Origin of the sequence: Streptomyces sp. NPDC001980 (assembly GCF_040296885.1) — a bacterium.
GTDB lineage: Bacteria > Actinomycetota > Actinomycetes > Streptomycetales > Streptomycetaceae > Streptomyces.
On sequence record NZ_JBEOYD010000031.1, the window covers coordinates 57,672 to 113,929 of the forward strand.

The following is a 56,258-nucleotide window of genomic DNA, read 5'->3' on the forward strand; positions in this document are numbered from 1 at the left end:
CGGATACGCGGCCGCGCCCGCCGCCTGGACGCCGACGATCCGCACGTCCGGTCTGACCGCCTTCACCGCGACCGCGATCCCGGCCGCGAGCCCGCCGCCGCCGATCCCGACGACGATCGTGCCGACCTCGGGGCACTGGTCCAGGATCTCCAGCCCGACCGTGCCCTGACCGGCGATGATGTCCGGGTGGTCGAAGGGGTGGATGAACACCGCGCCGGTCTCGGCCGCGTACTCCTGGGCGGCCTCCAGCGTCTCGTCGACCACCTGGCCGTGCAGCCGCACCTCCGCGCCGTACTCCCGGGTGGCACTGATCTTGGGCAGCGGGGCGCCGTTGGGCATGAACACCGTCGAGTGCACGCCGAGCAGCGACGAGGCCAGCGCCACGCCCTGCGCGTGGTTCCCGGCGCTCGCGGCGACGACCCCGGCGGCGCGCTCCTCGGGCAACAGCCCGGCGATCCGTACATAGGCGCCGCGCAGCTTGAACGAACCGGTCCGCTGGAGGTTCTCGCACTTGAGGTGCACCGGCGAGCCGACCAGCTGGGACAGGTGCCTGCTGCCCTCCATCGCGGTCACCCGCGCCACGCCCGTGAGCATCTTCTGGGCGCCGCGTACATCGTCGAGGGTGACGGGGCGCAAGGAGTCAGCCGTGCTGTAGCTCATGACTCAAGTCTCGCAGTTCACAGGCCGGAGGCGCGGGTGTGACCAAGCTCCGAGACCGGTTTGCGCAGCGCCGGTACGGCTCGCCCCCTGTCCGCGTACTCTGTCCCCCACATCAGCACTCCTTTCATGAAGCGAGCCCCCGGCCATGCCCACAACACCTGAAATGTCGATGGACATGACGACCGTCGGTGACACCGGTCTTCTCGACACGCTGCAGCACGAGGTGGCGGTGTTCGCCCGTCGTGCCGAACAGACCCGGCTCGGCGGCGTCGGGCAGGTGCGCAACTCCATGGACCGCGCCGCGTATCTGCTGCTCAACCGCCTCGACAAGGAAGGCCCCATGGGGGTCAAGGCGCTTGCCGCCAGCATGGGGATCGACTCGTCCACGGTCACCCGGCAGGTGGCCCCGCTGGTCGACACCGGGCTCGTCAAGCGCACCTCGCACCCCGAGGACGGCCGGGCCGTGGTGCTCCAGCTGTCCCCGCGCGGGCTGTCGCGGCTGGAGGAAGTGCGTTCGTCGCGGCGCCAGTTGATGGCGGAGCTGACGCAGGACTGGGAGCCGGCGGAGCGCGAGACGTTCTGCGCGCTGCTCACCCGCTTCAACAGCGCGCTGTCCGCGCGGATGGCGGTCCCGCCGGGCTCGGACACCCCGCCGGCCTCCTGACCACTTGCCGGCCTCCCGCCCGCCGGCCTCCCGCCCGCTGTCCGGACACGGACACCGTCGGGGCTTCCCGCGTCTCCGGGGCTTCCCGCAGGCATCCGCCGTATCCGCCACGCACGCGTGCCGCGCGCATCCGTCACGCGCGCGTGCCCCGCGGCTCTTGACCGTGGGCCCGACCCTGGCCTCATATGAGACCGGGCCCCGACGTACCCGTGTCGGGCCCCACAGTCGGGGAGGGACGGTGCACGATCGGCAGGCTCTGCAGGACGCCCGCCGGGCCCGGGAGTTCGAGGCGTTCGTCGCGGGCGCGGCAGGACGGCTGCTGCATGCCGCCACCCTGCTGACCGCCGAGGCGCCGGACGCCAACCCCCGCGCGCGGCGCCTGTTGACCCACGCGCTCGCGCACACGTACGCGTGCTGGGACCGGCTGCGCGGCGAGGACCCGTACGACCGGGCCCGTCAGTACCTCGCCCTGCGCTTCGCGAACTCCGCCTGGCACCAGTACGGCGGCCCGCTCAGCCGCACCCGCCCGGACCCTCGCAGCGCCCTCGCCGGGCTCACGCCCCGGGAGCGTCTGATCCTGGTGCTGCGGCTGTACGAGGGGGTCGCCGAGGAACAGACGGCGGCGCTGCTCGGCCTGCCCGCGGAGCGCGTGCACGCCCTCTGCGAGCGGGCGACGGCCACCCTGCTGCACCCGCCGCGGAAGGCGGCGCCCGCGGTGCCGGTGGCGAAGGTGGCGCCGTCGTGAACCGTGTCGAACGCGAGGCCGCGGCCCGGCGGATCATGGAACGGACCCCGCCCCCGGTACCGCCCGACCTCTACGGCGAGGTGCTGCGCCGGGGCGGCCGGATGCTGCGGCGCCGGCGCAGGGCCCGCCGCCTGCTGTGGTTCCTGCTGTGCGCTGCGGCGGTGGTGTTCGCGGTCTGGGCGGCGACGGTGCATCCGTGGGTGGAGCCGCCGTCCACGACGACTCCGCCCATCGTCGGCTGGTGAAACGATCAGCCGAGCGCCTGCTGGAGGTCTTCCAGCAGGTCGTCGACGTTCTCGATGCCCACGGACAGGCGCACCAGGTCGGCGGGCACCTCCAGCGCGGAGCCGGCCGCCGAGGCGTGCGTCATCCGCCCCGGGTGCTCGATCAGGGACTCGACGCCGCCCAGGGACTCGCCGAGCGTGAACACCTTCGCGCGGTTGCAGACCTCGACGGCCGCCTCCTCGCCGCCCGTGACCTGGAAGGACACCATGCCGCCGAACGCCTTCATCTGCTTGGCGGCGGTCTCGTGCCCCGGGTGCTCGGGCAGGCCCGGGTACAGGACCCGCGTCACGCGCGCGTGCCGGCTCAGCATGTCGGCGACCCTCGTGGCGTTCTCGCTGTGCCGGTCCATGCGCACCGCGAGCGTCTTGGTGCCGCGCAGCACCAGCCACGAGTCGAACGGCCCGGCGACCGCGCCCATCGCGTTCTGGTGGTAGGCCAGCTCCTCGCCGAGCGTCTGGTCCGACACGATCAGCGCGCCGCCGACCACGTCCGAGTGACCGCCCATGTACTTCGTCAGCGAGTGCACGACGACGTCCGCGCCGAGCGAGAGCGGCTGCTGGAGGTAGGGCGTGGCGAAGGTGTTGTCGACGACGAGCCGGGCACCGGCGTCGTGGGCGACCTGGGCGACGGCGGCGATGTCGGTGATGCCGAGCAGCGGGTTGGAGGGGGTCTCCACCCAGACCGCCTTGGTCTTCGGGGTGATCGCGGCCCGCACGGCGGACGGGTCGCTGGTGTCGGCGACGGACCACTCCACGCCCCACCGGGAGACGACCTTCGCGAACAGCCGGAACGTGCCGCCGTAGGCGTCGTTCGGGATGACCACGTGGTCGCCGGGGCTGAGCAGCGTGCGCAGCAGGGCGTCCTCGGCCGCCAGCCCGGACGCGAACGCGAGGCCGCGCCGCCCGCCTTCCAGGGCGGCGAGGTTCTCCTCCAGGGCGGTCCTGGTCGGGTTGGCGCTACGGCTGTACTCGTAGCCGCCGCGCAGGCCGCCGACGCCGTCCTGCTTGTAGGTCGAGACCTGGTAGATCGGCGGTACGACCGCACCGGTGAGGGGGTCCGCCGTGTTGCCCGCGTGGATGGCGAGCGTCTCGAAGTGCTGACTGATGTGGTGCCTGTCGCTCATGGTTGACGAGCCTAGTGCTCCGACGGCCCCCGCGCGTCGTCCACAGGCCGGGCCGGCGGTTGTCCACAGGCCGGGGCACCGGTTGGCCAATTGTCGGCGCCGTCTGGTTCGCTTGACGCATGGCGATTCTCTGGGCCCTGATGGCGGCGCTCCTGCTGAGCTTCGCGCTGCTCCCCGTCCTGCGACGGCGGCGCGGCATGATCGAGCAGGTCCACCCGAGCCACCCGGACGCCGCCGACCCGGCGGACTACGGCTTCGTGCGCGAGGAGGACCTGGACATCCGCATGCCAGGGCCCGACCAGGACCTGCTGGACGTCCTCGACGTCGTGCAGCACACCCAGGACTACCGGGCGGCCTCCCAGCTGCTCGCGGGCACGGAGATCGCGGGCGAGCTGCGCTGGCAGCGCGTGCAGGCCTTCGCCGGCGCGGCGGCTCTGGAGCTCCAGCAGCGACCGGGCGGGGTCAGCGAGACGCCGGGCGGGCAGTGGCTGCGGGTCTGGCGGGCCGAGCAGCCCAAGGACGCGGGCGGCGCGGCCGTCCACGCGGAGTTCCTGGTCCAGCAGGCGTGGCGGACGTCGACGCCCGGCACCGACGACTTCCGGATCATCATGGAGGAGGCCAGGGACGCCTGCGGGCAGGCGGCGCTGCTCTCCCCCGGCGACCCGGTGCCGTACATCATCGAGCTGTCGGTGGCGCGCGGGCTGAACTACCCGCAGCCGGAGTTCGAGCAGCTGTGGCTGAAGATCCTGGACCGCGCGCCCATCCACATGGGGGCGCATCTCGCGGCGCTGCACTACTGGTGCGAGAAGTGGCACGGCTCGCGCGCGCTGGCGTATTCCTTCGCCGAGGCCGCCGCCGCCCGCGCCCCGCAGGGCTCGCTGCTGGCCGCGATGCCGCTGTTCGCGGTCTTCGAGCACCTGCCCGAGGTGAACCTGGTGGCGAGCTTCTACCAGAGCGAGGTCGTCACCAAGGCCGTGCACGGCGCCCTGCACGCGGTGCACTCGGCCCGCCAGGACGACCCGATGCTCGCGCACGTCCGTCACCTGCTGGTCTTCTTCCTGGTCCGCTCGGAGCGCTGGGCGGAGGCCATGGGCGAGCTGATACGCGTCGACGGGCATGTCGGGGCCCTGCCCTGGACGCTGTCCGCGAACCCGGCCGCAGAGTTCGCCCTCTTCCGCGCACTGGCGGTGGCGGGCTACGAGGCGAACGGCGGCAGTCCGGCGACGCTGCACAGCTGAGGGCGCCGACCAGAGAAACGGTCGTTCGTCGGGTGCGGGCCGGTGGGGGTTGCTCGCGCAGTTCCCCGCGCCCCTTCAGGGCGCGAACCCCACCACCCGTGCCAGGCGCCGTCGCGTCGCCTGCATACACCCGTTCGTTTTCCATTGGTCGTAGTCGGCCCCGTTCCCCGGGGTCCTGTGGGGGGATCTGCCCGATGGGCGCAACTCTGCGGGCGCTGCGCGCCCTTGTTCTGCTCTGCGGTTTCTATCTGCTGAGCCTCGTCCTGCTGGCGGTGCTGGCCGTCGTCGACGTGGCGGCGGTGACATGGGCGCCCGACGCCTTCGCCGGGAAGATCGTGATCGTCTCCCTGCTGCTGGCGGTCCCGGTCGTCAGGGGCATGTTCATGCTGCGCACCCCCAAGGGCGAGGACCCGCCCGGCCTCCCGGTCACGGAGGCCGACGAGCCCCGGCTGTGGGCGCTGGTGCGGGAGCTCGCGGCGGCCACGGGCACCCACGCTCCGGACGCCGTCGTGCTCATCGGTGAAGTCAACGCGGCGGTCGGCGAGGAGCCCCGGCTGCTCGGCCTGCGCCCCGGACCGCGCCGCCTCTACCTGGGCGTGCCGCTGCTGACCGGGCTGACCGAGGCCCGGCTGAAGGCCGTACTCGCCCACGAGTACGGCCACTTCACCGGCGGAGACACCCGGCTGTCGGCGCTCGCCATGCGCGGCCGGGTGCAGATCGCGCGGACCGTCGGGCACTTCCACGCGCAGGCCGACGGCAAGGAGGCCGCCGAACGCGCCCGGCAGGAGAAGGCCGCCGCCAGGCGCACCGCGAAGGGCAGACAGGCCAAGAAGATCGACACCGCCGGCGCCGGGATCACGTACCGGCTGATGGCGGCGGTCTACACGGCGTACGCGAAGCTCTACATGCGGGCCACGCTGTCGACGGCCCGCGCGCAGGAGTACGCCGCCGACCTGGCCGCCGCGCGGATCGCCGGCCGGGACGCGACGGCGTCGGCGCTCCGTGAGATCCCGGTCCTGTCCGCCGCCCACGACTTCTACCTCGACGCGTACGCGACGCTCGGCCTGCCGGCCGGGCAACTGCCGCCGCGCGGGCAGTTCTTCGGCGGCTTCGGCCGGATGCTGACGGCGCGCGAGACGGAACTGGCGGGGCTGCGGGAGAAACTGCCGACGGAGCCCGGATCGCCGTACGACTCGCATCCGCCGATCGCCGACCGGGTGCGGCGGATCGAGGAACTGCCCGCCGACGGGCGCGGCGCGGAGGACGGCGGCCCGGCCCTCGCCCTGCTCACCGACCCGGCCCGGACCCTGGCCGCGCTGGAGGACGCGGTGCTGACCGAGGAGGTACGGCGGTTCGAGCGGGCCGGGGAGTGGGAGCAGTTGCTGAGCTCGTCGATGGCCGCGGGGCTGGCCTCGCTCGACACCCCGCTGCACCGGGCGCTCGCCTTCCACACCGAGGACCGGCCGACGCTGCCCGCGCTGCTCCGGCTGATCGACGACGGCCAACTGTGGCAGCTGGCACAGCGGCTGCCGCTGTCCGAGCAGCCGGCGACAGCGCAGGACGCGGCGTTCCGGGAGTCCGTACGGCCGGTGCTGCGTGACTCGCTCCAGAACATGGTGCTGGCCGAGTTCAGCGCGCGGTCGCTGCTGCACTGGGAGTTCTCCTGGTCGCGCCCGGCGGCGGTACGGCTGCCCGGTTCCGCGTCCGACCTCGACGGCGAGGCGGGCACGGAGGCCGCGCTGCACGCCGCGGTGGCCGCCGCGCTGGCCGACCACCCCGACACCGGCCCGCTACGGGCACTGTTGCCGCCGACCCCACAGCCGGCCTGACCCGGCCGCAGGCACGGGCGGAATCCGGGCGGCGTCCCCCGCGTTGTCACTTCCGGTGTTGCTCAACGACAGCCAGCGCCGTCCGGACACCGTGACGGGCTGGATACGCGGACACCGATCAGGCAGGAGACGCCGGTCCCGGCGAGCCTGTGCTGCCATGTGACCCGTCAGGGCGCCCGATGGATCGCAGAGTGCCTCATGAGCCGTTGAACACCCACAACCGTCGTAGACCTTGCTGTCGGCGCCTCTTGTACAGCGCCGTGAGCCCGAGATCGCGCCCTGTGCAGATGTTGGCGAGCGCTCACCGCCCGGCAAACGGTCCGTCGGCGCGGAAGCCGCGCACCGGTCTCCGTACCTTCTCCGGCACGGCCGAGTGGCAGACGGTCGCCGACCGCCGAGTTGACAGCGGCAACGAGCTGCCGTTCAGGGCGACTTCAGGTCGCCAGGCAACCTGAACCGAATTTCCAGCCTTTTCACAGATGGCACACAAGCACATCCTTCCGTGCCTGCAAGACGTGCACGACTCGTCCCGACCAGACGCAGAAAGAGCACCCATGACCAGACACCACCCCAATGCCTTACGGCGTTCGGCGGTCATCGCCGCTGCCGCCCTCGCCGTCGGAGCCGCCGGAACCCTCGCCGCGCCCGGCGCGGGAGCGGCTACACCGGCGGGCACGCCGAAGCTCGAACTGATCGCCGCCACCCCCGCGGTGACCGTCGACCGATGGGAAGGCGAGCCGGGGATCTACCTGGACCTCGGCACTTACATCACGGTCGACGGGGGACCGTTCGAGCTGCGGGTGACGCGCAAGTCCTACAACGACCCTGTCGTCGCGTCGCAGGTGATCCGCTCCGGCGGCCGGACGGTGACCAAGACCCTGCCGAAGGGCCTGGTGAAGGACTTCTCCGGCCTGCCGGGCTTCCTCAACGTCAGCATCAGCGACGAGTCGGGCGCGAAGAAGGTCGACACCACGCAGTCGTTCTGCCCGAACAACCGGGCGGGCCGGATCCGGCCGGATGCCCCGGCCACCTCGAAGTACCCCGACGGCTGCTCCGACAACCCGTTCGCACTCGGCGGGGTGTGGGGGGTCGAGAAGGGCTGGGCAGCCGCCACGTCCCAGGGCTTCCGTGGGGACGACGCGATCGACCTGCCGGCCGGGGTCTACACCGCGAAGGTGTCGGTGGCGAAGAAGTATCGCGACCTGTTCGGAATACCCGACAAGACCCAGACCATCAAGGTGACGGTCCGCCAGCAGGACTCCGGCGGGGGCCAGGGTCTGGCCGGCGCCAAGCACGGGCAGAAGAGCACGTCGAAGAGCCCGAAGCCGGCCGCCAAACGCCCGGTCGGCAAGGCGGCCGTCGCCGCCGACATGCCCAAGCCCGACCTGCGTGCCCTCCCCGCGTACGGCATCGCGATCACCGACGGGGCCGAGGGCGGAGCGGGTGCCGTCGCCGGCAAGGACTACCTCGCCTTCAGCGCCACCGTCTGGAACGGTGGCCCCTCGCCGCTGGTCGTGGACGGGTTCCGCAAGCCCGGCGCGGAGAAGATGGACGCGTACCAGTACTTCTACGACGCCAAGGGCAAGCAGGTCGGGTACACACCCACCGGCACCATGGAGTGGGACCCGCGGGAGGGCCACCAGCACTGGCACTTCAGCGACTTCGCCAGCTACCGGCTGCTCGGCGCGGACAAGAAGGAGATCGTCCGCAGCGGCAAAGAGGCGTTCTGCCTGGCCAACACCGACGCCATCGACTACACGGTGAAGAACGCCAACTGGCACCCGTACAACACCGACCTCGCCACCGCCTGCGGTGAGGAAACCGCCGTCTCGGTGCGCGAGGTGCTCGACGTCGGCAACGGCGACACCTACAGCCAGTACCGGCCCGGTCAGTCCTTCGACGTCACGGACCTGCCGAACGGCACCTACTACATCCAGGTCATCGCCAACCCCGACAACCGGCTCAAGGAGCAGAGCACGGCCAACAACGTCACGTACCGCAAGGTCGTCCTCGGCGGCACGCCGGGGGCCCGCTCGGTGACCGTGCCGAAGTACGGCCTCATCGACGCTCCCTGACCACCCGGCGGGCGGGGGTACGCGCCTCCGCCCGCTCACCGGCACGACACATGTCCGCTGCCACGGAGCCGGTGAATCGTCAGCGGCGCCCGCAGTGACCGGCAGGCGTTCGCCGTCCCCCGAGTTCGGCAGCCAGTGGATATGCGGTGACGGTGGCCCGGCCGGGTCTGTTGCTACCGGTCCGTGACGTCCGACACCGGAGCGACACCCGAAGGACAAGACTCCCCCCAGTTCGTCCCGAACGGGTCACTTGGCTTGACCCCCGTCCCGCCGAGTCCGCAGTAGCCGCCCCGGTCTTTGCTGCTCGAAAGGTATTGCTGGTGGTAGGCCTCGGCCGAGTAGAAGGGGCTGACTGGCAAGCGATCGCCTCCGCTCTTCCCGACACCGACGACGACAACCCACCGCAGACCTGCCCGCTGAGATTCCCCACCCACCCGTCGCCGTCACGCACCCCCCCTCATGCGATCCTGACCGGTGCGGCACAGTCACGGTCAACTGAGCGGGCAACGGTGGGGGAAACGTGGGGCTCTTCGGATCGCGAGGCCGACGTAAGGGCATACCGGACGAGCCGGCGCTGCTGGCTGCGGCTGCCGAGAACCCCGGTGGCAGCGTCGCCGAGATCGACCCGACGTATATCGACGACCCGAACGGCTACGTACCTCCCGAAGCGATCCGCGGCGCGTGGCTGGTGGACGGCAGCGGGAAACTGACCGGCGAGTACCAGGAGAATCTCCGCCACGGGGTGCCGCAGGACGACTTCAGCAAGCTCACTGATCCCGATCACTGGCTCGGCTGGCTCGGCGACGACCCCGCGACCGCCGTCCGGAAGGGCATCGAAGAGTCCTTGCGCGCCCAGGTGGCGGACGCAGTGGTCGAGTGGGTCAAGATCCTCGAAACGCCCCGGTTCCTCACGGGTGGGCGTCGGCATTCCGAGGACGACCAGGTCATGTTGGTCACCCGGGCTGCACTCGCCGCGCCGTTCGCGTTGTCCGTGCGCACCACGCAGCACGGGCGTTCCATCCTCCTGGGGGTGTTCTCCTGGGCTGCGGTGAACCTCTCACGGCCCGAGGCCCGCAAAGATCGACACTGGTTCGACCTCGGCGTCGAGCTGGACTGGGCCGGTGAACGGCTTCGGGAGAGGATCTACGAGATGGACGGTACGGCCGGAACCGCCGAAGGGTAGTGCGGCCATGCCGCAGCACCGCACCGGCGGTCGGAGCGAATACACGACGGCGTAGGCGCCCTTGACGGGGAGAAGCGATCCGACCCCTCACCTGGTCAGCAGCGCGGGGATACGTGGGATCCAGCCCCGCTGCGGGGTTCGCTACCCAGCTGCCACGACCTGGCCGGCCGTGACCTGAGGAGGGTTGGGAAGCAGCGATGCGAGGCTTTCCCGTACGAAGTCCGCCGCCCTCTTGACCGACTCGTCGGCCCCGGCCTGGTCTTCATAGATGCTGGTAGAGACCATCACTCCACCCCCGGCGTCAATCCAGTAGTAGGCCACGAAGCCGGGGACCTGACGGAGGAGGGGGACGAATCCCTCGTCCACCCGGCGTCCTGCCTCGGCAGGATCCGTCACCCCTTCGTACCGCCGAACCACTGCGTACATGACTGATCTCCTCGCGTATCCCAAGGCCACCTTGCTCGAAACGGCATACCCCGCAGCGGGTGTCTCCCTTTCGTGGCACGCCCGGAAGACGCTCGGATAGGCGCATGGGTCAGCCGAACCGGGCATCTGCTGCGGGCGGGCGAAACGGGGCGTCACGGAACTCCAGGCAGAGCCAACTGGTGGCCAGGCACTCGACAGCGACAACCGCACCTACTGGGCCCTGCTGCGTGGCCTGCGGTGTTCGGGTGAGTGCGGGTTCGCGCTGCTGACCGGCCACCGGCGGGCGCTACGCCGTATCACCGCCGGCCCACGCGTGATCGGCGACGTCGCCGAAGCGGCTCCGAGCTTCATCGCGAGTATCTCCTCCGGTGCAGCTCAGGCGGGAAGTTCCGTGACGCCGAGGGCGAAGTCCCAGCCCCGCACCCCGTGCCGGGAGAGGCCCATCGTGAGCGCACCCGCTCCTTCCAGCCAGTGCGCCATTTCCAGGCCACCGGCGCCCATCGGGCGCATCCCGAGGCTCTTGACGAACGCCTCCACGCCCGCCTTGGCCTGCGCATCGTCGCCGGCGATGAAGACGTCGGGCCGACCGTTCTCCAGGACATGACGGAAGACCGTGTTGAATCCCTCGTCCCGCACTGATGAGCTTGTTCCGCTGTGACGGACACCGTCGGTGCGGTGGGCCACGGCGGGCGCCTTCCGCCGCAGTGGACGTCAGCCGAAAATCAGTGGCCGCCCGACCGGGCCGACCGCACGCTGTACGCCATGGAACAACCGCAACACGTGATTCGCGCGGCCTACGCCGAATCCACGATCACCGTCTATCAGGCGTACTCACCGGAGATCGGCCTGCCTGCTGTCCGCGAGGGCCACTTCGCCGGCGGGTGGAAGCGCGACAGGATGACGTGGATCAAGCCGTCGTTCCTGTGGATGATGTACCGCTGTGGCTGGGGCACGAAGGCAGGGCAGGAGACCGTTCTCTCCGTCGAGATCAGCCGTGCCGGATTCGAGTGGGCGCTGCGCCACGCGTGTCTGTCGAGTTACGTCCGCGGGCTGCACCCCGACCGAGCCACCTGGCAACGTCAGTTGAAGCGCGCGCCCACCCGTGTGCAGTGGGACCCCGAGCGGGACCTGCGCCTTCGGCCCCTGCCGTGCCGGTCCTTGCAACTGGGTCTCTCCGGTGAGGCCGTGCGACGCTACGCGGACGAGTGGACGGTCGCCATCCGCGACGTGACCCCGCTCGCCCATGAGGTGCACGCCCTGGTCAGCGCCGGTGACTTGACCTCCGCGGCCCGGCTGCTGCCGCAGGAACACTCATATCCCCTTGGCGACGAGCTTCTTGCCCACCTACGTGGATGACGGGCTGCTCCACCCGACAGTCGGCTCCGGCCCATAGGTCCGCCCGGCCGCTAGGCCGGATGCCGTCTTCGGGGTGCGTGCCGGGGCAGCCCGCCACAAGATCCTGGTCATGCGGACATCTGCTCAGATACGGCCCTGTTCTCCTCCGGCGCGGCGCGGCGGTGCGCGTCATGCCATACCCGCGGCTCTTGCCTGCGGTGTGCTGCTGGCCGGCACTACGGCGTGCGCCGGAACCGACGGGCACAGGAGTCACGTCGGTGCCCCGGGTGTCAACAACCCGGCCGCGCCCGGCTCCCCCGGCCCGGAATCGGGCCCGCGTCTTCCGGGCGTCGGAAGCCGCATGGGCAAGCGCGTACCGGCCGACGCCCGTCAGGCCGTGGTCGTCTACGGCGACGGCACGGACTCCGCCGGGAGCACCGTCGTGCTCTACGAGAAACAGGGCACTGCCTGGAAACGCAACGGCAGCTGGCCCGCGCACAACGGCAGACTGGGCTGGACGACCGACCATCGCATGGATGACGAGCGCAGTCCGGTCGGCGTGTTCTCCCTGACGGATGCGGGAGGGTCGCTCAAGGACCCGGGCAGCCGCCTGCGCTACTGGTACGACGACAATGCCTTCGCCTCCATGATCGAGGACGGCGACGACCACGTCCACGACTTCGACTACGTCATCGCCATCAACTACAACCGGCTCACGGATGTCCCGCCGTTCGACTGGAGCCGTCCCGATGGAGTGGAGAAGGGCGGCGGCATATGGCTGCACCTGGACCACGGCAACGGCACGTCCGCCTGTGTCACCGTTCCCGAGTCCGGCATGAAGACCCTGCTGCGCCGCCTCGATCCCCGCCGTCACCCGGTCGTGGTGATGGGCGACCGGGAGCGGCTGAGCGCCTGACGACCGGCCCCTGCCCCGGTCCGTGTGCGGCGTCCGACGCAGGCACTGCGGCAGGAGCGGTATCCGCAGGAGCCTCCCCGTCCGGCGGACGCCCACTGCCCGTCACGGCCTGACACCTGGTTCCTACGGCTGCCGCCGGGCCCGACCAGCGCGCCTGGGCCGGGTTTGGACCGGGCCGGGCCGTGCCGTGTCCGGCTGCGGGCCCGGCCGTAATTCGCTTGCCCTGGCTACGGGTTGGCGCTGCACTGTGGCCAGACACCACGGGTCGTGGTGCCGGCATCCCGAGGAGGCAGCGGCAGCAATGGAGATCCGTCCCACGACCGACAGGGATCTCGACGTCTTCGTCGAGACGATGCATGCCGCGTTCGGGCTCTTCCCGGAACCCCCGGTCGAGGGCGGCGGGCGCTGGTGGTCGGCGCTGGAAATGGACCGCTGCCTGCTCGCCGTGACAGCGGACGGGCGGCCTGTCGGCACCGCCGGCGCGTACGCCTTCGAGCTCACCCTGCCCGGTGGGACCCTCGTCCCGGCCGCCGGGGTGACCGCCGTCGGTGTCCTGCCCTCGCACCGGCGCCGGGGCGTGCTCAGCGCGATGATGCGGCAACAGCTCGCCGACCTGCGGGCCGGCGGGGAGTTCCTTTCCGTGCTGCTGGCGTCCGAGGCCTCTATCTACGGCAGGTTCGGCTACGGACCGGCGACGTACACGGCGCGGCTGACGGTGCCGCGCCACCGGGCCGCCCTCACCGTTCCCCGGGCGCACGCGGTGGCCGACGCACCGGCGACCGGCTCGGACAGCGGCTCGGTCGAGGTACTGCGTCGTGCCGAATGCGGCGACATTCTGGAAGAGGTCTACGACCGGTACCGCCGCGCCCAGCCCGGCGCACTGTCCCGGCCGCACCGCTGGTGGGCCTTGCGCGCGGGGCAGCCCCCGATCTCACCGGCATCGCGCTACCTCGCCGTCCACCGGGGCGCCGACGGCGTCCCGGACGGGTACGCCAGCTACTCGGTCGAGTCCGGCACCCTGACGGTCGATGAGACCATCGCCACCGACGACGCCGTCTTCACGGCCCTGGCCCGGTTCGTACTCGGACACGACCTGGTCTCTCAGGTCGTGTTCAAGCACGTCCCGCCCGAGCATCCGCTGCGCTGGCAGTTCGCGGACTTCCGCGCCGGCGAGGTGAGCGGCGACACCGACTGGCTCTGGGTGCGGCTGCTGGACGTCCCGCGTGCTCTGACCGCGCGCGGCTGGTTCACGGACGGCGAGCTCGTCCTCGACATCGACGACCCGTTCTTCGGCGAACACGGCCGCTACCTGCTGACCGTCCGGGACGGCAAGGCCGACTGCGTCCCCACGGACCGGCAGCCCGACCTGTCCCTGGACGTGCGCGACCTGGGCGCCGTCTATCTCGGCGGCACCGCCCCGAGCACGCTCGTACGCGCCGGACACATCCGAGCCCACCACCAAGGCGCGGCCACCCTCGCCGACTCCCTCTTCCTCGCCGACCGCACCCCGCACTGCCTGCACTGGTTCTGACCACGCGCTCGCCGGGCCCACCCGTCGGGGCGGATGCCACCGACGGGCGCCAGGGCGAGCGGGTCCGGCGAGGGACGAGGGCGGCCGGGCCGGAGCGGGCACGCTGCCATGCCATGCCGGTGGCCCCATGCGGTCCCGGCACTGGGTGCACGCGGGCGGCCGCGCGGGGTCTATCGAATTCGCCACAAGGTTCCCCATGGGGAAAAATAGGACTTCCGCGTCGGGTGAGGTGGTGGCGATGCCCGCTTGGCATCTGCGTGACTATCACGACGACGATCTCGACCAGGCCATCCAGATCTGGGACCAGAGCCGCCAGGCCGATGAACACCGGGTGTTTCCGGTCTCCGAGGTGATGGCCGCGGCCAAGGCCGGTCAGACGGCGGTGGTCGCAGTGGTCGGTGGCCAACTGGTGGGCATGGCCGTGGCGCAGGCCCACGACAAGCGGGGATGGATCCTGCTGGTGGCACTCGCCTCACGATGGCGCGAGCGCGGGATCGGCAGCGCGCTCCTCACCGAGCTGGAACGGCGCCTGCGGGCACTGGGCGTGCGCCACGTCAGCGCCCTGCTGCCGGCCGGTGCCGCCGGGACGAAGGCCCTGGAGAACTCCGGCTACCAGTCCCGCGCCGGCCTGACCTACTACGAGAAGCTCGAACCGCCCGGCGCCGCCAACGCCGACCTCCTCGCCGCGCTGGGCGGCCGCATGCTGCCCGAGGGCCTCTGGGACGCCATGGCCGGCATGGAGCGGGAGAAGCAGATCGTCGAACGTCGTGTCGTACTGCCGCTGACCGAGCCGGCGCTGGCAGACCGCTACGGCGTCGTACCACCCAAGTCGATCATCCTGTTCGGCCCGCCCGGCACCGGAAAGACCAGTTTCGCCAAGGCGGTGGCCTCGCGCCTCGGCTGGCCGTTCGTGGAGCTCTTCCCGTCCCGGCTCGCGGCCGACACGAACGAGGGACTGGCCGTGGCGCTGCGGGAGGCCTTTGCGGACTTGGCGGAACTGGACTCCGTGCTGCTCTTCATCGACGAGGTCGAGGAGATCGCCGGCGTGCGCTCCGGGAAGGCGGTCGACCCCGGGCACGGAGTGACCAACGAGCTGCTCAAGCTCATCCCCGTCTTCCGCGAGCACGACGCGCGGCTGCTGGCCTGCGCCACCAACTCGGTGCGCTCCCTCGACGCGGCGTTCCTGCGACCGGGCCGGTTCGACTACGTCATCCCCATCGGCCCGCCGAACCCCACCGCCCGCGCAGCGATCTGGGCCCGCTATCTCAGGGCCTCGGGCGACTCGGTGGATCTCGGCCAACTGGTCGAGGCGAGCGAGCTGTTCACCCCCGCCGACATCGAATTCGCCGCCCGCAAGGGTGCACAGGCAGCGTTCGAGTACGAGGTCACGCATCGCCAGGGGCGGGCGGCCACCACCGAGGACTACATGACCGCCATCGGTGACACCCGGCCGACTCTCACCCCGCACACGATCGAGGAGTTCACCGAGGACATCGACAAGTACAGCCGTCTCTGACACCGACGCCCAGTCCCCCCGGCCGGCGGCAGGAGGCGCCGGCCGCAGTGAGCCGGGGCGGAGCCAACCGCGTCGAGTGCTTCAGTCGGCCGCTTCGCGCTCGGCGTCGGGGGTGGCGCCGAGGGGGTCGTCGGCGGGCAGGGCGAGGGCCAGCTTGCCCGTGACGCGGCCGTCGAGAAGCTGTCGGACAGCCGCGGCGGTGTCGGCGAGGGGGTAGACGCGGTCCACGACAGGGGTGAGCGCGCCGGCGTCGATGAGAGCCGTCAGGTCGCGGAGCCCGTCGGCGTGCTCGGAGGCGATGAAGGTGCCCAGGTGCCGGCTGGTGAACGGTGACAGCATCTGGGCGCGGAGTTGCCGGTCGGTGCCGCCGAGCCAGCGGCCGTTCGTCTCGCCGCCGGTGATGACCAGCCTGCCGCGAGGGGTCAGGGCCCGACGCAGATCCTGCAGGCGGCGGTTGCCCGCGATGTCGATGATCGCGTCGTAGCGTTGCGGGCCGGCGAGGAAATCCTCGCGGGTGTAGTCGATCACGTGGTCGGCGCCCAGTGCCCGTACGGCGTCGAGCTTGGCGGTGCTCGCGACGGCCGTGACCCGGGCGCCGAAGACCTTGGCGAGTTGGACGGCGAAGGTGCCCACGCCGCCGGCGGCTCCCGTGACCAGGACCCGCCGGCCCTCCTGGACCCGGCCCTGGTCGCGAACCGCCTGGAGTGCGGTGAGCGCGCTGACGGGTACCGTCGCCGCCTCCTCGAAGGTGAGTCCGGTCGGCTTCGGGGCGATCCTGTCGGGACGGGCGACGGCGTATGCGGCGAACGCGGCGGCGGCCGTGCCGTAGACCTCGTCGCCGGGCGCACACCCTCTCACGTCGGAGCCGACCGCCTCGATGACACCGGCGATGGTGCGGCCGGGGTTGGGGAGCTTCGGCCCGCGCAACCCGCTCACGGGCCGGATCGCGTACGGCAGGCCGGCCATCAGGTGCCAGGTGCCCCGGTCCACGCTGGAGGCGCGCACCCGCACCAGCACCTCGCCCGGCCCGATGCCGGGCCGGGCGAGCCGCGCCATGCGCAGGACGGCTTCCGGCTCCGCACCGTAGCGCTCCTGCACGACGGCCGTCATCGTCCCGGTCCCACCGGTCGTTGCGATCGGCTCACTCACGTTCCGCATCGTCACTGCTCCCGGTTCCGCCGCCCGAATACTTACGACGTAAGTGATGACTTACGCCGTAAGTACAGCACTTACGGCGTAAGCTCGTCAACGCCGAGTACACCCGCGAGGAAGAGACCGCCCACCGTGCCCCGACGCACCACCCCGCAGCCGGTCCGCGAGCCGCTCACCCGGCAGCGGGTGCTGGCCGCCGCCGTCGAGATCGCCGACGCCGGCGGCCTGGAGACGCTCAGCATGCGCAGGCTCGGCGAGGCCGTCGGAGTCGAGGCGATGTCCCTGTACAACCACGTGGCCCACAAGGAGGACCTGCTCGACGGCATGGTCGACCTGGTCTTCGCCGAGGTCGAACTGCCCACGCCGGGCGACGACTGGCGCCAGGCGATGCGGCAGCGGGCCACCTCCATGCGCCATGTGCTGTCCCGACACCGCTGGGCGGTCGGGCTGATGGAGTCACGGTCCACCCCGGGCCCGGCCACCCTGCGTCACCACGACGTCGTCCTCGGCTGCCTGCGTCAGGGCGGGTTCTCCCTCGCCCTGACCGCCCACGCCGTCTCGGTCCTCGACAGCTACATCTACGGGTTCGCCCAGCAGGAGAAGACCCTGCCCTTCGACACCCCGGAGGACACCGCCGAGCTGGCGGAGTCGATCATGAGCGGTTTCGGCGACGGCGAGTACCCGTACCTGACCGAGATCGCGACCGCTCACGTCATGCGCCCCGGGTACGCCTACGGCGACGAGTTCGCATTCGGCCTGGACCTCATCCTCGACGGCCTCCAGCGGGCAGCCGGCTGACGAGCCGGTACGGAGCGCTGTGGCGTGGAGGCTGCCGGGGACGACTCAGGTGCTGAAGCGGTGAGCCGGGGACGACTCAGGTACTGGAGCGGTGAGCCGGGGTGATCAGAGGCCGGTCATGTGGTGCGGGACCGCGAGGTCCTCGTCGGCGAACAGAGCGGTCAGGGCGGCCGGATCCGCTCCGAGACAGGCTTCGGCGACCCTGTCGACGAGCCGGTCGTAGTCGGGGCCGGTTCTGCCCTCGTAGGCCTCGGTCATCCGGCCCCACTCGTCCCAGGGCAGCATCTCCAGCTTGCCGAGGGCCGCGAGGTCGCGGACGGCGTTGCCGCTGACCTCTGCGGGTCCCCAGGCGTGATCGGTGCCGAGCACCCCGAACCGCTGTGGATCGATCAGCCCCTTGCGGTACTGGATCCACGCTTCGCCGCCGGTCAGGAACTCGCCCGGTGCGAGGTCCTCCGGGCGCTCGACGTAGCCGTGGCCGAGATGTTCCGTGTCGACACGTATCCAGCGCCGGTCGCCGGCGTTCCAGTACTCGGTGATCCAGTGGTCGAGGCCGCGTCCCTCCACGAAGCAGGTGCCGAAGCCGCACCTGGCCCTGGAGGGGATGCCCCGCGCCCGCAGGACCGCGCAGGCGACGGTGGCGAAGTGGCGGCACGTGCCCACCACCCTCCGCTCCGGTGGCCGGGGGTGGTGCAGAGGAGAGGGGTCCAGCGCGGTCAGCCTGGCGACCAGCTCGTTCACCGGTCGGATGTCCTTCTCCGCGAGCCGCTCTTCGGGAACGCCGAGCGCGGCGGCATCGGTCGGCTGGATGACGAGGTTCTGTACAGCAGCACACATACCGACCGGGTCGGTCGGCAGGTCCTTGATGAGCCACAACTGGTCGGTGGCGAGGCGGGTGAACGGACCGGGCCGGGAGTGATCGAGCGCGTCGTCGGTCATGACCGGGGATCGTAGACGGCTGAGGCGAGCCCTGGTCCTCGGTCGCGCCGTCGAGCCGGGTGCAGGCCGCCGTCCGCGCCGGCGCGCTCGATCCGTCCTTGGTGAAAAGCCTCAGCCCGGTGCGTGGTTCCTCGCACGTGCTGACCGCCGCCCCGGCGCTCCCGCCGAAGCTCCGGGCCGGGCGGAACGGGAGAGTCGCGGACGAAGGCGACGGGGAGGAACATCGGAGGGACGGAGGCAAGGTGGTGTGGCTATGGGGACGCCGTCGATGCATTTCAGCGAGAGCCCCGAGGATCCGTTCGCCCTCGGACGTGGGGCTTCGGCTGTGCTCGACGATCGAGGCACCGTGGTCGGCTGGAGCGTACGCGCACAGGAGTTGTTGGGCTATCCGGCCGGGAAGGTGCTCGGACGAGCGTGGCAGGACCTCCTGGTCGACGCCTGTGACCTGGCCGTCGTGCGGTCCGTGGTCGTGGATGCCGTGAAGGCCGGGGGCTGGTTCGGTGTCCTGCCCGTCCTGCACCGCGACGGACACCGTGCCGAGATGGCGTTCCGGGCCCGGGCGGTCACCAGGGAGGGGGGCGGTCAGGAGTGGCTCCTGGTCGGTGCTCCCGCCGCGGAGGTCATTGCCTGGCAGCGGGACCGTGCGCTGCTGGACGGCCTGTACCGCCGGTCCCCGATCGGTCTGGTCACGTACGACCCGGACCGGCGAATAATCCGGGTCAACCGTGCGGTCGAAAAGGCGAGCGGCGTCCCGGCCGAGGCGCCGGTGGGTCACCGCTCCCGCGAATTCATGGTCGACGAGGACGCGGGGCCGGCGGACGAACGGGTCCGGCACGTCCTGGAGACCGGCGAGCCGTTGATCTTCACGGAGCAGTCCGCCCGGGCACGCCACGATCCGGGCCGGGAGCGGATCGTGTCCGTCTCCGCGTTCCGGATGGAAGACCCCTCGGGCCGGGTGCTCGGCGTGGCGGAGACGATCGAGGACGTGACCGAACGTTACCGGGCGCAACGCAGGCTCGCCCTGCTGAACAAGGCGAGCGCCCGGATCGGAACCTCGCTGGACGTGACACAGACCGCTCGGGAACTGGCCGGGGCGGTCGTCCACGGCCTGGCCGACCACTGCTCGGTGGACCTCCTCGAACCGGTGACGCTCGGTGAGGAACCGGTGCCCGGTGCGGTGGGTCCGCTGCTCCGGGCCGCCCTCGCGCCACCGGAACCCCGCGTCCCGTACCAGGAGGGCGAGGTGGTCCCGCTGCTTCCGGAATCTCCGCAGGCGCGGTGTCTGGCCGAGCGTCGCCCGATTCTCGAAGGGCTGCTGTCCCTGCGGCCCGAGTGGTATGCCATGGACCGGCGGCGGATCGAGATCGCCTCGGGTCTCGGCGTTCATTCGCTGATCGCGGTGCCCCTGGTCGCGCGCGGCCTCGTGCTGGGCGTGGTGAGCCTGTGGCGGTCGCGCAATCCGGAGCCGTTCGAGCACGACGACGCCGCCGTGGCCGAGGAGCTTACCTCGCGGGCGGCGGTCTGCATCGACAACGCGCGCCGCTTCACCCAGCAGCAGAGCGCCGCCCTGACCCTTCAGCGCAGTCTGCTGCCGAGCGTGGCGTCCGACCTGCCGGCCGTGGAGGTGGCCTGCCGGTACCTCCCCGCGAGCGGTGAGCCGGGCATCGGCGGCGACTGGTTCGACGTGATCCCGTTGTCAGGTGCCCGGGTCGCCCTCGTGGTGGGGGACGTGGTCGGCCACGGGATCCACGCCGCGGCCTCGATGGGCCGGCTGCGGGCCTCCGTGCGCACCCTGGCCAGCCTCGACCTGGAGCCGGACGAAGTGGTGGCGCGGCTGGACGACCTGGTCAGTCTGCTGGCCACCGAGCAGGAGGCGAACGCCGACGGCAACCACTCGGCGATCGAGCAGGTGCTCGGGGCCACCTGTCTCTACGCGGTCTACGATCCGGTCTCCCGGCACTGCTCCCTGGCGCGCGCCGGCCACCCGGCGCCGCTGGTGTCCACCCCGGACGGCGAGGTGACCGTGCTCGAACTGCCCGCGGGGCCGCCACTGGGCCTGGGCGGACTGCCGTTCGAAACGTACGATCTCGACCTGCCCGAGGGCACCCTGCTCACGCTCTACACCAACGGTCTCCTGGAGGCACGCAACGGCGACGTGGACGCCGCGCTCATGGACCTGCACGCGTGTCTCACCCACACCACCGACCCTCTGGACCAGACCTGCCACGCCGTTGTCGAAGCGCTGCTGCCCAAGGGCCACCTCCCCACCGACGACGTCGCGCTGCTCATCGCCCGTACCCGGGTACTGCGGCCACAGGACGTCGCGTCCTGGCAGTTGCCCCTGGAAGCGACCTCCGCCGCCCGGGCCAGGGAGCTGACCACGGCGACCCTGACCGAATGGGGGCTGCCCGACCTGGCCTTCACCACCGAGCTGGTCGCCAGCGAGCTCGTCACCAACGCCTACCGGTACGCGGCCGGCCCCGTCGTCCTGCGCCTCATCCGTACGCACTGCCTGATCTGCGAGGTGTCCGACACCAGCCACACCGCCCCCCATCTCCGGCGAGCCCGCAGCACGGACGAGGGCGGACGCGGACTCTTCCTGGTCGCGCAGCTCACCGAGCGGTGGGGCACACGCTACGCCCACGACGGCAAGACGGTCTGGACGGAGCAGCCTCTGACGCCCGCATGACCCGCGACCTCCACCACCGCGGCCGACACGCCGAGGAGCCGAGCGGCGGCGGTGTCCGTTCCGTCCGTTCCCTCGGGTGACGCGGGTCTGCCCTGCAGGGGGGACTGCGGCACCGTCCGCGTTCGCCGCCGGTCGGCTCTGCGGTTCAGCCGGTGCCGGCGCCGCACTTCGGCTCGGTGAGCCTGGCCGGTCGGGTCGGCGGGGACGGCCGGGTGCCGTTCCTGGCGACCGGCTGGAAGTAGTGGTCCAGCGCCCAGGCGGCCACGCGGGTGCCGGCCCGGCAGCCGGCCACGTCCGCCGTGCGGGAGTGGACGCCGCCCCACACACGGGCGTCGACGACGTCCCGGTTGAAGTCGTCGGCGGACCCGTAGAACCGCGTGGTGCCGGTGGCCTCGGAGGGGACGTAGAGGTCGATGTGCGAGGTGCCGAGGACTCCGGTCAGGGCGCGTGCCACGGCCGCGGCGACGGTCGTATGTCCGGCGACGTAGTCCGGGTGCGGCGGGGTGACGAGCAGCGGCTCCCAGGCCGGGTCCGCCGTCGTCGCGGGGTTGCCGTCGGTGTCGGCGAGGCGGATGGCGGTGATCGGCCGCCAGGAGCCGTAGTGGAACTTGGCGTCCCATGCCGTCACGACGGCGTCGGTCGCCGCCGCGTTGACCGCGGCGAACAGCCGGGCCGTCTCGGCGATGCCGAGCCGGTGCCGGGCGGCGTGGTCCCGTACGGCTGTCTGGGTCTGTTCGACCAGGTTGCCGCTGAAGAAGAGGGCGGTCTCGGTCTGTCGCGCGCTCCTGCCCGAGCCGGTCTTCCCGCCCATGGCCTTCAGCTCCCGGACATCCTCGGCGTAGGCGGCGGAGGAGAGGGCGGGTGGTCCGCCGGGGCGGAACTGCTGCGGGGAGACGAGCAGGAGGGGGCGGAGCCTGGCGAGCCAGGTGTCGATGAAGGGCTGGAACGCGGGCGGGGTGGGCCGCCAGACCCCCGGCGCCGGGGCGGCGGTGAAAGGAACGTCCGCGAACCTTCCGTCCCCTTCCCGGAGTTCGATGACGCGGGCGGCGGCGCGCTTCCCGTAGTCGACGCCCCGGTCTCTGGCCCGACCGGCCGGCAGAGCGGCGAGCGAGTCCGCGTAGGCGGTGTCGAGCCGCCCCCTGAAGGCGGGGAAGTAGGTGAGCAGTACGTCGTGGGCCGCGGTGGCGGCGGCCGCCGCGGAGGACGCCTCCGCCGGACCGCGCTCGTGCCATTTGTACAGGTCGTAGCCGCCTTCGATGCCCACCACGGCGTTGTACACGGCGACGGAGACGAACCCCTCCCAGATCGCTGCCTGCCCGGAGGGGCGCGGGCCGAGACTGGTCTTGATCGTGTCGGTGGCGACGGCGTTCCACTCGCGGACCACGGCTGCCGGGTCCGCCACGGTCCGGGTGCCCGCGTCGGGGGGACTTGTCGCGGCGGTGAGCGTCCCGAGGGCGATGGCCGCGACGGCGCAGGCGAATCCCCGGACGCGTGAGCGCGGAGGAGCGGGAGGAGAGGGCTCTTGATACACGGCGTCCTCACTGGAGTCGAGTGCCCAAGGCTTAGCAACGGCCCACTTCGCAATCAAGACACCCCGCCGCGAACCGGTCGGTTCCGGGCGCCCCCGCACGCCCGGCGTCGGCCGAAGCGGGCGCCTGCTCGCGTGCCGTGGGGCCCCGAGCGGTCGGGCCGGCGCGGTCGGGCGGCTACGGGGCAACAACGAGCGTGCATCGGGTGGATGGCGGCGCTGCCGCCGGACGACGCTCGCCCCTACCATCCGGGAACGGGGGCCCACGCGTGACCGCCGGGCAGGGGGGGCTATGCGGCAGACCGTTTCGCGGCCGGTGTTCCGGCGCTTCGCCGGTGCCGTCGTGGCAGGCGCCGCCCTGGCCGCAACCTCCGGGTGCACGGTTCCCGTCGACGCCGTCGCCGGTGTCTCCGTGACCGGCGACGGGCATCTGCTCGGCGTCATGATGATCTGCGGGCATCGGATCGACGGCGCGACCCTCTACGTGGACAGTGCCGACACCGACAAGACGGTGACGGTCGGTTCATGGACGTCCGACCGCCACCTCAAGGCCGGTCTCGTCACCTGGCCCCTCGATTCCCCCGCCGCCGGCTGGACCACGACGCGGGCCCTCGCTCCGCTCACCGCCGGAACCGCCTATGCCCTTTACGGCTGGACCAAGGACAACTCCTGGTCGGCGGGCAACGTCTCCTTCACCCGCGCCGACCTGGACCGGCTCGCGCCGGGAGAAGTCCTGTACGACAGCATCTCGGACGACGGCGACGAATCCACCGTCGCCGTGCCCATGGCGCAGTTCAGGACGAAGGCGTGCCAGGACATGTGACGCCACGGCGGTTCCGGCCGCGCACCGGCGCCCGGTCACCGCACGGGGTCCCGCGCCTTCGTCCGAAGGGGACCGTGCCGGCGGCGCTACGCTGTCGTGTCATGCAGGGGACACGCCTCGACACTGCTCGGATCCGGGCGGCTCGCCGGGTGATCGACCCGGTTTTTCTGGACACTCCGCTGTACCGCTGTGAGGCGCTGGAACCCGGCCTCGGATGCGCGGTGAGCGTCAAGCTCGAAACGGCGAACCCGGTCCGCAGCTTCAAGGCCCGCGGCACCGAGGTGATCACGAGCCTGCTCGCCGAGCACGGGGCACCGGCCGTGGTGTGCGCGAGCGCGGGCAACCTCGGTCAGGCCCTCGCCTGGTCCGGTCGCGTCCGAGGACTCGACGTGACCGTCGTGGCCTCGCGCTTCGCGACCGCGGCCAAGCTCGATCGCATCCGCGCGTTGGGCGCCAGGCTCGAACTGGTGGACGGCGACCACGAGCTGGCCCGTGAGCAGGCGGTGGCCATCGCGCACCGCGACGGCATCCGGCTGGTCGAGGACAGCCTGGACATCGAGACCTGCGAGGGCGCGGCGACCATCGGCCTGGAACTGGTCGGCACCGCGCCGTCGTTCGACACCGTCCTGGTCGCTCTCGGCGGCGGGGCGCTGGCCACCGGTATGGGTCATGTGGTGAAGGCCTTGGCGCCCGAAGTCGAGGTGATCTGCGTCCAGCCGCTGGGCGCGCCGGCGATGACGCACTCGTGGCGCGGGCGGCGCGTCGTCACCACCGACTCGGCCGACACCATCGCCGACGGCGTCGCCGGCCGGCGCCCCATCCCGGCCGTTCTGGACGACCTCCTCCTGGTCGCCGACGACGCCGTCCTGGTCCGGGAGGAGTCGATCATCGCCGGTATGCGGATGCTCCTGCACCACGCCGGCCTCGTCGTGGAACCGTCGGCCGCGCTCGGCATCGCGGCGATCCTCGAAGACCGCGACCGCTTCGCCGGCCGGCACGTGGTCACCATCGTGTGCGGCGGCAACGTCGACGTGGACGCCTACCACCGCTGGGTCGGCGCGGCTCCCGTCCGCAGGTCCTGACGCCTGCTCCCGAGGAGGCCGTTGCGGAGAGCCGCGGCCAGGAGGGCGCCCAGCAAGGGGGCGAGGAGGTAGACCCAGAGGAAGTCCAGCCGGCCGGCGACGACGGCGGGGCCGAACTGGCGGGCGGGGTTGACCGAGCCGCCGGTCGTGGTGCCCAGCAGCGCGATGGCCGTTCCGATCAGGAGTCCGACCAGCCAGGGGACCAGCGGGGCGAGTCGGGGCGCCGCCAGGAAGAGCCCGACGAGGAACACGATGACCCCCATCGAGACGGTCTCGGCGGCGAACAGTGTCCCGGCGGACCAGCCGGGGCCCGGCTGGAGCGCGGCATCCGCGGCGGGTGGTCTGCCCAAGGCCGGACCCCATACGGCGCGGCCCGCGAGGGTGCCGAGGAAGGAGCCGAGGAGCTGGGCGGCGATGTAGGGGGCGACCGCGGCCCCGGGGAAGAGCCCGAAGCGCCACATGGCGATCGAGATGGCCGGGTTGATGTGCCCTCCCGACGCCTTCCCCGCCGGGCTGAGGATGAGCCCGGCGAGCAGCAGTCCGACACACGCGCCGATGACCAGCAGTTTTTCGTGGATCTGGGGGATGGCCGCCGAGACGGGTGAGGGTCCGGCGACCCAGCGCACGATCGTGGTGACTCCGAAGAGCAGCACCGAGGCCAGCACGCACTCCAGGACGCTGCCGAGCGCTGCCGTGCGCCGGGTGAACGCGGGGGCGGGGACGGAGCGGACCGAGGGGCCTTGTGGTCCCGCTGCCGGAGTCATGGCCGACGTCATGATGGTGGTCCATCGGGTTCGGGTGTCCGGGGAGGGTGCGCGAGGGGGGGTGTGCGCGGAGTCGGTTCACGGGCAGATGACGACCCGGCCGCGGACCCGGTTCTCCACCGCGAGGTAGGCGTCCTTGCCGTCGTCCAGGCGGTAGCGGTCGGCGATGGGCAGGGGCCGGAACTGCCCGGAGTCGAAGAAGGGCGCGAGCCGTTGGAGCCGTGAGCCGCACTCGGTGACGTCGTAGTGCGCGCTGTTGCAGCCGAGGATCCGGTTCTCGTTGCGGTAGAGGTCGAGCAGGTCGATCTCCACGGTCCGCGAGCCGACGGCACTGATCACCACGAGCCGGCCCCGGCGGGCCAGCGAGGCCAGCGCCGCCGGTGTGGTGACGCCGCCGACCGCGTCGTACACCACGTCCGCACCCCTGCCCCCGGTGAGGCGTCGGACCTCGGCGCCGATCTCCTGCGCGGTGCCGTCCAGTGCCACGAAGCCCTCGATGACCGACGCGGCCGGGGTGCCGTCGTCGGGGCGGGCCCGGCCCAGGCCGATCACCCGGGCGCCGAGCGCGTGGGCGATCTGGGCGACGGCACCGCCGACCCCGCCGGAGATGCCGATGACGGCCACGGTCTCGTCCTTGGCCAGCTGGGCGGCCTCGACGGCACCGAGCCAGGCGGTGACGAAGTTGACGCCCACGGCCGAGGCCTCCTCGAAGCTCAGCCGCTCGGGCTTGCGGGCCAGCGCGGCCGCCGGAACGGTGATCGTCTCCGCGTGGGACCCGTCCCGGGTGAACCCCACATCGCCTCCGGTGCCCCAGACCTCGGCGCCGAGCCACTCCCGCGGCCCGTCGACGACGACGCCGGCGAAGTCCCGCCCGGGAGTGCGGGGAAGAGTCGTGTCCTCGAACCGGCCGGCCACGTTCTTGAGGTCCGAAGGGTTCACCGAGGCGGCCCTGACGGCGACGACGGCCTCGCCGTCCCCCGCCACGGGATCGGGCATCCCGGTCAGGGCCAGGACCTGAGGATCACCGAAGTGGTCGAAACGCAGAGCACGCATGACGGAGGGCCTTTCTCGCTGGGCTTCTCATCGGGACGGCTGTGTTCGTCCGCCGGTGGCGGCCCCCCTCTCTCTCCACCCAGCGTCACGCGCCCGTGCGATCGCGTCCAACGAAATCGGTCAGCGGCCGCCCCCTACGATGCCCTCGCCCGCCAGGCGGGCCACAGTCGCCGGTGGGCGGTCACCGGTCACACAGAACGGTTCTCCGCGCTGACCATCCACGCGTGCTTCTCCAGGGAGTCGATGATCCCGTGCAGCAGGTCGGCGGTGGACGGGTCCTCGCCGTCGACCTGGTCGTGGACGCGGCGCACCGTGTCGACGACGGCACGCAGTCGTGCGGTCATGAGGTCCACCACGGCACTCACGCTCTGCTCGTCCGGGGGAAACTGCGGGAGGGTGGTGGTCGCCGCCACGGTGTCGGAGCGCCCGTCCGGGCAGGAGGCCAGGGCCCGCATCCGTTCGGCGATCGTGTCGGCCGCCTCCCGCGCCTCGTCGACGATCTCGTCCAGCTGCAGGTGCAGGTCACGGAAGTTGTGCCCGACCACGTTCCAGTGGGCCTGCTTGCCCTGCAGATGCAGTTCGACCAGATCGACCACGATCTCCTGCAGGTTTCCGGCGAGCTGCGCCGAGGCCGTGAACTGCGGGGCGGTGTCCTTGCGGCGACGGGAGGCACCGTTCGAGCTGTTGGGGGACATGCCATTGCTCCTTCGACGGGAGGATCCGCGCTGTCCGTGAATCCGATGAGGTCCGGCGACCAGTCGGATTCAGACTGGTGAACGGTGCCCGTCGCCGCCATCCGGGGCGTCCATCCGCGTCATGACACGGCCCGGCACCGGCGGAGCCTCGTGCCATGGCTTCCGCGTGGTGCCGGGCCGTCCCGTCGTCAGCCCTCCGCGCGGACGGGCAGCTTCCAGCCCGGGCGCGGGAAGTGGCAGGTGTAGCCGTCCGGGTAGCGCTCCAGGTAGTCCTGGTGCTCGGGCTCGGCCTCCCAGAAGGGGCCGACCGGTTCCACCTCGGTGACGACCTTGCCCGGCCACAGCCCGGAGGCGTCCACGTCCGCGATCGTGTCCTCGGCGATCCGCTTCTGCTCGTCGTCGACGTAGTAGATCGCCGAGCGGTAGCTGAGGCCGATGTCGTTGCCCTGGCGGTTCCTGGTGCTCGGGTCGTGGATCTGGAAGAAGAACTCCAGGAGAGCGCGGTAGTCGGTCTTCTCGGGGTCGTAGAGGATCTCTATGGCCTCGGCGTGCGTGCCGTGGTTGCGGTACGTCGCGTTCGGCACGTCACCCCCGGAGTAGCCGACCCGGGTCGCCGTCACTCCCGGCTGCTTGCGGATCAGGTCCTGCATCCCCCAGAAACATCCGCCCGCCAGCACGGCCCTCTGCGTGTGCACAGTCATCGCGACCCCTCCAGTTCTCGTCGGCCCGGTCACCCGGGCTCCTCGGCTCGCACACCGGCGGCCTCCGATGTCCACCCCCCTCAACGCGTGAGGGTTCCCGGCGATTCCGTGCCCCGTGCCTGGTCCGTCCCCGTCCCCGTCGCCGGGGCCACGGCCGGGTCCTCGTCGAACGTCATCTCCGGCGGGGCCTTGCGGAAGCCCCTGGTGAGGTAGGCGAGGTAGCAGACACCGAGGGCCAGCCAGATCAGGCCGAGGGTGCGGGCCCGGTCGTCGAGGTGACAGAGCAGCCACACGTCGACGACGGCGCCGACCGCCGGGAGCAGGACGTACGACCAGACGGCGGGGCGGCGGCCCGCGCGGCGCTCGCGGACGTAGGTGGCGATGACGGAGAGGTTGACGAAGGTGAAGGCGGTGAAGGCACCGAAGTTGATGAAGGAGGTGGAGGTGGCGACGTTCAGGCGCAGCGCGATCAGGCCCACCGCCCCGGCGAGGAGGATGTTCAGGGCGGGGGTGTGGTACTTGGGGTGGATGCTGCCGAACACCTTCCGCGGGAGCACCGAGTCGCGGCCCATCGCGTAGAGCAGCCGTGCCGTGCTGGCCTGCGCCGCGATCCCGGAGGCGAACTGGGCGACGATCAGGCCGGCCAGGAACACGGAGGAGAACAGGTCGCCGCCGACCGCCTTGGCGATCTCGAACGCGGCCGAGTTGGAGTCGGTGAACGCGTACCCGGGGTGGGCCAGCTGGGTGGCGTAGGCGACGACGACGAAGATGCCGCCGCCGATCAGCGCGGTCAGCAGGATGGCCCGGGGGATGGTGCGCTGCGGCTCGACGGTCTCCTCGGTGAGCGTGGTGACCGCGTCGAAGCCGAGGAAGGAGTACGCGGCGATGGCGGCGCCCGCGGAGACGCCCGCGAGGCTGGTGGCGTGGTTCGCGAACGGGGTGGTGCTGACGATTCCGGCCGCTCCCTGGTGCTGGAAGACGTGGTGCAGACACAGCAGCGCGAAGATCGCGACGACCAGGACCTGGAAGACCATCAGCAGGTCGTTGACCCGCTCCGCGGTCTTGATGCCCCGGATGTTGAGCGCGGTGGTCACGACGATGAACGCGATGATCCACACCCAGAACGGCACCGAGGGGTACTCCGCCTGGAGGTAGGCCCCGCCGATGAGCCAGATGACCATGGGCAGGAAGAAGTAGTCCAGCAGGGTGGCCCAGCCGACGAGGAAGCCGATCCGGGAGTCTATGGAGCGCCGCACGTAGGTGTAGGCGGACCCGGCGACGGGGTGGGCGGCGGCCATCTTCCCGTAGCTGTGCGCGGTGAAGAGCATGGCGCCGAGGGCCAGCAGGTAGGCCGTCGGGACCGAGCCGTGGGTGCTGTCGGCGACGACGCCGTAGGTGCCCAGCACGATGATCGGGGCCATGTAGGCGAGCCCGAAGAGGACGACGGATCTGAGGGTCAGGCTGCGGGTGAGGGTGGGCGGGGAGGACGGAGCGGACATGGCGTTCCTTATGAGCGGAGGACGAGCGGACGGGGACGGAGAGCGGGTCAGGTGCCGGCGGTCCGCCAGCGGCGGGGGTCCAGGCGGCCGTCGTAGAGGGGGAGGTCGATGGGGGCGTCGGCCTCGGTGAACTGGTCCCACATGCGGTTCAGGCCCGCGGTGCCGAAGGTCCGTACGCGGGTGACGTCGTCCAGGTCGAGGACGTCGGTCAGCACGGTGGGCGCGGAGTCGGCGGCCTGGACGCGGACGCGTCCCTCCGGGTCGACGACCAGGCTGCGCCCGGTGCCGAGCGGGCCCGCGGTGTTGACGCTGACGACGTAGACCTGGTTGACGATGGCGTTGGCCCGGGCGAGGACGAGTTCCTGGGCGCGGTCGGCCGAGGTGGTCATGACCGGGTTGACGATGACCTCGGCGCCCATCCAGGCGAGGTGCCTGGCCACCTCCGGGAACCAGGCGTCGTAGCAGATGGCGAAGCCGACGCGGCCGGTGTCCGGGAGGTCCAGGACGACGAAGCGGTCGCCGGGGGCGTACGGCTCGAAGGGCCGCCAGGGGAACACCTTGCGGTAGTGGGCGGCGAGCCGTCCCTCGGGGGAGAAGGCGAGGGCGGTGTTGAAGAGCTCGCCGGCCGGGCCGCGCTCGGCCACGGTGCCCGGGAACAGCCAGACGCCCAGGTCGCCCGCGAGCTCGGCGAGCTGGCGCACCCGGGGGCCGTCGAGCGGCTCCGCGGCGGCCTCCAGCCGGCTCTCCGACTCGGCGGGCGGGCCGTCGGTGCCGCACAGGTGCAGCTCGGGGTAGGCGACGAGGCGGGTCTGCGGGAAGCGCGCCAGTACGCCCCCGACGTCTTCGGCGAAGCCGGACAGCGGGTCGGTGGCCGGGCGGGGAGGGGCCTGGACCAGGGCGACGGGGAGGGGTCGGGACATGGCCAGGAAATTAACTCAATATGAGCCCTTATACAATGGTCTCATTATGAGCAGTTTTAATGGCCGCTACATTGAGGGCATGACCGGCACCCCCGACGGATCCGCACCGGCGCACCCCGTGGGGACCGTCCTCGCCCTCAACTCGCCCAAGCTGAACGGGATCCGCCGGCTCACCGCGCTGGAGACGGTGCGCGCCCGGATCGCCATGGCGGTCGATCTCGGACTGCTCTCCCCCGGCGAGCGGCTGCCCCAGACCGACGCCATAGCCGAGGCGCTCGGCGTCGGGGAGATCACCGTGCGCCGCGCGCTCAGCTCCCTGTGCACGGACGGCGTCCTGGAACGCAGGCGGGGCCGCAACGGCGGCACGCTGGTCGCCGAGCAGCCGCCCCGGGGGGTCGTCGACGCGGCCGAGACGTACCACGGGCAGACCGCCGAGGTGCACCGCCTGATCGACGAGCGGACCGTCCTGGAGTGCGGGATCGCCCATCTCGCCACCCGCGGCGTGTCCGCCGCGGCCCTCGACGAGCTCGACGCACTGGTCGCGGCCATGGACCGGGCGGCGAGCTGGGCGGAGTTCCACTCCTGCGACGAGCGGTTCCACCTCGCCGTGGCCCGCGCCACCGGCCTCGACGCGAGCGTCGAGACCTACGGGACCGTGCTGCGCCGGCTCTACGCGTACTACCTCCCCTACCCCCTCGCCGCGCTGCGCGAGTCCAACGACGAGCACCGGGCCCTGGTGGCGGCGCTCCGCGCGGGTGACGCGGGCGGGGCGGCCGACATCGCCCGCCGCCACGTGGAGACCCTGCACCGGACGATGTTCGTCGGGTTGATGGGCTGAGCGGTGCCCCCAGCCGAAGGCTGGGAGAGGAACTGCGCGAAATTCGGTTGCCGGGCGGCGCTCCCGCGGGCTCAATGGCGTGCATGGCCGACATCCAGGGCTCGTACGACGAGCTGTTCACCGCCGTGCCCTCCACACTCGCCGGATTCGTCGACGACGGCGACGTGGGCGGTGCCGTGGCCGTCTTCGTGGACGGGAAGCCGGTGGTGGACGTGTGGGCCGGGTTCGCCGACGCCGGACGGACCCGGGCGTGGGAGCGGGACACGATCGTCAACGTGTACTCCGTGACCAAGACGATGACCGCCCTGTGCGCGCTCGTCCTGATCGACCGGGGGAGGCTGGATCCGGACGCGCCGGTCGCCCGCTACTGGCCCGAGTTCGCCGCGGCCGGCAAGCGGCACGTGCTGGTGAGGCATCTGCTGTCGCACACCGCCGGGCTGCCCGACTGGGAGGGACCGGTCGAGGAGCTGTACGACTGGACGACCGCCACGGCCCGGCTCGCCGGGCAGGCCCCGCGGTGGGAGCCGGGGACCGCGGCCGGGTACCACTCGCTCACCCAGGGGTTCCTGGTGGGCGAGGTGCTGCGCCGGATCACCGGGCGGAGCGTCGGCGAGTTCTTCGCCGCGGAGGTGGCCGGGCCGCTCGGCGCGGACTTCCACCTCGGCCTCGGCCCCGAGCACGACCCGCGGGTGGCGCTGACCGTGCCGCCGCCGGGCCGCGACGAGGACTACACGGCGAGTGCGCCGAGCCGCGACACGGCCCCCGCCGCCCCCACCACCGCCACCGCCCTGCGCGTCCGGGACGGCAACAGCCTCGCCTGGCGCCGCGCGCAGATCCCCGCGGCCGGCGGCTACGGCAACGCCCGCTCGGCCGCCCTCGTCCAGTCGCTGCTGGCCTGCGGCGGAACGGTCGGCGGGGTGCGGGTGCTGTCCCCCGAGGGGTGCGAGCGGGCCCGGGAGCTCCAGTTCGAGGGTGAGGACCGCGTCCTCGGCATGCCGGCCCGGTACGGTCTCGGCTACGGCCTCTTCGGCAGCGCCCTCGGCTGGGGCGGCTGGGGCGGCGCGCTGGTCTGGGTCGACCCCGAAGAGCGGCTGGCGGTGGCGTACGTGACGAACCAGATGCGCGAGCCCGCCGCCGACAACCGGGGCATCGAACTGGTCATGGCCGCCCAGGACGGCCTCACGGGACTGCGGGCGACATGAGCGGCGGGATCTCCCTCGTCGGCGGCGGCTGGGACGCGCCCGAGGTGTACGGCCCGTTGCTGCGGGCCGCGGGCGGCGGCCGGATCGGGTGTGTCATCGTCGACGAGGGCGACGGGGAGGAGCAGTTCGCGCGGTACACGGAAGCGTTGCGGAGCGCGGGGGCCGAAGCCGCGGTTCCGTTGCTCGTGCCACTCGGCGGAGGGTTCGAGCCGGACGCGCTGCTGGAGATCGGGCCGGCCGGGCTGCTGGTCTGCGGTGGACTCACCCCCGCGTATCAGCAGGCGTTCGCGGAGTGTGCCGAGCGGCTGACCGGGCTGCTCGCCGAACACCGCATCCCGTACGCCGGGTTCTCCGCCGGTGCCGCGCTCGCCGCCCGGCGGGCCGTGGTCGGCGGCTGGCTGACGGACGGCGTGCCGGTCTGCCCGCCGGACACCGCGGAGGATCTCGAAGAGGTCGAGGTACGGCCGGGCCTCGGTCTTGTGCCCTTCGCGGTGGACGTGCACGCGGCCCAGTGGGGCACCCTGGGGCGGCTGGTCGCGGCCGTGTCGCGCGGATCGGTCCGGTACGGCGTGGCGATCGACGAGAACACCGTGCTGGAGGTGGCGGACGGGCAGGGCCGGGTCGGCGGGCGCGGGCGCGTCCATGTCGTACGGCCGGCGGACGACGAAGACGGCGACGCGCGTACCGGTGCCGCGGCGAGTGCGGTCGTACGGTCGTACGCGCCCGGTGAGTCCGTGCCGCTGGGTCAGCCGCCGCTGCCGTAGGGGCGGGTGAGGATCTCCAGGCGGTGGCCGTTGGGGTCGTCGAAGTAGGTGCCGCGGCCGCCGTCGTTGGTGTTGACCTCGCCGGGACGACTGTGGGACGGGTCGGCCCAGTAGCTGAGGCCGGCCTCCTGAACGCGGGTGAAGATCTCGTCGAAGTCGTCCTCGGAGACCAGGAAGGCGTAGTGCTGCGGCGGGATGTTCCCGGGGGTGTCCAGGTAGTCGAGGGTGACGCCGTTGGGCAGCGCGACCGGGGCGAACGGGCCGTAGTCCGGGCCGACTTCGAGGCCGAGGATGTCGGCGAGGAACCTCGCCGAGGCGTGCTTGTCGTGTGCGGCGACGATGGTGTGGTTCAGGTTCACGGTCATCGTGGGACCTCCTCCTGTCCAACGTACCCCCGACACCAGCTAAGGTAAGGCTCGCCTTAGTCATTGATCGGGAGAGTCAGTCGTGCGTGCGTTGAGGTTGAGGGCCGTCCTGGCCGTGTCCACCGTGTCCGTGGTGGGCGGCCTGCTGGCCGGCTGCTCGTCGTCCGGCGGTGCCGACGATGCCGGTACCGCCCACGGCGACGGAACCGTGAACAAGGTCGCCGGTGCCTCCGAGGGCCCGTCCGCCGCGCCCAGCGCCCTCGCCGACGGGATGGGCTCCGACACCGACGCCGACGGCGTCTTCCCGCGCACGGTCACCCACTTCGAGGGAAAGACCACCATCAGGACCCAGCCGAAGCGGATCGCGGTGCTCAGCACCGGGCAGCTCGACGACCTGCTCACCCTCGGCATCGTCCCGACCGCCGGCACCCGTGCCGACAACGCCGGACTCGTCCCCGACTACCTCGCCGACACCTTCCCGCAGTACAGGAAGAAGCTCGCCGCGATGACCGACGCGGGCACCCGCCAGTCCCCCAACCTGGAGTCCCTGGCCGCCGCCAGGCCCGACCTGATCCTGGTCAACGACTCGCTCGGCGACCTCTACCCCCAGCTGTCGAAGATCGCGCCCACCGTGGTCACCGCGGGCCAGGGCATCAACTGGAAGCGGGACCTGCTGCTCGTCGGGGACGCGGTCGGCGAGGGGCAGAAGGCGCAGGAACTCCTCGACGACATCGTCGGCAACGCGAAGGAGAGCGGCTCCGCCCTCGACGGCTCGGCCACCGTGTCCATGGTCCGCTTCACGCCCGACCGCACCCGGATGTTCGGCGTCTCCTCCTTCACCGGCTCGATAGCCGTCGACATGGGCCTGTCCCGCCCCAAGTCCCAGCAGTTCAACGCCATTTCGCAGGACATCAGCGCGGAGAAGGTCGACACCGCCGACGGCGACTGGATCTTCTACTCCGTGCAGGGCGACGCGCAGAAGACGGACGCGGCGACCGTGCTCGCCGGGCCGCTGTGGAAGTCCATGAAGGCCGTGCAGGCCGGGCACACCGTGCAGGTCGACGACGACCCCTGGTACCTCAACGCCGGCCCCACGGCCGCGCGTCTGGTCGTACGACAGCTCGCCGAGCACCTCCGGTAAGTGCGCCGCGCCCTGCTCTGGCCGACGGCCGCCCTCGCGGTGGCCGTCGTCGCCGTGCTCAGCCTCGCCGTCGGCACCCGTGCCGTACCGCCGGCGACCGTCCTCGACGCCCTGCTGCACGGCGGGTCCTCCCCCGACGCGCTCGTCGTCCGCTCCCTCCGGCTGCCCCGCACCGAGGTCGGCCTCACCGCCGGCGCCGCGCTCGGCCTCGCCGGCGCCGCCCTCCAGGCCGTCACCCGCAACCCGCTCGCCGACCCCGGCATCCTCGGCCTGAGCCAGGGGGCGGCGGCCGGGGTCGTGCTCGCCCTCGTCCTCGGCGGCTCCGGGTACGGCTTCGGGGCCTACGTCTGGTACGCCTTCACCGGCGCCGTCGCCGCCGCGTGCCTGGTGTACGGCGTCGCGGCGCGCGGGCGGGGCGGGGCCTCCCCCGTGAAGCTGGCACTCGCCGGCACCGCCCTGTCCGCGATGACCGCGGGGGCGACGACCGTCGTCCTCACCTCCAGCTCGGCGACGCTCGACCAGTTCCGGTTCTGGCAGGTGGGGGCGCTCAGCGGGCGGGACGCGGGGACGGTCGTACGGATGCTGCCGTTCCTTGCGGTGGGCGCCGTGCTGGTGCTGTCCTGCGCGCGGGGGCTGGACGCGCTGGCCCTCGGCGACGAGACGGCACGGGCGCTGGGGCACCGGGTCCATCTGGTCCGGGGGTGCGCGGCACTGGGCGCGACCCTGCTGACCGCTGCCGCGGTGGCGGCGGCCGGGCCGATCGCGTTCGTGGGGCTGGTGGTGCCGCATCTGGCGCGGCGGTTGGTCAGGGGCGGCGGGTACGGGCGGGTGCTGCCGCTGTCGGCGCTGCTGGGAGCGGGTTTGCTGCTGGCCGCGGACGTGCTGGGGCGCGTGGTGCGGGCTCCTGCGGAGGTGCCGGCCGGGGTGATGACGGCGTTGGTGGGGGTGCCGGTGCTGGTGGCTCTGGTACGGAGGAAAGGGGCCGTGACGTGAGGCGTACCCGGGGTCGGGGCCGGGGGGTGGGGACGCTTACCGGCGCTGGCCGGGTGCCTCCCCCAGAGGGGGGACCCCCAGCGCCCACCCTCCCCCACTCTCGGCTTCGCTCGAGCGGGGGGACCCCCATCGCCCCAGCGGCACGACTGCCCGCGGCTGATGTTTTTAGGGGCGCGGGGAACTGCGCGATCAGCCCCCACCGGCCCGCAGCCATCGTGCTACGGCCGCACCCCCGCCTTTCCCTCGTCCTCCACCGGCGTTCGATCATCGTCGCCCTCGCGCTGCTCGTCCTCCTCGCCGTCGCCATGACCACCTCCGCCTCTCTCGGCCAGACCTACATCTCCCCCGCCGACGTCTGGCGCACCCTGCGCGGCGCCCACACCCCCTACGACCTGGTCGTCAACGAGCTGCGCGTCCCCCGGATCGTGCTCGGTGCTCTCGTCGGCGGGGCGCTCGGGCTCGCCGGGGCGCTGGTGCAGACCGTCACCCGGAATCCGCTCGCCAGTCCGGACGTCATCGGGGTCGGGCACGGCGCCGCCGCCGCGACCGTGCTCGCGCTGGCCACGGGGGCCGTCGCGTCGCCCGCCGCGATGCCCGTCGTCGCCGTCGGCGGCGGGCTGACCGCCGCCGCTCTCGTCTACGCGCTCGCCTGGCGCCACGGCATGCAGCCCAGCCGCTTCGTGCTCACCGGCGTCGGTATCGGCGTCGCCCTGTCCGCCGTCGTCCAGCTGTATCTCACCGACAGCGAGCTGGACGCCGCCGAGCAGGTCAAGCTGTGGCTGACCGGGAGTCTGAACGGGCGGGGCTGGGAACAGGCCAGGCCGCTCGCCGTCGTACTCGCCCTCGCCCTGCCGGGGCTGGTGTGGGCGAGCCGGGCGGCGCGGCCGCTCGGGCTCGACCCCGACACCGCCGCCGCCCTCGGCCTCCGCGTCGACCAGGCTCGGCTCGGTCTCACCGCTCTCGGCGTCGTGCTCGCCGCCGCCGCGACCGGTGCCGCCGGGCCCATCGGATTCGTCGCGCTGACCGCGCCCCAGCTGGCCCGGCGGCTCACCCGCACCCCTCAGCTGCCGCTGGTCTGCTCGGCGCTGACGGGCGCGGTCGTGCTGGTGGCCGCCGACCTGGTGGCCCGCACCCTGGTCCCTCCGCTGGAGATCCCGGTGGGTGCGCTGACCTCCCTGGTCGGCGGCCCCTATCTGCTGTATCTCCTCGGCCGCAGGCCGAAGCCGTGACTCAGATCGTCGCCGTGTCGATCACGAACCGGTAGCGGACGTCGCTGTTGACGACCCGCTCGTACGCCTCGTTGATCTCGTCGGCGCTGATGAGTTCGATCTCGGCGCCCAGGTTGTGCTCGGCGCAGAAGTCGAGCATCTCCTGAGTCTCCGGGATGCCGCCGATGTTGGAGCTGGTCAGGACACGACGGTGGCCGAAGACGGAGGACAGCGGAATCTGGACCGGCTCCTCCGGGAGGCCCACGTTGGCCATGGCGCCTTCCGTGCGCAGCAGCGACAGGTAGGCGTCGAAGTCGAGCGGCGCCGACACCGTGTTGAGGATGATGTCGAAGGTGCCCTTGAGGTTCTCGAAGGTCTTCGGGTCGCTGGTCGCGTAGTAGTGCGTGGCGCCCAGCTTCAGGCCGTCGTCCTTCTTGCGGAGGGACTGGGAGAGGACGGTGACCTCCGCGCCCAGGGCGGCGGCGATCTTCACGCCCATGTGGCCCAGGCCGCCGAGGCCGACGACCGCGACCTTCTTGCCGGGACCGGCGTTCCAGTGCTTGAGCGGGGAGTACGTGGTGATGCCGGCGCAGAGCAGGGGAGCCGCGACGTCCAGCGGGAGGCCGTCGGGGATGCGGACGACGTAGTTCTCGTCGACGACGACCTTCTGCGAGTAGCCGCCGTAGGTGGGCTGCCCGTCCTTGCCGACGGCGTTGTACGTCCAGGTCGGGCCGCCGCCGGTGCAGTACTGCTGGAGACCGGCCTTGCAGTTGTCGCACTCGCGGCAGGAGTCGACCATGCAGCCGACGCCCACCCGGTCCCCCACCGCGTACTTCGTGACACCCGGGCCGACCTCCGAGACGACGCCCGCGATCTCGTGACCGGGCACCATCGGGAAGATCGCCGTACCCCAGCCCTCGCGGGCCTGGTGGATGTCGGAGTGGCAGATACCGGCGAACTCGATGTCGATGAGGACGTCGAACTCGCCGACCGCGCGCCGCTCGATCGTGGTCCGCTCCAGCGGTGCCTTGGCGGCGGGCGCGGCGTAAGCAGCAACAGTGGTCATGAGGGGGGTTCTCCTAGAGGTGTCTTCACACCCGGTTAGAGGTGTCTTCGCGCCCGGTCGCCTTCTTCCGTCCCGGGCACGCTTCCAGGCTCCTCCACGCTACGTCCGTCACCCAGCCCCCGCCTCTGCGTACGTCTGCCGTGCCTACCACTGGCGGGATCAGGTTCCGGTGCGTACGACCGTGAATACTGGATGTATGGAAGACCTGCCCCTGCCCGCCTCGGCCACCCCCGCCTCCGCCTCCCCGTCCCTGGACCGGCGTGCCGAGCTCAGCGAGTTCCTGCGCACCCGGCGGGCCCGGCTGCGCCCCTCCGACGTGGGGCTGCCGGACTTCGGGCGGCACCGCCGGGTGCCGGGGCTGCGGCGCGAGGAGCTGGCGCAGCTGGCCGGGGTGTCGGTGGCGTACTACACGCGCCTGGAACAGGGCAACGGGCGGAACGTGTCGGCGGAGGTGCTGGACTCGATCGCCCGCGCGCTGCGGCTCACCGACGCCGAGCACGCGCACCTCACCCACCTCGCCAAGGGCAAGCAGCACAAGAAGAAGGCGTCGGCGCGGCCGCAGCAGGTGCGGGCGTCGCTGGGGCAGCTGCTGGAGTCGATGGAGGGCGTGCCGGCGTACATCGTGGGGCGGCGCTCCGAGATCCTGGCGTGGAACCCGATGGCGGCGGCCCTCTTCGGTGACTGGGCGGAGCTGTCGGTGACGGAGCGCAACTGGGCGCGGCTGACGTTCCTGCGGTCCGACTACCGCGAGCTCTTCGTCGACTGGGAGCAGAAGGCGATCGACATCGTGTGCCAGCTGCGGATGGACGCGGGCTGCTACCCGGACGACACCCGGCTCTCCGCGCTGGTGGGCGAGCTCTCGGTCAAGAGCGAGGAGTTCCGCCGGCTGTGGGCGACCCACGACGTCAAGGAGAAGTCGTTCGGGGTGAAGCGGATGCACCATCCGCTGGTGGGTGAGCTGTCCCTGAACTACGAGTCGTTCCGCATGCCCGGCGACCAGGACCAGGCCCTGGTCACGTACCACGCGGAACCGGGCTCCCCGTCGGCCGAGGCACTGCGCCTGCTGGCCAGCTGGGGCACGGACGCCACCCGGGTCGCCCCCGCCCCCTGACCGGCGGCATGGAGAACGGCCCGCCGGAAGCCGCGCTTCCGACGGGCCGCCCGCTGGGGTGCTACTCAGCGGCCACGGCTCACTTGCCGTAGTACGCGTCGTAGATCGAGACCATCGACTTGTTGCCCTTCTTGTCGACGATCGTGGCGCGGAGCGAGAGTGCCTTGCCCTTGGCCGGGTTCTTGACGGTGATCTTGCCGTGGCTGACCGTCAGCTTCCGCCAGTTCCGGCCGTGGTCGTAGGACACGTAGACCGTGAGGGACTTCAGGTTGCGACCGGCGGCCGCGCCCTCGACGGTGACCGGCAAGGTGGCCTTCTTGCCCGCCGCGACGCGGCTGTCCAGGCCGGTCTTGGCGCCGAAGTGGACGGTGGAGGCCGGCAGCTGGGCCAGCGGGGTGCCGCTGCCCGGCTTCTTCGAGCGGAAGGTCCAGCTCGCGTCGATCCGGGTGGAGGCGGCGGCGACCTTGGCCGAGCGGACGACCGAGGTGGTCAGCTTGTACGCGGCGTCACCGGACGGCACCGTGAACACGCCGTCGCCGAAGAGCGGGTCCTTGTTGGAGCCCACCTTGGTGCCGTTGCGGTACAGGGTGGTGTTCACCGACAGGAAGTCGGAGGAACCCGCGTGCCTGGCACCGTCGGAGAAGAGCGGGACGATGCCGTAGATCTGGTTGCCGTCCCGGTACAGGCCGAACCCGCTGCTCAGCTCCGGTTGGAAGACGGCCGTGTTGAAGGTGTTCCGGTAGGCCTTGCCGGCCTTGTACGCCTTCGGGTCGCCCAGTGTGTAGAAGGCGTCGGCGATCGGCATGCCCTGGGCGTCGTGGCCGGAGTACTGCGTGGCGTCGAAGGCCCACTGCGCGCCGTCCACGGTGGAGACGTGGAAGGTGCGGGTGCCGGGCAGCTTCTGCTCCACCGCGTCGCCCACGACGAAGTCCTCGCCGACGACGCCCCACGGGCTGACCGAGCCGGTCTTGTCCGGGGCCGAGGCGCCGACGGCGTTCTTGACCGTGGCGAGCTCGCTCGTCTTGAAGTGCCGGACCTTGCCGCCCTGCAGCTTCTTGACCCGGGCGCTGGTGGCGACGTCGTACTCCTCGCTGCCGCCCTTGGTGAACTGGCCGCTCCAGGTCTGGGTCAGACCGTTCGCGACCTCGCCGCCCAGCGACGCGGCCCGGATCTTGTCGAAGCTGTCGAAGCCGATCCCGAACCCGATGCCCGCCGGGTCGTACATGTAGTCGATCGTCGCCATGTGCGGCTTGGCCTGGGCGTCCGGCACGGTGATGTCGGCGGCCTTGGCGGTGCGGGCGTCGATGGTGAGCGTGAGGTCCTTGGTGACGCTCAGCTTCGGGTTGACCAGCCAGTCGACACCGCCGTCGAAGGTGGTGAAGTCCTTGGCGATCAGAGCGTCCAGCAGGTACGTGCCCTTCGGCACCCGGAACGTGACGGTCCCGGTGTCGGAGGTCGGCACGACGTAGTCGCGGCCGCTGCCGAGGCTCGAGTAGTTCACGAGGTCGGTGCTGTAGACACCGGTCGGGTTGCCGTCGCGTCCGATGTGCTTGACGGTGACGTCGTACGACTGCACCTCACGCTGGACCGCGGCCGCCGTGCGGATGCTCTGGCCGCCGCCGGTCGCCGTGACGTACGCCGAGTAGGCGCCGTCGAGGGTGCCGCCCAGCTTGGTGTCGACGGTGAGGCCGACGGAGGCGGTACCGCCCGCCGGGACGGTCACCTGGGTCGCGCCGAGCTTGAAGAAGCCGGCCGGGGCCGCCGCGCCCTTGGGGTCGGTGGCGGACGACTTCAGCGTGAGCGTCACGTCGGACGTGCCGGTGTTGCGGTAGGTCAGCTGCTTGGTGACCGGGGTGTCGTCGGTGTGCGGCCACTGCTGCACACCGAAGTTCACCGACACCGGGTCGGCGAGCACGGTCTGCTTGATGGCCTTGTCGACGGCGATCCGGCCCGAACCCTGCTGGAACGGCGTGTACTTGCCGCCCTTCGCGGAGCCGGTCAGGGCCGCCTTCAGCTCCTGGTAGCCCCAGTCGGGGTGCTCCTGCTTGAGGATCGCGGCGGCACCCGCGACGTGCGGGGTCGCCATCGACGTACCGGAGATGGTCAGGTAGCCGGGCGGGTTCTCGCCGACCTCCTGGTCGATGACGCTGCCCTTGGCCGCGGCCGCGGTGATGTCGACGCCGGGCGCGGTGACGTCCGGCTTGATGGAGCCGTCGGCGGCGGGGCCGGTCGAGGAGAAGTCGGCGAGCTTGTCCTTGCCGTCGACGGCGCCGACGGTGAGCGCGGCGGCGGCGCTGCCCGGCGAACCGATCGACTCGGGGCCCTCGTTGCCCGCGGCGATCGCGAACAGGATGCCCTTCTCGGTGGAGAGCTTGTTGACCTCGGCTTCGAGCGGGTCGATCTCCGGGGTGTCGTAGCCGCCGAGGCTGAGGTTGACGATGTCGGCGCCCTCGGCCGCCGCCCACTCCATGCCGGCGAGGATGCCGGAGTCGTCGCCGGAGCCGGTGTCGTCGAGGACCTTGCCGTTGAGGATCTTCGCGCCGGGCGCGACACCCGTGTACTTGCCGTGCGACTTGGCGCCGGTGCCCGCCGCGATGGACGCGACGTGCGTGCCGTGGCCGAAGTGGTCGGAGGCGTCGGCGGCCGCGCTGAAGTTCTTGGACTCGATCACCTGGTCCTTGAGGTCCGGGTGGGTCGCGTCGACACCGGTGTCCAGAACGGCGATCTTGACGCCCTTGCCGTTGTAACCGGCCTTCCAGGCCGTGGGCGCGCCGATCTGCGGTACCGACTTGTCCAGGCTGGCCTTGCGGACGCCGTCGAGCCAGACGTGCGCGATGCCGGCGGCGGCCTGGTCGCCGTTGGTGACCGCGTCCCACAGCTCGGGCGTTTCCTTGACCGGGGTCTGCACGGCGTCGGCGTTGAGCGTCTTGAGGCTGTGCCGCAGGGTGCCCGCGTCCCGGACGTCGGCCTTGGTGGCCGTGGCGGCGCCGCGGTAGCCGACGATGACCTTCAGGCCGTTCTGCTGCGCCCTGCGGGTCGCGGCCTTGTTCAACTCGGTGACGTCGAACAGTCGTTGGTCCAGCTTGCCGGAGGCCACCAGCTGGACGGCGTCACCGGGGACGACGAGGGTGTGCCCGTCGACCTTGCTGATCCGGAAGGGTATGTGCTGGCGCCCCTTGGCCCGCTCCAGGCCGACGACCCGGCCCTTGGCGTCGAGGGCGACCCGGTCGCCGGTGATCAGGGTGACGTGGTGCTTGGCGGTGAGCGAAGAGGCGGCCGCGGCCGAGGCGGCGCGCGATTCCGGCTTCGCCGACGCCGGGCTGGTCATGCCCGCGGCCAGCGCGACGGCCGCCGCCGTGGCCACGGTGGCCACGGCAGCTCTTTTCACTTGTCTGCGCAAGACTCCCCCAGGAGACGATGTACCGGGCGAATTCCCCGTTCACCCGGCCGGGGGCAGTCCCGTACGCACATACGTCAACCCCCCGGAATACGGAGTATGCCGGGGGGTGATCAGCGGGCTCAATAGATGAGAGGCCGGTAAGAAGAGTGCGGGACAACTGTTACGCGCCGGGGTGAACACCGTTACACAACCGCGTGGTTGCGCGCGGCGCGCCGGTGTTATGCGCCGGCGTTCTCCTTGACGGTGATCTTGCCCTTGCGGATGGTCGCGAGGCGCGGGGCCTTCTTCGCGATCGCGGAGTCGTGGGTGACCATGATGAAGGTCAGCCCGTGCTCCTTCCACATGCTCTCCAGTACGTCCATGATCTCGTCGCGCATGCCCTCGTCGAGGTTGCCGGTGGGCTCGTCGGCGAGCAGCACCTTGGGCTGCTTGACCAGGGCCCGGGCGATGGCGACGCGCTGCTGCTGGCCGCCGGACATCTCGCCGGGCAGGTGGCCGAGGCGCTCCCCGAGACCGACCGACGTCAGCGCCTCGGCGGCGCGCTCGCGCCGTTCCTTGGTCTTGACGCCGAGCGGGACGAGGGCGGTCTCGACGTTCTCCTGGGCGGTGAGCGTCGGGATCAGGTTGAACGACTGGAAGACGAAGCCGATGTTCTCGCTGCGGACCCGGGTCAGCTTGGTCTCGGAGAGCTTGGCCAGGTCGGTGCCGTCGAGCACGACCTCGCCGGAGGTCGGCCGGTCCAGGCCGCCCAGCATCTGCAGGAGGGTGGACTTGCCGCCGCCGGTGGGGCCCTGGATGACCAGGCGGTCGCCGTCGGCGATGGTGAGATCGATGCCGTCGAGGGCGCGGACGGTGTCCTTGCCGCGTGAGTAGAGCTTGGTGACGCTTCTGAGTTCGTACATGGTGGCTCCTGGGAGGGTTCGGGGTGGGGCGGTGCGTTGTCGGCCGCGGGTGAGTGGGGGCTGGTCGCGCAGTTCCCCGCGCCCCTTACGGGGGCACGTCCTAGCTGCGGGCAGTCGTGCCGCTGGGGCGGCACGGGTGGGCGCAGCGGCACCCCGCAAGCGCGGGCGAGCGACACCCCCACCCCAGCCACGGCCGACGTCAACTACTCGACCCGCCGCAACGCGTCCGCGGGACGGAGCCGCGACGCGCGCCAGCCGCCGAACGCGCCCGCGATCAGGCCGCCGGCCACCGCGAGGCCCACCGCCAGCGCGATCGTCGTCACGCTGACCGGGGCCGTGAGGGCGACCTCCAGGGTCTTCGCGGTCTGCCGGCCGGGACCGCCGGCGAAGCCGCCGCCCCCACCGCCGCCGAAGCCGCCGCCACCCGTGCCGCCACCGGTGCCGCCACCGCTGCCGACGGAGGCGTCCAGCGTGGGGCTGATCGCGGTGACCACGTACGCGCCGACCAGACCGAGCCCGATCCCGAGCGCACCGCCGACCAGGCCGTTGACCATGGCCTCGCCGATGACCTGCCGGGTGACCCGGCCGGACTTCCAGCCCAGCGCCTTCAGCGTGCCGAACTCACGGACGCGGCGGGAGACCGCCGAGGAGGTGAGCAGGCCGGCGACCAGGAACGCGGCCACGAGCACCGCGATGGACAGCCACTTGCCGACGTTGGTGGCGAGCGAGGACGCCGTGGACAGCGAGCCGGAGACGGTGTCCGCGAGGTCGGCGGAGGTGGTGACCGTCGTACCCGAGACGTTGCTCTGGATGGTCTTCTTGACCGAGGAGATCTGCTTGGAGTCGGTCGCCTTGACGTAGATCGTGGTGACCTTGTTCTTCTCGTCGGCGAGCGTCTGCGCCTGCTTCAGCGGCATGTACAGGTTGGCCGCCGCGTCACCGCTGTCGGCCGTCGCGATGCCGATGATCGTGAACTTGACCTTGTTGATGGTGACGGTCGAACCGACCTTGTACTTCTTCTCCTTGGCGTACGCCGAGTCGGCGACCAGCACCTTGGAGTTCGTCTCGGTGGTCTTGAAGGTACGGCCGCTGGTGATCTTCGACGAGGTCAGCGGGCCGACCGCGGTCTGGGTGACGTCGGTGCCGTAGACCGTGTACGAGTTGACGTCGAAGTTGGCGCCGCCGCCCTGGACTTCACCCTGCGGTGCTCCGGTGCTACCACCGCCGCGGTTGCCGCCGGTGCCGCCGGAGCCCTGGTTCTGCTGGAACTGACCCCGGGTGAACTGGCCGCTGATCTTGACCACGTTGAGGTTCAGCCCGCCGACCGCGGTCGCGACGCCCTTCTGGTCGCCGACCTTGGAGACGGTGGTGGAGGCGAGGGTGGTGAAGCCCTGCACCATGACGCGGTCACTGCTCTGCGTGCTCGACGAACCGTTGTTCTGCGCGTCGAAGTTGAAGCGGGGCCGCTGGGAGGCACTCGTGGACGCCGACGCGGCCTTGGTGACCGTCATGTCCGTACCCAGGCCGTACAGCGACTGGAGGACCTTGTCCTGCGCCTTCCCCATGCCGTTGGACACGGAGTTGACCACGATGACCAGTGCGATGCCCAGCGCGAGGCCGGAGGCGACGACGAGAGCCGCCTTTCTGCGGCGGCGCAATTCGCGCCTCAGGTAGGTGAAGAACATGACCGCAAGGTAGGGACGCACCGTGATGGCTCGATAAGGCCTAAATAAGAGATGCATGAGAAGGCTGTACGGAGGCCAGGAACGGCCCCGCACCGGGCTGTCAGCGCCCGGCCCGGGCACCCCGGCGCGGGCGCGCGGAAGCCCCGGCCGGGCGGGGGAATCACCGGCCGGGGCGGCTCAACGCTTCGACGCCCTTTTCTCAGCGCTCGCCCAGGAGTACGTCGGCGGCGCGTTCGGCGAGCACGGTCACGGGGGCGTGGGTGTGCGCCCGTACCAGGCTCGGCATCGCGGCGGCGTCCACCACCCGCAGGCCGCTCACGCCCCGGACCGCGAACGACGGGTCGACGACGGCGCGTTCGTCCGTGCCCATCCGGCAGGTGCTCACCAGGTGGTGGATGCTGCCGCCGGTGGCGCGGACGTACGCGGTGATGTCGTCGAGGTCCTCGGAGAGCGCGCCGTCGGTGAGCGGCTTGCCCAGCCACTGCGCCAGGTCCGGCTGACGCAGGATCCGCTGGGCCGCGCGCACGCCCGCCACCAGGGTCCCCAGGTCCTCCCCCGCCTCGTCGGTCAGGTAGCCGGGGTCGATCAGCGGGGCGTCGTACGGGTCGGCGCTGCGCAGGGTGACGGTGCCGCGGCTGTGCGGGCGCATGAGGATGACGCCCAGCGCCATGCCGTGCGCCGCGGGCCGCTGGTGCTCGCCCAGCGGCACCACCAGGTGGACGATCTCGATGTCGGGGGCGTCCAACTCCTCCCGGGTGCGCAGGAACAGCAGCGCCTCGGAGATGATCGAGTCCAGGGAGCCGTGGCGGTCGCGCAGGTATTGGTCGATCTGCTCGGGCGAGGTGCCCGAACCGGGCGACCAGAAGCCCTGGGCCTCGAAGGCCAGCGGCACGAGCAGATGGTCCGTCAGGTCGCGGCCCACCCCCGGCAGGTCCCGCACCACCGGGACGCCGTGCCGGGCCAGTTCCGCCGCGGGGCCCACGCCGGACCGCAGCAGCAGGTGGGGGCTGCCGACGGCGCCGGCCGACAGGATGACGTCGCGTTCGGCGCGCAGGGTCTCGGTGCCCGACTCCCCCTCGACCTCGATCCCGACGGCCCGCGTGCCCTCGAACAGCACCCTGCGCACCAGCGTGTCCGCGAGGACGGTCAGGTTGGACCGCTCCCGGGCCGGTGTGAGGTACGCGTCGGCGGAGCTGTGCCGCAGGCCGTCGCGGTGGGTCGCGCGGGCCAGGGCGTAGCCCTCCTGGACCTCGGCGGCCGGGGTGTACCCGAGGCGCGCGCAGGCGTCGACGAACGCCGGGGTCACGGGCAGCGGATAGCGCAGCCCGGAGAGGCTGATCCGCTGCTCGGCGCGGTCGAAGTAGGGCTGCAGGTCGTCGTGGCCGAAGCCGTCCAGGCCCGCCCGGGCCCAGCCGTCGTAGTCCGCGCGGTGGCCGCGGGTCCACAGCTGGGCGTTGATCACCGAGGAGCCGCCGACCGCCTTCCCGCGCGGGATCGGTATCTCGCGGTCGCCCAGGCCGGGCTGGGGCACCGTGCTGAAGTTCCAGTCCAGGTCGCCGCCGAACAGCCGCGGGAAGAGGATCGGCACCTGCACCTCGGGGCGGGTCCCGGCGGTCCCGGTGCCGGCCTCGACGAGGAGCACCCGGGCGGTGCCGTCCGCGCTGAGCCGGTCGGCGAGCACGCAGCCGGCGGAGCCGGCCCCGACGATGACGTAGTCCCACTCGCTCACCGGGCGACCGCCTCTCGGCCCTGGGCGGTGCCGGCCGGGGGCGTGGTCAGGCCCCAGGTGGTGCTTTTCCGGCGGTCCCAGACGGTGCTTTTCCGGCGCGGGGTATCGGCCATGACAGCTCCTTCGTGTGTGCGGTGAGTACTGGGGTGACGGGGTGACTGCTGGGTGACCGGGCGGGCGGTGCGTCAGCGGGCCGCGGGGGCGGAGTCGGAGGTGGAGGCGGTGGCGGAGGACGCGGTGGCCTGCTCCGGTGCCGGGGCGGCCGGGACCGCGGCCGGGCGGGCGCGCAGCACGTTCCGGAGGAGGGCGAGGCCGGCCAGGAGCATGACCAGGCCGCAGACGCCGTTCCAGCCGAAGGCGGAGTACGCCCGCACGCCCAGCCAGGAACCGGCGCTGCCGCCGAGGAACGCGCAGGTCATGTAGGCGGTGTTGAGGCGGGCGCGGGCCTCGGGGCGGAGCGCGAAGATGCGCGCCTGGTTGGCGACCTGGCCGGACTGCATGGCCACGTCGAGCAGGAGCATCCCGGCGCCCAGGCCGACCAGGCCGACGGCACCGCCGAGGTGACCGGTCAGCAGCAGGGCGCCGGCGGCGATGGCGCCCACCATGCACACCAGGTTGACGGCGTCGGGGCCCTGACGGTCGGTGCGGCGCCCGGCGACCGGGGTGGCGAACATGCTGGCCGCGCCCACCAGGGCGAGCACGCCGACGGCCGGGGTGCCCAGGTGGTAGGCGGGGCCGGTGATGTAGAGCGCGAGGGCGGTCCACGCGGCGCTGAAGGCGGCGAACACCAGCACCTGGTTGAGGGCCGAGCGGCGCAGCTGCGGCTCGGTGCGCAGCAGGTGCAGCGAGGCCCCGAGCAGGGCCGGGTAGGGCTGGTCGGTGCTCGGCGTGGTGGTGGGGAGCGCGGCGGCCAGGGCCAGGGTGAGGACGAGCACCAGGCCGGCGGCGACCAGGTAGGGGGCGCGCCAGCCGAGCCACTCGCCGAGGGTGCCGGAGAAGGTGCGGGCCAGCAGGATGCCGCCGATCAGGCCCGACAGCAGGGTGCCGGTGACCGCGCCGCGGCGCTCCGGTGCGGTCAGGCCGGCCGCCATGGGGATGAGGATCTGCGGGACCACGGTGGTCAGACCGACCAGCGCGCTGGCGACGGCGAGGACCGGCAGCGAGGTGGCGGTGCCCGCGAGCACCAGCCCCGCGCAGGTCACCAGCAGCAGGGTGGTGATCAGGCCGCGGTGGCGCAGCCGGTCGCCGAGCGGGACCAGCAGGAAGATGCCGGCCGCGTAGCCGAGCTGGGCGCAGGTGACCACGACGGCCGCGGACTCCGGGGAGACGTGCAGGTCGTCGGCGATGAGCGGGCTGATCGCCTGCGGGAAGTAGATGTTGGCCACCGCGACGCCGCAGGCGACGGAGAGCAGCAGGATCAGGCGCCGGCTCAGCGTCGGCGACGAGGGGGAGGGAGGCCCAGCGGACACGACACACCTCTGGCGAGGAAGGGGACAGAGACAGGGAAGAGGGGCGGAGCCGGAGAGTTCGGAGGCTCCGCCGAGAACCGTTTTAACCGGTTCCTCGACGGTACCAGTAAAACCGGTTCCGCAGTAGGGTGGTTCTCATGCCCGACACACCCGCGCCCACGGCCCCCCGCTTCCGCAGCGGCGCGGGCCGGATCTGCCTGGACTTCATGCGCACGCTCCGGCTGCGCGGCATGGACGGCGCCACCGAGGAACTGGACACCCCCGAGGCCCTGACCGCCTGGATCGCCCAGCTGGGCCCCTATCCCGACGGCACGGCCGTCCCGGCTCCGGCACCGGACGTGCTCCGCGAGGCGCAGGCGGTACGGGAGGCGGTGCATGCGCTGCTGACCGCGGCCCGCTCGTCCACCGGCCCGGCCGGCTGCCCGCCCGGGGAGCGGGAGCTGCTGAACCGGGCCGCCGCCGCGGCTCCCCCGGTTCCGGTGCTCGCCGCGGACGGCACGGTGACCTGGAGCGCCGCGGACCCGGTGGGCGCGGTCCTCGCCGACATCGCGCGCGACGCGCTCGCGCTGGCGACCTCGCCCGCCCTTGACCGGGTGCGGGCCTGCTCCGGACCGCACTGCGCCGCCTGGTTCCTCGACACGTCCCGCCCGGGCAACCGCCGCTGGTGCTCGATGGAGACCTGCGGCAACCAGGCCAAGAAGCAGACCTGGCGCACCAGGCACACAAGCCCGGCCGGGAGCTGACGCCTCATCACCCTGGGCGTACGGCGGCCTCGGCGATCTCCTCCAGGACCCGGGCGCAGGCCACGGCGTCCGCCGGGCCGGCCGGCTCCCCGGCGCCCGTCAGGAACGCGGTCATGGCGTCGCCGGCCGCCGGTGGCCGGTGGGCCTCCGTCAGCGTCCCGTCGGTCGTCGTCAGCGTCAGCTCGCCGCCCGCCACCTGGAGCGTGCCCCGCGTCCCCTCCAGGCGCAGCCGGACGCCCCCGGGGCGCGACATCCACCCCGCGTGCAGGGCGGCCGGCACCGCGCCCCACTCCAGCAGGGCCGTGCCGCCCGCGTCGCCCGGCAGGCCGTCCGGCGACGGGTGCAGGACGGCGCCGCGGACCCGGAGGCCGGCCTCGGGCCGCAACCAGCGCAGCAGGTCCACGAGATGCACCCCGAGGTCCGCGAAGGCGCCCCGGGCACCCCACCGCGCATCCCGCATCCAGGCCGCGCCGGAACCGGTGAACAGCCCGTCCAGCAGGCCGGGATGGGTGAACCACGCATCGCACGCCACCAGCCGCCCGAGCCGCCCGTCCGCCACCAGCGACCGGGCCCGGCGCAGCACGGGGGCGCAGCGCAGGAACATCGCCGTCGTCACCGCCGTACCGGCCGCCGCGAGCCGGTCCGCCAGCTCCTCCGTCTCGGCGAGGCCGGCGGCGAGGGGTTTCTCCACCAGGGCCGGGACGCCGGCCCGGGCCACGGCCGTGAGCAGTTCGGGGTGCTCGGCGGTCGTGGCGCAGACCAGGGCGAGCTGCGCGCCGGCGAGCGCTGCCGCGGCACCGGGTACGACGGGCACCCCACGCAGTTCGGGGTGCGGGCCGGACCCGCCCCACGGCCGGCGCCCGGCGTGGACGGCGACCACCTCCGCGCGTCCGGCGAGTGCGCGGAGGTGGTCGCCCAGGTGCGGGTGGGCCGTGCCCAGGACCGCCACGCGAGGGCGCGGCGGACCCGGGTCGGGTGCGGGCTCAGCGGGCACGGGCGGCTTCCGGTGCGGCGGGGCGTACGAAGCCCCGGTCGACGTAGACCAGCGCCTCCCGCTCGTGGGAGGTGACGCAGTCCAGGACCCGGCCGACCAGCATGCTGTGGTCGCCGCCGTCCACGACCTCGTGCATCCGGCAGGCCAGCCGGACCACCGCCCGGGGGATGCCGGGCAGTCCGCGTTCCAGGGGCTCGGTGTCGCCCGCCGCGAACCGGTCCACACCCGAGGTCGCGAACCGCCGGGCGATCTCGGACTGGTCGTGCGCCAGGACGTTGACCATGAAGTGGCCGGCGACGGCGAACGCGGGATGCGTACTGGCCTTCTTGTCCAGGCTCACCGTCACCAGGGGCGGGTCGAGGGAGAGGGAGACGAAGGAACTCGCGGTGAAGCCCCAGCGGCGTCCGCTGTCGTCGACCGTGGTGGTGACGACCACCGGGCCGGGTACCCGGGCCATGGCACGGGTGAAGTCGAGGTCTTCGGCAGCGTTTTCAGCAGCGTCTTCGGCAGCGTTTTCGGCGGCTTCTTCGGCAGCGACGGACATGGGATACGGCGCCTCCTCGGGCGTGGTCACGAACAGTGCGACGGCGGGGGTGCGGTCGGTCAGCCGGCGAGTTCCGCCGCCGCGAAGTGCCGCAGCCAGGCGCGGAACTCCGGGCCGATGTCCTCGCGGCGGCAGGCCAGCCGGACGGTGGCGCGCAGGTACTCGCCGCGGTCGCCGGTGTCGTAGCGGCGACCGGTGAAGACCACCGCGTGCACCGGGCCGCCGATCCGCGGATCGCGCGCCATGGTGCGCAGGGCGTCGGTGAGCTGGATCTCGCCGCCGCGCCCGGGGCCGGTCTTGGCCAGCACCTCGAAGACGGCCGGGTCGAGGACGTAACGGCCGATGACGGCGAGGGTGCTGGGCGCCCGGCCCGGCTCGGGCTTCTCGACCAGGTCGGTCACGCGGACGACGCCGTCCCGGTCGCCGGGCTCGACGGCGGCGCAGCCGTAGCGGTGGATGTGCCCGGCGCCGACGTCAAGGAGGGCGATGACACTTCCCCCCAATTCCTCCCGCAGCCCGGTCATGAACGGCAGGAGGGGATCGGCGGGGTCGATCAGGTCGTCGCCGAGGAGCACCGCGAAGGGCTCGTCGCCGACGTGCGGGGCGGCGCAGAGCACGGCGTGCCCGAGGCCCCTGGGGTCGCCCTGGCGTACGTAGTGGACGGTGGCGAGGTCGGTCGCGGCGCGCACCAGGTCCAGCCGGGCGGTGTCGCCCTTGCCGGACAGGACGGCCTCCAGTTCGGCGTTGCGGTCGAAGTGGTCCTCCAGGGCCCGCTTGCCGCGTCCGGTGACCATGAGGACGTCGTCGAGACCGGCGGCGACGGCCTCCTCCACGACGTACTGGATGGCGGGCTTGTCGACGAGGGGCAGCATCTCCTTCGGGGTGGCCTTGGTGGCGGGCAGGAAACGGGTGCCGAGCCCGGCGGCCGGGACAACGGCCTTGCGGACGCGTGGCGTCGGTCGGGTCATGGTGGATACGTCCTCTTCGTCAAAGGGCGTCAAAGGGCGTCAAAGGGCGTCGAGAGGCGCGAAGGGGCGTCGAAGGCCGTGCGTCAGGCGACGCTGCTCGCACGGGCGGCCGGGTCGCCGGTGTCCGGGAGGAGCGAGCCGTGTCCGGCGCCGCCCAGGGCGGTGAGGAAGGAGCGGGCCCAGTGGTGGACGTCCCGCTCGCGCAGGTGCCGGCGCAGCTCCTGCATACGGCGCCGGCCGTCCGCCGGGTCCAGGGTGAGGGCGGTGGCCATCACGTCCTGGAGTTCGTGCCGGTGGTGCGGGTTGACCAGCAGGGCCCGGGTGAGCTCGTGCGCGGCGCCCGCGAACTCGCTGAGCACCAGCGCGCCGCCCAGGTCGGGGCGGGCGGCGACGAACTCCTTCGCGACCAGGTTCATGCCGTCGCGCAGCGGTGTCACCAGCATGACGTCGGCGGCCCGGTAGAGGGCGGCGAGTTCGGTGCGGTCGACGGTGGTGTGCAGGTAGTGCACCGGGACCTGGCCGACCTGCCCGAAGGTGCCGTTGATGTGCCCGACCCGGGCCTCGATGCGGGCGCGCTGGCGCCGGTAGTGCTCGACGCGCTCCCGGCTGGGGGTGGCGATCTGGACGAGGACGGTGTCCGACGCGGTGGCCCGGCCGTCGGCGAGGAGTCCCTCGAAGGCGCGCAGCCGCTGGTCGATGCCCTTGGTGTAGTCGAGGCGGTCGACGCCCAGCATGATCCTGCGCTGCTCGCCCAGTTGCCGGCGGATCTGCCCGGCCCGCTCCCGTACGGTCTCGCCGGCGGCCAGCTCCTCCAGGCCGGCCGCGTCGACGGAGATCGGGAAGGCGCCGACGCGGACCTCGCGGTCGCCCACGAGGACGGTGCCGAGGACGGACGAGCGGGGTGCGTGGCCGACGCTCTCCGCCCGCCGCAGCCGGCGCACCAGGTGCAGGAAGTTCTGGGCACCGCCCGGGAGTTGGAAACCGATCAGGTCGGCGCCGAGCAGGCCGTCGACGATCTGGCCGCGCCAGGGCAGCTGGAGGAAGAGTTCGGGCGGCGGGAACGGGATGTGCAGGAAGAAGCCGATGCGTACGTCGGGCCGCAGGGCGCGCAGCAGTTCGGGGACGAGCATCAGCTGGTAGTCCTGGATCCAGACGGTCGCGCCGGGGGCGGCGAGGGACGCCGCGTGCCGGGCGAAGCGCTGGTTGACCCGCTGGTAGCTCTGCCACCAGCCGCGGTCGAAGTCGGGCGGCACCACCACGTCGTGGAAGAGCGGCCACAGCGTGGTGTTCGAGAAACCCTCGTAGTACTCCCGGTACTCGGTCTCGTCCAGCGGGACCGCGTGCAGCCGGACGTCCTCGCCGGGCAGGTCGGCGGGGGCACCGCCGGCGGTGGTTCCGGCCCAGCCCGCCCAGGCGCCGCGACGGGCGCGCAGGATGGGCTCCAGGGCACTGACGAGTCCGCCCGGACTGCGCCGCCAGCGCGGGCCGTCCGGGCCCTGAGTGTCCAGGTGGACCGGGAGACGGTTGGCGACGACGACGAAGTCCGCGTCGGACCCGACGGATGCGAGGGGCTGGCTGGTCCTGGGCGTGTCCACGTCCTGCTTTCCCTTCTGGGGCGGGGTGACCGCGCCCCGAAGGGGCGCGGGGAACTGCGCGACCAGCCACGACGAACCCGCAGACGACGTACCGGTCTTCCAGCGGAGCGCCTACGCGCGGAAGTCGACGATCGTCTTGAGGTCGGTGGTGCTGCGGTAGTTCTTGAAGATCTCGACGAGGCCGTCGTAGTCCCGGAAGCTGTGCACGGTGGAGAGCAGGCGCCTGCCGTCGACGATGCCGGACAGCAGCATCTGCATGGCCGTCTGGATGACGTTCGCGGAGTGGTGCATCGGGAACGCGGTGACGTCGAAGGGCGAGGCGCTGATGTTGATGCCCTTGGCGAGCATCAGCCACGTGTCGAACTTCTGCATCTCCTGGGAGGCCCCGTACAGCACGTACCGGCCCTTGGGCTTCAGCCGGCGCATCGCCACCCGGCGGGGGTCCTTCTCCTCGTCTTCGACGCGGACGGTGGGCAGCGCGTCGAAGACGTAGTCGAAGGTGTTCTCGGCGACCTCCGCGATGAGCTCCTCGGGCAGGTAGGCGCGCTCGGAGAAGTGTTCCGTGGCGTGCTGGTTGCGCATCGGGTTGGCGTCGACGGACACCACCTGGTTCGGGGCGAACAGGCGCTTGATGACGCTGCCGGCGATGATGCCGATCGGGCCGGTGCCCATGATGAGGACCCGGTCGCCGATCTTCGGCGGGTTGCCCAGGATGGAGCGGAGCGCGCCGGTGGTCGGCTCGATGAAGGAGGCCTGGAGGTCGTCGAGGGCGTCGGGGATCTTCACCGCGGCGGCCCGCAGGTCGTCGTTGAAGTTGCGGTCGGCCCAGAACACGTCCTCCTTGACCTCGCCGGAGAACACCGGGCGCAGCGTCCGGTACTCGGCGAAGCCGCCGAAGTCGGTCTGCCCCCAGTAGACGATCCGGTCGCCGATCCCGATGTCGGAGCGGGTGAACTCCGGCCCCTTCTCGACGACTTCGCCGAGGTACTCGTGCCCCAGGATCACCGGGTACTCGGAGGGGAACAGGTGCCCTTCGAAGAAGGAGATGTCGGTCGAGCAGATCGAGACGCAGCGGGTGTGCAGCAGCAGGCCGTCGGCGGGCGCCGCGGGGCGCGGCACGTCGGCGAGCACGGTCTGGCGCGGGGCGAGGAGCTGAAAGGCCTTCATGGTCTGCATGGTTGTCCTTCCGGGCAGGTCGCGGTTGAGGAAGTGGGGCCGGTACCGGGGCGGGTCAGCGGCGCATGGCGAGGCCGCCGCCGAGCAGGTACTGGCCCGCCATCTCGACATTGGTGGGCGAGAGGGTGATGTGCTTCGCGGCCGAGTGCGCGTCGCGGAAGTAGCGTTCGAGCAGGCTGCTCGCGTACAGCGAGGAGGTGCCCGCCACGGTGAACAGCGAGGTGATCGCCGCGCAGCTCAGCTCGGCCACGGTCGCCGCGGTCAGCCGGACCGTGGCGCTCAGCGCGTCGCCGCCGGTCTCGCCGTACTGCTCGGCGTGCCAGCCCGCGTCCGCGAGCAGCAGCCGCGCGGCCCGCACCTTCGCCTCGGCGCGGGCGTACCGGTCCTGGACGGTGTGGCCGGCGGCCAGCGTGCTCGTGCCGGCGGCCGGCCGCTTGGCCAGGGCGAGCCGCTGGAACTCGCGCAGCGCGCCGCGGGCCGCGCCCAGCACGGTCGACGACGAGCCGAACAGACCGAAGTCGTAGTAGCTGATGCCGTAGCCGCGGGAGGGGCGGGCGGGCGGTGCGGCGAACATGTCCCGCTGGTCCACGGTGTACTGCTCGGCGACGAACACGTCGTCGACCTCGTAGTCCTCGCTGCCGGTGCCGCGCAGGCCGAGCGTGTGCCAGTTGTCCAGCATCCGTACGGCGGACTTCGGGACGAACAGCATCCGGATCTCCGGGCCGCCCCCGTCCGTCGTGCGGGGTGCGCCGCCGGCGGTGACGCGGGCCGCGCACACCAGCCAGGCGGCGTGTGCCGAACCGCTGGCGAAGCCCCAGCGGCCGGAGAGCCGGTACCCGCCGTCGACCGCCTCGGCCGTGCCCGTCGGGTTGACCGAGCCGACCACCAACGCGTCCTGGTCCAGGAACAGTTCGCGGGCCTGCGGCTCCGGCAGGTAGTCCGAGAGCCGTCCGATGGCCGCCTGCACCCCCATCTGCCAGCCGATCGCCGGGTCGAGCCGGGCCAGCGCCTGGAGCGCCTGCGACCCGGTCTCCAACGGCACCTGCGCGCCGCCCAGTTCACGGGAGACCAGCATCCGGGGGAACCCGGCGTCCCGCAGCGCCTCGAACACCGGGAGCGGCGAGAACCGCTGCCGTTCGCCCTCCTCACGCCACTTCTCGATGACGGGGGCGATCGCGTCGACCCGGCCGAGCCAGTCGGCGGTCTGCGCCGACACGGGCTTCCCGTCGAGCAGGGCGAAGAACTCCCCGCCGTCGTGGTTGTGGTCCATACCCACCTCCTTCAAGTCGCTGGGAGCGTAGGCAGGGCGAACACGTGTGCAATACGGGAAACCGGAGGGTACGAGCACGCGCCGAACGGCAATTCCGGCCACCGTCCGCACCCGGCAAAGAGCGGCACGCGGGGACGGCAAAGGGCGGGAAAGAGCGGGAAAGGAACGGCAAAGGGAGCGGGACCGCCCCCGCCTCCCCCCGGCCCCCGGCCCGCCGGCCCCCGGCCTGCCGGCCCAAAAAAAGGGGGCGGCCCGCGCGTCACTGCGCGGGCCGCCCCTGGGCGGGGTGAGGGAGGGTCAGCCGGTCTGTTCGAGGAGGCCGGCGAAGGCCAGCCACAGGTCGATGTGCTGGTGTACGGCGGCGATCAGCGCCGCTCGGCAGTGGCCGGGCACGGCGTCCGCCAGTACGGCGCCCTCGGCGCCGAGAAGCGCACGGTTGTCGAGCATCCGCAGCAGGTGCCGCCCGGGGTCCGAGAAGCGGATCGAGGGGTCGCGGGCGAGCACGGCGAGGGGGTCCTTGGCCAGGGCGCGGCGCCGCGCCGCGCGGGCCGGGACGTCGGCGGGACCGACCGCGGCCAGCGGTGCGGGTCCACCGGACGCGGCGGTCCGCCGCGCCTGGACCGGGTCCTCGCCCCGCTCCACCCGTGCCCGCACGTCCCGGGCGGTGCCCACCGACACACCGGCGGCGGAGGCGATCCGGCGCAGTGACGCGTCCGGATGCGCACGCAGATACGCGGCCGCGCGTTCCCGTCCCGCGGAGGGGTCCACGGGACGGGCCCGGCCGTCCCGTCCCACCCGGGTGTTCAACTGGGGTCCGTCCCCGGATGAACGCGTCCGCAGGGTCGCGACCGTCTTCGTGGACAGCCCGGTGGCCTGGGCGATCGCCCGGTTCGACCACTCCGGGTAGGCGGTCAGGACGCGGCGGG

At 72.1% G+C, this 56,258-nt stretch carries 49 protein-coding genes and 2 pseudogenes (2 of these 51 cut by a window edge); 23 read left to right on the forward strand and 28 right to left on the reverse strand.

The features are described 5' to 3' along the window. Window positions 1–660 carry the 5' portion of a threonine ammonia-lyase gene (gene ilvA, locus ABT137_RS36095; protein WP_351715364.1) on the reverse strand. The gene continues 570 nt to the left of window position 1, outside the view, so only the first 660 of its 1,230 coding nucleotides appear in the window; the start codon lies at window positions 658–660; its stop codon lies beyond the left edge, outside the window. Between the two features lie 163 nt (window positions 661–823). Here ilvA and ABT137_RS36100 point away from each other — a divergent pair, with 163 nt between their 5' ends. From ABT137_RS36100 to ABT137_RS36110, 3 genes are all read left to right on the forward strand, one after another. Continuing rightward, window positions 824–1,324, forward strand: a complete 501-nt coding sequence (locus tag ABT137_RS36100; RefSeq protein ID WP_351715365.1) for a MarR family winged helix-turn-helix transcriptional regulator — start codon at window positions 824–826, stop codon at window positions 1,322–1,324. Between the two features lie 238 nt (window positions 1,325–1,562). Beyond that, window positions 1,563–2,069 carry a sigma factor-like helix-turn-helix DNA-binding protein gene (locus ABT137_RS36105; protein WP_351715366.1) on the forward strand — a complete coding sequence of 169 codons (507 nt, stop codon included), beginning with the start codon at window positions 1,563–1,565 and terminating at the stop codon, window positions 2,067–2,069. Then, window positions 2,066–2,314 (forward strand): hypothetical protein, encoded by a 249-nt coding sequence (locus ABT137_RS36110; protein ID WP_351715367.1) that lies wholly within the window; start codon window positions 2,066–2,068, stop codon window positions 2,312–2,314. Before ABT137_RS36105 ends, ABT137_RS36110 begins: the two co-directional genes overlap by 4 nt. Window positions 2,315–2,319: 5 nt before the next feature. On the opposite strand, the gene ABT137_RS36115 is transcribed toward ABT137_RS36110, so the two are convergent. Further along, window positions 2,320–3,477 carry a cystathionine gamma-synthase gene (locus ABT137_RS36115; protein WP_351715368.1) on the reverse strand — a complete coding sequence of 386 codons (1,158 nt, stop codon included), beginning with the start codon at window positions 3,475–3,477 and terminating at the stop codon, window positions 2,320–2,322. A 119-nt stretch (window positions 3,478–3,596) separates the two neighbouring features. On the opposite strand from ABT137_RS36115, the gene ABT137_RS36120 reads away from it, so the two are divergent. From ABT137_RS36120 to ABT137_RS36130, 3 genes are all read left to right on the forward strand, one after another. Then, window positions 3,597–4,715, forward strand: coding sequence for a hypothetical protein (locus tag ABT137_RS36120; protein ID WP_351715369.1), 1,119 nt, complete (start codon window positions 3,597–3,599; stop codon window positions 4,713–4,715). A gap of 194 nt (window positions 4,716–4,909) precedes the next feature. Beyond that, the gene (locus ABT137_RS36125; RefSeq protein ID WP_351715370.1) at window positions 4,910–6,544 is read left to right on the forward strand and encodes a M48 family metalloprotease; all 1,635 of its coding nucleotides are present in this window, start codon (window positions 4,910–4,912) and stop codon (window positions 6,542–6,544) included. 554 nt (window positions 6,545–7,098) lie between these two features. Further along, window positions 7,099–8,619, forward strand: coding sequence for a lysyl oxidase family protein (locus ABT137_RS36130; RefSeq protein WP_351715371.1), 1,521 nt, complete (start codon window positions 7,099–7,101; stop codon window positions 8,617–8,619). 173 nt (window positions 8,620–8,792) lie between these two features. On the opposite strand, the pseudogene ABT137_RS36135 reads toward ABT137_RS36130, so the two are convergent. After that, window positions 8,793–8,966: pseudogene (locus ABT137_RS36135) on the reverse strand (peptide-methionine (S)-S-oxide reductase MsrA); the annotation flags it as partial. Window positions 8,967–9,139: 173 nt separating this feature from the next. Here ABT137_RS36135 and ABT137_RS36140 point away from each other — a divergent pair. After that, a complete protein-coding gene (locus ABT137_RS36140; protein WP_351715372.1) occupies window positions 9,140–9,802 on the forward strand; it encodes a hypothetical protein in 663 nt (220 codons plus the stop codon). 141 nt (window positions 9,803–9,943) lie between these two features. Here the strand turns inward: ABT137_RS36140 and ABT137_RS36145 are convergent, their stop codons facing one another. Together ABT137_RS36145 and ABT137_RS36150 are read right to left on the reverse strand one after the other, a co-directional pair. After that, window positions 9,944–10,228 carry a hypothetical protein gene (locus ABT137_RS36145; RefSeq protein WP_351715373.1) on the reverse strand — a complete coding sequence of 95 codons (285 nt, stop codon included), beginning with the start codon at window positions 10,226–10,228 and terminating at the stop codon, window positions 9,944–9,946. Window positions 10,229–10,603: 375 nt separating this feature from the next. Further along, window positions 10,604–10,855, reverse strand: a pseudogene (locus tag ABT137_RS36150) (NAD(P)-binding domain-containing protein); the annotation flags it as partial. Between the two features lie 135 nt (window positions 10,856–10,990). Here ABT137_RS36150 and ABT137_RS36155 point away from each other — a divergent pair. The 4 genes from ABT137_RS36155 to ABT137_RS36170 all read left to right on the forward strand — a co-directional run bounded on the left by ABT137_RS36155 (window position 10,991) and on the right by ABT137_RS36170 (window position 15,526). Beyond that, a complete protein-coding gene (locus ABT137_RS36155) occupies window positions 10,991–11,584 on the forward strand; it encodes a DUF4291 domain-containing protein (RefSeq protein WP_351715431.1) in 594 nt (197 codons plus the stop codon). A gap of 340 nt (window positions 11,585–11,924) precedes the next feature. Then, window positions 11,925–12,479: a L,D-transpeptidase family protein gene (locus ABT137_RS36160; protein ID WP_351715375.1), complete on the forward strand. Its 555-nt coding sequence runs from the start codon at window positions 11,925–11,927 to the stop codon at window positions 12,477–12,479. Window positions 12,480–12,780: 301 nt separating this feature from the next. After that, entirely contained in the window at window positions 12,781–14,010 is a 1,230-nt protein-coding gene (locus tag ABT137_RS36165; protein ID WP_351715376.1) for a GNAT family N-acetyltransferase, read from the forward strand. A gap of 229 nt (window positions 14,011–14,239) precedes the next feature. Further along, window positions 14,240–15,526, forward strand: coding sequence for an ATP-binding protein (locus ABT137_RS36170; RefSeq protein WP_351715432.1), 1,287 nt, complete (start codon window positions 14,240–14,242; stop codon window positions 15,524–15,526). 81 nt (window positions 15,527–15,607) lie between these two features. On the opposite strand, the gene ABT137_RS36175 is transcribed toward ABT137_RS36170, so the two are convergent. After that, a complete protein-coding gene (locus tag ABT137_RS36175; RefSeq protein WP_502984629.1) occupies window positions 15,608–16,684 on the reverse strand; it encodes an NAD(P)-dependent alcohol dehydrogenase in 1,077 nt (358 codons plus the stop codon). Window positions 16,685–16,810: 126 nt separating this feature from the next. On the opposite strand from ABT137_RS36175, the gene ABT137_RS36180 reads away from it, so the two are divergent. After that, window positions 16,811–17,476 (forward strand): TetR/AcrR family transcriptional regulator C-terminal domain-containing protein, encoded by a 666-nt coding sequence (locus ABT137_RS36180; RefSeq protein ID WP_351715378.1) that lies wholly within the window; start codon window positions 16,811–16,813, stop codon window positions 17,474–17,476. Between the two features lie 105 nt (window positions 17,477–17,581). On the opposite strand, the gene ABT137_RS36185 is transcribed toward ABT137_RS36180, so the two are convergent. Further along, window positions 17,582–18,415, reverse strand: coding sequence for a transglutaminase-like domain-containing protein (locus ABT137_RS36185; protein ID WP_351715379.1), 834 nt, complete (start codon window positions 18,413–18,415; stop codon window positions 17,582–17,584). Window positions 18,416–18,668: 253 nt separating this feature from the next. Here ABT137_RS36185 and ABT137_RS36190 point away from each other — a divergent pair, with 253 nt between their 5' ends. Next, the gene (locus tag ABT137_RS36190; protein ID WP_351715380.1) at window positions 18,669–21,104 is read left to right on the forward strand and encodes a SpoIIE family protein phosphatase; all 2,436 of its coding nucleotides are present in this window, start codon (window positions 18,669–18,671) and stop codon (window positions 21,102–21,104) included. A 145-nt stretch (window positions 21,105–21,249) separates the two neighbouring features. Here ABT137_RS36190 and ABT137_RS36195 read toward each other — a convergent pair whose 3' ends face one another. Then, on the reverse strand, window positions 21,250–22,635 hold the full coding sequence (locus ABT137_RS36195; RefSeq protein ID WP_351715381.1) for a vanadium-dependent haloperoxidase: 1,386 nt from the start codon (window positions 22,633–22,635) through the stop codon (window positions 21,250–21,252). A 289-nt stretch (window positions 22,636–22,924) separates the two neighbouring features. Between ABT137_RS36195 and ABT137_RS36200 the strand changes: the two genes are divergently transcribed. Together ABT137_RS36200 and ABT137_RS36205 are read left to right on the forward strand one after the other, a co-directional pair. Then, entirely contained in the window at window positions 22,925–23,455 is a 531-nt protein-coding gene (locus tag ABT137_RS36200) for a hypothetical protein (RefSeq protein ID WP_351715382.1), read from the forward strand. A 101-nt stretch (window positions 23,456–23,556) separates the two neighbouring features. Beyond that, window positions 23,557–24,537 (forward strand): threonine ammonia-lyase, encoded by a 981-nt coding sequence (locus ABT137_RS36205; protein ID WP_351715383.1) that lies wholly within the window; start codon window positions 23,557–23,559, stop codon window positions 24,535–24,537. Here ABT137_RS36205 and ABT137_RS36210 read toward each other — a convergent pair. The 6 genes from ABT137_RS36210 to ABT137_RS36235 all read right to left on the reverse strand — a co-directional run bounded on the left by ABT137_RS36210 (window position 24,495) and on the right by ABT137_RS36235 (window position 30,169). Next, the gene (locus ABT137_RS36210) at window positions 24,495–25,313 is read right to left on the reverse strand and encodes an MIP/aquaporin family protein (protein WP_351715384.1); all 819 of its coding nucleotides are present in this window, start codon (window positions 25,311–25,313) and stop codon (window positions 24,495–24,497) included. The two genes, ABT137_RS36205 and ABT137_RS36210, sit on opposite strands and share 43 nt — an antisense overlap. A gap of 66 nt (window positions 25,314–25,379) precedes the next feature. Continuing rightward, window positions 25,380–26,354: a quinone oxidoreductase family protein gene (locus ABT137_RS36215; RefSeq protein ID WP_351715385.1), complete on the reverse strand. Its 975-nt coding sequence runs from the start codon at window positions 26,352–26,354 to the stop codon at window positions 25,380–25,382. Between the two features lie 188 nt (window positions 26,355–26,542). Beyond that, on the reverse strand, window positions 26,543–27,049 hold the full coding sequence (locus ABT137_RS36220; RefSeq protein WP_351715386.1) for a Dps family protein: 507 nt from the start codon (window positions 27,047–27,049) through the stop codon (window positions 26,543–26,545). 188 nt (window positions 27,050–27,237) lie between these two features. Next, window positions 27,238–27,750 carry a peptide-methionine (S)-S-oxide reductase MsrA gene (msrA, locus tag ABT137_RS36225; protein ID WP_351715387.1) on the reverse strand — a complete coding sequence of 171 codons (513 nt, stop codon included), beginning with the start codon at window positions 27,748–27,750 and terminating at the stop codon, window positions 27,238–27,240. Between the two features lie 80 nt (window positions 27,751–27,830). Further along, window positions 27,831–29,249, reverse strand: a complete 1,419-nt coding sequence (locus tag ABT137_RS36230; protein ID WP_351715388.1) for an APC family permease — start codon at window positions 29,247–29,249, stop codon at window positions 27,831–27,833. 47 nt (window positions 29,250–29,296) lie between these two features. Next, the gene (locus tag ABT137_RS36235) at window positions 29,297–30,169 is read right to left on the reverse strand and encodes a carbon-nitrogen hydrolase family protein (RefSeq protein ID WP_351715389.1); all 873 of its coding nucleotides are present in this window, start codon (window positions 30,167–30,169) and stop codon (window positions 29,297–29,299) included. A 79-nt stretch (window positions 30,170–30,248) separates the two neighbouring features. Here ABT137_RS36235 and ABT137_RS36240 point away from each other — a divergent pair, with 79 nt between their 5' ends. The 3 genes from ABT137_RS36240 to ABT137_RS36250 all read left to right on the forward strand — a co-directional run bounded on the left by ABT137_RS36240 (window position 30,249) and on the right by ABT137_RS36250 (window position 32,973). Beyond that, entirely contained in the window at window positions 30,249–31,007 is a 759-nt protein-coding gene (locus tag ABT137_RS36240; RefSeq protein ID WP_351715390.1) for a FadR/GntR family transcriptional regulator, read from the forward strand. A gap of 83 nt (window positions 31,008–31,090) precedes the next feature. Then, complete coding sequence (locus ABT137_RS36245) at window positions 31,091–32,209, forward strand: serine hydrolase domain-containing protein (RefSeq protein WP_351715391.1); 1,119 nt, start codon at window positions 31,091–31,093, stop codon at window positions 32,207–32,209. Next, complete coding sequence (locus ABT137_RS36250) at window positions 32,206–32,973, forward strand: type 1 glutamine amidotransferase family protein (RefSeq protein ID WP_351715392.1); 768 nt, start codon at window positions 32,206–32,208, stop codon at window positions 32,971–32,973. The genes ABT137_RS36245 and ABT137_RS36250 overlap by 4 nt, the downstream gene beginning before the upstream one ends. Here ABT137_RS36250 and ABT137_RS36255 read toward each other — a convergent pair. Continuing rightward, window positions 32,955–33,338 carry a VOC family protein gene (locus tag ABT137_RS36255; protein ID WP_351715393.1) on the reverse strand — a complete coding sequence of 128 codons (384 nt, stop codon included), beginning with the start codon at window positions 33,336–33,338 and terminating at the stop codon, window positions 32,955–32,957. The two genes, ABT137_RS36250 and ABT137_RS36255, sit on opposite strands and share 19 nt — an antisense overlap. A gap of 91 nt (window positions 33,339–33,429) precedes the next feature. On the opposite strand from ABT137_RS36255, the gene ABT137_RS36260 reads away from it, so the two are divergent. The 3 genes from ABT137_RS36260 (at window position 33,430) to ABT137_RS36270 (ending at window position 36,701) form a co-directional block, all read left to right on the forward strand. Further along, window positions 33,430–34,479 carry an ABC transporter substrate-binding protein gene (locus tag ABT137_RS36260; protein ID WP_351715433.1) on the forward strand — a complete coding sequence of 350 codons (1,050 nt, stop codon included), beginning with the start codon at window positions 33,430–33,432 and terminating at the stop codon, window positions 34,477–34,479. Then, complete coding sequence (locus ABT137_RS36265; protein WP_351715394.1) at window positions 34,480–35,472, forward strand: FecCD family ABC transporter permease; 993 nt, start codon at window positions 34,480–34,482, stop codon at window positions 35,470–35,472. A 215-nt stretch (window positions 35,473–35,687) separates the two neighbouring features. Then, window positions 35,688–36,701 (forward strand): FecCD family ABC transporter permease, encoded by a 1,014-nt coding sequence (locus ABT137_RS36270; RefSeq protein ID WP_351715395.1) that lies wholly within the window; start codon window positions 35,688–35,690, stop codon window positions 36,699–36,701. Between the two features lies 1 nt (window position 36,702). On the opposite strand, the gene ABT137_RS36275 is transcribed toward ABT137_RS36270, so the two are convergent. Next, window positions 36,703–37,746 carry an NAD(P)-dependent alcohol dehydrogenase gene (locus ABT137_RS36275; protein WP_351715396.1) on the reverse strand — a complete coding sequence of 348 codons (1,044 nt, stop codon included), beginning with the start codon at window positions 37,744–37,746 and terminating at the stop codon, window positions 36,703–36,705. A 196-nt stretch (window positions 37,747–37,942) separates the two neighbouring features. Here ABT137_RS36275 and ABT137_RS36280 point away from each other — a divergent pair, with 196 nt between their 5' ends. Next, entirely contained in the window at window positions 37,943–38,857 is a 915-nt protein-coding gene (locus ABT137_RS36280; RefSeq protein WP_351715397.1) for a helix-turn-helix domain-containing protein, read from the forward strand. 79 nt (window positions 38,858–38,936) lie between these two features. On the opposite strand, the gene ABT137_RS36285 is transcribed toward ABT137_RS36280, so the two are convergent. The 5 genes from ABT137_RS36285 to ABT137_RS36305 form a co-directional block, all read right to left on the reverse strand. After that, window positions 38,937–42,185 (reverse strand): S8 family peptidase, encoded by a 3,249-nt coding sequence (locus tag ABT137_RS36285; RefSeq protein WP_351715435.1) that lies wholly within the window; start codon window positions 42,183–42,185, stop codon window positions 38,937–38,939. 290 nt (window positions 42,186–42,475) lie between these two features. Continuing rightward, on the reverse strand, window positions 42,476–43,159 hold the full coding sequence (locus ABT137_RS36290; protein WP_351715398.1) for an ABC transporter ATP-binding protein: 684 nt from the start codon (window positions 43,157–43,159) through the stop codon (window positions 42,476–42,478). 203 nt (window positions 43,160–43,362) lie between these two features. After that, window positions 43,363–44,844: an ABC transporter permease gene (locus tag ABT137_RS36295; RefSeq protein ID WP_351715400.1), complete on the reverse strand. Its 1,482-nt coding sequence runs from the start codon at window positions 44,842–44,844 to the stop codon at window positions 43,363–43,365. A gap of 199 nt (window positions 44,845–45,043) precedes the next feature. Then, complete coding sequence (locus ABT137_RS36300) at window positions 45,044–46,573, reverse strand: GMC family oxidoreductase (RefSeq protein ID WP_351715401.1); 1,530 nt, start codon at window positions 46,571–46,573, stop codon at window positions 45,044–45,046. A 185-nt stretch (window positions 46,574–46,758) separates the two neighbouring features. Beyond that, window positions 46,759–48,042, reverse strand: a complete 1,284-nt coding sequence (locus tag ABT137_RS36305) for an MFS transporter (protein ID WP_351715402.1) — start codon at window positions 48,040–48,042, stop codon at window positions 46,759–46,761. Window positions 48,043–48,179: 137 nt separating this feature from the next. Between ABT137_RS36305 and ABT137_RS36310 the strand changes: the two genes are divergently transcribed. Continuing rightward, window positions 48,180–48,785, forward strand: coding sequence for a CGNR zinc finger domain-containing protein (locus tag ABT137_RS36310; protein WP_351715403.1), 606 nt, complete (start codon window positions 48,180–48,182; stop codon window positions 48,783–48,785). Between the two features lie 7 nt (window positions 48,786–48,792). Here ABT137_RS36310 and ABT137_RS36315 read toward each other — a convergent pair whose 3' ends face one another. The 7 genes from ABT137_RS36315 to ABT137_RS36345 form a co-directional block, all read right to left on the reverse strand. Beyond that, complete coding sequence (locus ABT137_RS36315; protein WP_351715404.1) at window positions 48,793–49,779, reverse strand: Gfo/Idh/MocA family protein; 987 nt, start codon at window positions 49,777–49,779, stop codon at window positions 48,793–48,795. Beyond that, the gene (locus ABT137_RS36320) at window positions 49,769–50,323 is read right to left on the reverse strand and encodes a flavin reductase family protein (RefSeq protein WP_351715405.1); all 555 of its coding nucleotides are present in this window, start codon (window positions 50,321–50,323) and stop codon (window positions 49,769–49,771) included. The genes ABT137_RS36315 and ABT137_RS36320 overlap by 11 nt, the downstream gene beginning before the upstream one ends. Before the next feature lie 59 nt (window positions 50,324–50,382). After that, window positions 50,383–51,291: a UTP--glucose-1-phosphate uridylyltransferase gene (locus ABT137_RS36325; protein ID WP_351715406.1), complete on the reverse strand. Its 909-nt coding sequence runs from the start codon at window positions 51,289–51,291 to the stop codon at window positions 50,383–50,385. Window positions 51,292–51,374: 83 nt separating this feature from the next. After that, window positions 51,375–52,886 (reverse strand): alpha,alpha-trehalose-phosphate synthase (UDP-forming), encoded by a 1,512-nt coding sequence (locus ABT137_RS36330; RefSeq protein ID WP_351715407.1) that lies wholly within the window; start codon window positions 52,884–52,886, stop codon window positions 51,375–51,377. 111 nt (window positions 52,887–52,997) lie between these two features. After that, window positions 52,998–54,062, reverse strand: coding sequence for a zinc-dependent alcohol dehydrogenase (locus ABT137_RS36335; RefSeq protein WP_351715408.1), 1,065 nt, complete (start codon window positions 54,060–54,062; stop codon window positions 52,998–53,000). Window positions 54,063–54,117: 55 nt separating this feature from the next. After that, window positions 54,118–55,332 carry an acyl-CoA dehydrogenase family protein gene (locus ABT137_RS36340; protein ID WP_351715409.1) on the reverse strand — a complete coding sequence of 405 codons (1,215 nt, stop codon included), beginning with the start codon at window positions 55,330–55,332 and terminating at the stop codon, window positions 54,118–54,120. 297 nt (window positions 55,333–55,629) lie between these two features. Next, window positions 55,630–56,258: the 3' portion of a ParB/RepB/Spo0J family partition protein gene (locus tag ABT137_RS36345; protein ID WP_351715410.1), read on the reverse strand. 346 nt of this gene lie beyond the right edge of the window; the window shows 629 of its 975 coding nt (coding positions 347–975); its start codon lies beyond the right edge, outside the window — the gene reads right to left on this strand; it ends in the stop codon at window positions 55,630–55,632.

Bases quoted from the DNA above. Each gene is read 5' to 3' on its own strand.
- ABT137_RS36100 (WP_351715365.1), top strand. From the start codon at position 824: ATGTCGATGGACATGACGACCGTCGGTGACACCGGTCTTCTCGACACG.
- ABT137_RS36115 (WP_351715368.1), bottom strand. From the start codon at position 3,477: ATGAGCGACAGGCACCACATCAGTCAGCACTTCGAGACGCTCGCCATC.
- ABT137_RS36120 (WP_351715369.1), top strand. From the start codon at position 3,597: ATGGCGATTCTCTGGGCCCTGATGGCGGCGCTCCTGCTGAGCTTCGCG.
- ABT137_RS36125 (WP_351715370.1), top strand. From the start codon at position 4,910: ATGGGCGCAACTCTGCGGGCGCTGCGCGCCCTTGTTCTGCTCTGCGGT.
- ABT137_RS36130 (WP_351715371.1), top strand. From the start codon at position 7,099: ATGACCAGACACCACCCCAATGCCTTACGGCGTTCGGCGGTCATCGCC.
- ABT137_RS36145 (WP_351715373.1), bottom strand. From the start codon at position 10,228: ATGTACGCAGTGGTTCGGCGGTACGAAGGGGTGACGGATCCTGCCGAG.
- ABT137_RS36155 (WP_351715431.1), top strand. From the start codon at position 10,991: ATGGAACAACCGCAACACGTGATTCGCGCGGCCTACGCCGAATCCACG.
- ABT137_RS36160 (WP_351715375.1), top strand. From the start codon at position 11,925: ATGGGCAAGCGCGTACCGGCCGACGCCCGTCAGGCCGTGGTCGTCTAC.
- ABT137_RS36165 (WP_351715376.1), top strand. From the start codon at position 12,781: ATGGAGATCCGTCCCACGACCGACAGGGATCTCGACGTCTTCGTCGAG.
- ABT137_RS36175 (WP_502984629.1), bottom strand. From the start codon at position 16,684: ATGCGGAACGTGAGTGAGCCGATCGCAACGACCGGTGGGACCGGGACG.
- ABT137_RS36185 (WP_351715379.1), bottom strand. From the start codon at position 18,415: ATGACCGACGACGCGCTCGATCACTCCCGGCCCGGTCCGTTCACCCGC.
- ABT137_RS36190 (WP_351715380.1), top strand. From the start codon at position 18,669: ATGGGGACGCCGTCGATGCATTTCAGCGAGAGCCCCGAGGATCCGTTC.
- ABT137_RS36200 (WP_351715382.1), top strand. From the start codon at position 22,925: ATGCGGCAGACCGTTTCGCGGCCGGTGTTCCGGCGCTTCGCCGGTGCC.
- ABT137_RS36205 (WP_351715383.1), top strand. From the start codon at position 23,557: ATGCAGGGGACACGCCTCGACACTGCTCGGATCCGGGCGGCTCGCCGG.
- ABT137_RS36210 (WP_351715384.1), bottom strand. From the start codon at position 25,313: ATGACGTCGGCCATGACTCCGGCAGCGGGACCACAAGGCCCCTCGGTC.
- ABT137_RS36215 (WP_351715385.1), bottom strand. From the start codon at position 26,354: ATGCGTGCTCTGCGTTTCGACCACTTCGGTGATCCTCAGGTCCTGGCC.
- ABT137_RS36220 (WP_351715386.1), bottom strand. From the start codon at position 27,049: ATGTCCCCCAACAGCTCGAACGGTGCCTCCCGTCGCCGCAAGGACACC.
- msrA (WP_351715387.1), bottom strand. From the start codon at position 27,750: ATGACTGTGCACACGCAGAGGGCCGTGCTGGCGGGCGGATGTTTCTGG.
- ABT137_RS36230 (WP_351715388.1), bottom strand. From the start codon at position 29,249: ATGTCCGCTCCGTCCTCCCCGCCCACCCTCACCCGCAGCCTGACCCTC.
- ABT137_RS36235 (WP_351715389.1), bottom strand. From the start codon at position 30,169: ATGTCCCGACCCCTCCCCGTCGCCCTGGTCCAGGCCCCTCCCCGCCCG.
- ABT137_RS36240 (WP_351715390.1), top strand. From the start codon at position 30,249: ATGACCGGCACCCCCGACGGATCCGCACCGGCGCACCCCGTGGGGACC.
- ABT137_RS36245 (WP_351715391.1), top strand. From the start codon at position 31,091: ATGGCCGACATCCAGGGCTCGTACGACGAGCTGTTCACCGCCGTGCCC.
- ABT137_RS36250 (WP_351715392.1), top strand. From the start codon at position 32,206: ATGAGCGGCGGGATCTCCCTCGTCGGCGGCGGCTGGGACGCGCCCGAG.
- ABT137_RS36255 (WP_351715393.1), bottom strand. From the start codon at position 33,338: ATGACCGTGAACCTGAACCACACCATCGTCGCCGCACACGACAAGCAC.
- ABT137_RS36275 (WP_351715396.1), bottom strand. From the start codon at position 37,746: ATGACCACTGTTGCTGCTTACGCCGCGCCCGCCGCCAAGGCACCGCTG.
- ABT137_RS36280 (WP_351715397.1), top strand. From the start codon at position 37,943: ATGGAAGACCTGCCCCTGCCCGCCTCGGCCACCCCCGCCTCCGCCTCC.
- ABT137_RS36285 (WP_351715435.1), bottom strand. From the start codon at position 42,185: ATGACCAGCCCGGCGTCGGCGAAGCCGGAATCGCGCGCCGCCTCGGCC.
- ABT137_RS36290 (WP_351715398.1), bottom strand. From the start codon at position 43,159: ATGTACGAACTCAGAAGCGTCACCAAGCTCTACTCACGCGGCAAGGAC.
- ABT137_RS36295 (WP_351715400.1), bottom strand. From the start codon at position 44,844: ATGTTCTTCACCTACCTGAGGCGCGAATTGCGCCGCCGCAGAAAGGCG.
- ABT137_RS36310 (WP_351715403.1), top strand. From the start codon at position 48,180: ATGCCCGACACACCCGCGCCCACGGCCCCCCGCTTCCGCAGCGGCGCG.
- ABT137_RS36320 (WP_351715405.1), bottom strand. From the start codon at position 50,323: ATGTCCGTCGCTGCCGAAGAAGCCGCCGAAAACGCTGCCGAAGACGCT.
- ABT137_RS36325 (WP_351715406.1), bottom strand. From the start codon at position 51,291: ATGACCCGACCGACGCCACGCGTCCGCAAGGCCGTTGTCCCGGCCGCC.
- ABT137_RS36335 (WP_351715408.1), bottom strand. From the start codon at position 54,062: ATGCAGACCATGAAGGCCTTTCAGCTCCTCGCCCCGCGCCAGACCGTG.
- ABT137_RS36340 (WP_351715409.1), bottom strand. From the start codon at position 55,332: ATGGACCACAACCACGACGGCGGGGAGTTCTTCGCCCTGCTCGACGGG.